We start from the raw sequence: 57,671 nt of genomic DNA, 5'->3' as shown, positions 1-57,671 counted from the left end.
AGGAATGGCCATCAATGGGGTCATTCATATTTTTACTCGTGAACAACAAGACAATGAATTAAAAATTAACCTAAACTCTCAGGCTGGAGTGATGTCTACAGCAGATAGTCCATCTCTGGCTAATAGTAATTTGTCTGGCTCTCACCGTGGAGATTTGAGTTTTGGTTTGTCAGATAAGCTTCGTTTTCGCTTATCAGGTAATTATCATTTTATGAATCGTTCACAAGATGAGTTCTTTTTACTTAGTGAAAATAGGTACATTGTCAGTGACTCTCTATGGTTTTTCAAACAAAATGTTCCCCAAACTAATTTAAATACCACTTTGGCTAGAGAAAATTTGGGGGTAAATGTATTCACTTTTTATAAACCATCTAAAAAAGTATCAACATCTGCTCAGTTATTTTTTCAACAATCTCAAGCACAAACTATCTATACAGATGATACACTTGCCTTGGCACATAGAGAATCTAAATCATATGGTATCAACTTAAATACGCATTTCCATAAATTTCACTTGAACATGTCTCACCATGAAGGCGAAAAAGATTATGCTTTAGGTTATTCAGGAAATAATTTTAACTTTTCGCAAACTCAGGCATCACTCAATCATCGTTTCCATTACAAAGCTGTTGACTTACATTCAGGAGGAGGGTTTCTAAGTTCAGCCGCTACTTCTACAACACCCGTTGACTCCATAAGACCTACTCAACACCAGTTTGTAAACTACTACACTTTTTTAAAAGCAAACTTTAATATTTTGCCTAAGTGGCGTATTATGGCGTCAGTTAGAGGAGACAAATATGAGCAGATAACACCCATTTATTTGTCTTATCAATTGAGTACATCTTTAAAGTTAAATCAACACTTGATAAGAGGAGCTTATACTTATAATGAAGGTGCAGCATTGATAAGACAACTTCACCAACAGACAACTCGCTCTGTATTACCAGGTATTAATCCTAACAAAAGTCAATCTTTTGAATTAGGCTGGACTGCGAAAATAGTCTCGAATATCAACACATCTATTACAACTTTTTACAGTAATTTAGATTTTAATACAGTTTATCAACCTATGGTCAACCAAGGTGATACTCAAAATTATCGATCTACCTTGGTTCAAGCTGGCACAACAGCACAACTACAAGCTTGGTTTAACAAGTTTCAACTAGAAGGATTTATCACATTACAACGTAGTGCTAAAACTCTGGGTGAACTGCAAAGTGGTTACCTACAAAGTACCCCTCAATTTTACGGAGGGTTTCAACTTAATTACGCTGGATTCTTAAGCAAACTCAACGTCAATATCCAAGGTCACTTTTATGAAGGATACCAGTTTAATACCACATATGGTCAGGTGTATATTCCTACCCGTATGTTACTAAACAGCAAAATATCTTACAAGGTATGGCAAAAACACAGTGTGTTTATCAATGTTCGGAACCTACTTAACTCAGCCCAACAAGAATATGCTTTTGCTGACACTATATCAGGTTTATACCTCCTTGGAGTTAATATTAATCTATAACAATATAACAATCCATGAAATCTCATTATAAACATATTAGGTTATATAGTGTATTAGGGTTTATATTTTTATTGAATACTCATAGTCTTATTGGCCAACCTAGCACTCAACAAAAATTATCTGATTCGTTGAAAATAGCAAAATTGAATCAACAATTTGCCAAGGCTATTGAGCAAGGGCAATACGTTCGAGCAGAAGAGTATGGAACAAAAGCCCTTAAATTTGAAGAGACTAGTTTGTCTGTAGAAGAACGCATCAAAACATTGATGCTATTTGGTAAACTTTATACCCAAACCAATAAAATATCAAAAGCGCTTACTTATTATTTACAAGCCGAAAACCTATGCCAAAGCTTTAACGCTGAGAAGCATCTAGTTACTGTGTATAGCCTGCTAGGGTATTTTTATAAAAAACAGAATTTGACTCAAAAATCTGTTCAATATTTTCGTCAAGCATATAAGATACAGAAAAAAAACAACTACCAGGATAATCGTTATAAAATAATTGCAGAACTAGCCAATGGTTACACTGTTCTAGAGGACTATGTACAAGCGCAGGTTTTCTATGAAATACTGATAGCGAACTATAGAAAAAAAAGGCAAAAAAAGCAGGAAATAGAGGTAATTGAACAATTAGCAGTGATAGCCACTATTACAGAAAATTATACCAAAGCTATTGGGTATCAATCATTGCTGCTTAAGCATTTTCAAAAACAGAAAAACTCTGTAAGGGTATCTGAAATATACAATGATTTAGGCTTTTTGTACCAAAGAAAAAAAGATGCTCCAGGAGCACTTTCTTACTTTAACCTTTCAACTGAGTTTACCCAACAAAAAATAACCAAATTACCTCAGAGCAACAAAATCACTTTGTTAGTCAATACAGGTGTTGCTTACACAAATATCGAATCTTTTAGCAAAGCAAAGAAATACTTCAGGCAAGCATTAAGGATGACTGAACCTCAGGAAATTAAGCAAGCAGAAATTTATAATTACCTGGGAGCAAATTATTATCTGTCAGGTAATAACCCCCAAGCCCTTAATGTGGTAGAAAAAGCGATAGAAATTGCTTCCTCAAAAAAAGCCTGGTCTATACTATTAATTAGTTATGATTTGCTTTCGAGAATTTACAAAGCAGAAGAAAACAAAAAAAGAGCCCGAGATTACCAGAATAAATACCTGGAGGTTGAAAAAAAACTAGAGCAGGAAAAGCAACAATTAAAACGTGCAGCTTCTCAAAACCTTAAATTAATGGAACAACAAGAGGCCCGTATCAAAAGAGTGTTAGCTGAACAACGCCAACTCAAAGAGTTAAAAGATTCTCAGGAAAAACAAAAAAAAGATTTAGAGTTGAAAAATAATCTTGTAAAACTTCAAACAAAAGAACTGGCTTTATTAAAAAAAGCACAAGAATTGAGTCTGGCAAATGCTCAACGTACTCAACTAGAGAAAGTACGCCAAAAGCAAGCTTTACTTATTAGCCAAGGTAAGTTGAGAGAAGCTAATCTGGCCAAGGCCAAAACACAGGCAGCTCTTGAACTAGAAAGAAAAGAAGCTGAAAAGAAACTTCAAGCTAAAGAAAACCAAAAACAAATGGCTTTACTAACAAGCCAAAAGAAACTTCAGCAGCAAGAAATTACCCGGCAAAAAGAAAGAGCTAAGTTTGCCGTCGGAATTATCATCTCAGTGGTTTGTATTTTAGGGCTTGTAGTGTTTATGTTGTTTATTACCAACAGGAATCGACGCAAACTAAAAAAACAAAAGGCTCAAATTGAAGAGCAAAACTTTGAAATTACTTCCCAAAATGAAGAACTTCATCAGCAACAGGAAGAAATAATGGCGCAACGTGATAATATTGAGAAAAAAAACACACAACTCAATGCACAACATCACCATATTCAACAAAGTATCAAAGCTGCACTTACTATACAACGAGCTGTTTTACCAACAATAAAAAAAGTAAATGATTTATTACCAGAGCACTTTATTTTATACCGACCTAAAGACGTTGTTAGTGGAGATTTTTACTGGCTTGTAAAAGTAGAGAATCGTACTACTTTGGCTGTGGTGGATTGTACTGGTCATGGGGTACCAGGCGCTTTTATGGCTGTAATGGGTAATAGTTCTCTGAACAGCATTGTACGTGACAATAAAGTGAAAGAACCTGCCACTATTTTGACTTTATTGAATGAAGAGATTGAAATGCTGTTGTCTCAAAAAGAAAAAGGTTATAAAAATGGGATGGATATGGCGATTATAACCTGGGAAGAAAAACAAAATCAAATAGAAATGGTATTTGCTGGAGCCAAGCGCCCTTTGTATCTTTTTGCTCATAATAGTAATGAGCTGCAACACATAAAGGGTTCAAGACACTCTATTGGTTCAATTAGCCCTGTATTTACCCAAAATCATTTAACTCTTAATAAAGGGGATACTATTTATTTATGCAGTGATGGTTATTGTGATCAAAATAACGTTAACAGGAAAAAATTTGGCAGTAAAAGATTCGAAAAGTTACTGAGTGAATGCCAAGACCAAAAGATGGAAAAGCAAAAAGAAGTAATAGATCAGGCATTGAGTGACCATATGGGAGAAGCAAGTCAACGAGATGATGTAATTGTTGTTGGCTTAAGATTTTAAATCATACCACTACTAGACAATAATAATTTTTGTGCTCCTATATTTCTGTTTTTCTTGAGGGGTATTTTGAAGCAAATACAGACAAAGCGCCTCCAATAATTTGTCAGCCCTTCGCTTACTGGAATAATGTAAGCAAATACAAAAATGACCATCAAGCGTTTTTGATTGCCTTTCTACGCTCATCTTATCAAACTCAAAACCATTGCTCTTTGATTTAGGGGATAACAAAGATAATGTAAATCAAGCATTAGTAATTATTAGATTATGACCACTCCAGACACTCAATATGTAAAGAGTTCTTCAATAAGCAGTCTTGTGAAAATTTAAAAAAAAATTATCCAAGGGGGGAGAGATTTGACCCGCTGGATGTACATACTCATGAAGATAACGATCAGGCAAAAAAATAATAGTTCCCCAAAAGGGATCATCAGGCAAAATAGATAGTATAGCTTTAATACAAAAAAATAATAATTCCCTCAATATTTTTAACAAAAGCATTCTGACAATTCAGGGTGCTTTTTTTTGTGTTGGTACCCCTCTGCCTCCAAGAAAGTTTAAAAAAAAATTACCCAAGGGGGAGAGATTTGACCCACCGGATGTACATACTCATGAAAATAATGATCAGGCAAAAAAATAATAGTTCCCCAAAAGGGATCATCAGGCAAAATAGATAGTATAGCTTTAATACAAAAAAATAATAATTCCCTCAATATTTTTAACAAAAGCACTCTGACAATTCAGGGTGCTTTTTTTGTGTTGATACCCCCTCTGCCTCCAAGAAAGTTTAAAAAAAATTACCCAAGGGGGAGAGATTTGACCCACCGGATGTACATACTCATGAAAATAATGATCAGGCAAAATAGATAGTATAGCTTTAATACAAAAAAATAATAATTCCCTCAATATTTTTAACAAAAGCATTCTGACAATTCAGGGTGCTTTTTTTGTGTTGGTACCCCCTCTGCCTCCAAGAAAGTTTTAAAAAAAATTACCCAAGGGGGAGAGATTTGACCCACTGGATGTACATACTCATGAAGATAACGATCAGGCAAAAAAATAATAGTTCCCAAAAAGGGGTCATCAGGCAAAATAGATAGTATAGCTTTAATACAAAAAAATAATAATTCCCTCAATATTTTTAACAAAAGCATTCTGACAATTCAGGGTGCTTTTTTTTGTGTTGGTACCCCCTCTGCCTCCAAGAAAGTTTAAAAAAATTACCCAAGGGGGAGAGATTTGACCCACCGGATGTACATACTCATGAAGATAACGATCAGGCAAAAAAATAATAGTTCCCCAAAAGGGGTCATCAGGCAAAATAGATAGTATAGCTTTAATACAAAAAAATAATAATTCCCTCAATATTTTTAACAAAAGCATTCTGACAATTCAGGGTGCTTTTTTTTGTGAGCATTACTCAACGCCTAGTTCCAGAAAAGTTTTTTTTAAAAAAATTACCCAAGGGGGAGAGATTTGACCCACTGGATGTACATACTCATGAAGATAACGATCAGGCAAAAAAATAATAGTTCCCAAAAAGGGATCATCAGGCAAAATAGATAGTATAGCTTTAATACAAAAAAATAATAATTCCCTCAATATTTTTAACAAAAGCATTCTGACAATTCAGGATGCTTTTTTTGTGTTGGTACCCCTCATCTTTTGGGCAAAAAATACCCTTCCTAAAGTTAGCAAGGGATTTTCATCGTTTTCAAAAAATAATATTAGAAATTTTTATAAAGGCATCTATTTTAGTTGATGGTTGATAATTGAATCAATTTTACATTATCAATTTTAATAAAGCTTCTCACATCTATTATCAAAACATCAAAGTAAGACAAATGATCAACATTCCTTTATCCACCATCCATTCTAAATAGCTATGATAACATCATCGTTCAAGTCAGTTTCAAAGCTTACAGTGTTTTTTTCTTGATTCCATTCATGCGAAAGCGCTTTTCCAGCTATGCTCACCTCTTTGGGAGCTTGCGCCAAACCTATGAGTTCAAAAACATATAAGCGTTTTTTTGGGGCTCCCCCATAGCCTTTGCCTGCGACTTGGGTGCTTAATATAATCTCCCCCTTGTTTACTGTGGCTGCTATAGTGACCAATTCATACATGCCTCGCTCATAGGCATTGTTGGTTTTACCATCGTCAAAATACAACTGAGTTTGAGAGTTTTCGCTCCCCACGTAATAAGTCATTTGCAGGGTTTCACCAGTATAAAAAGAGGTAGATTGTACCTCAGGAGTGGTAGGTATGATACTGCCCGATTTTACATACACTGGAATGCTGTCCATTGTAAGCCCTACATTGATGGTACTATCGCCTTGCAAAAACTGATGATTCCAGAAGTCATACCAGTTGCCTTTGGGCAAGTATACATTGCGGTTTCTGATGCCTTTGTCTAACACAGGGGCTACCAAAATACTATCACCCCACATATATTGGTCTTCTACTGTATCGGGCACATTGGCAAACTGAGTAAAAAGTGGGCGAGCCAATGGCATACCCGTTACCGAGTTTTTCCAGGCAAGCGTATAGTTGTAAGGCAACAGTTGATAACGTAAATTAATGAACAGTTTGATGTGGTTTTGCACCTCTTCGCTCCAGAAGGTAGGTTCTGGGTAAATCTCGCCACAAGCATGCGGACGAACCACAGGGGTAAATACCGCGTACTGCATCCAACGCGTGTATAACTCTGGGTCTTTTTCACCATAAATAAAGCCTCCCGCATCAGAGTGCATATAGCCAATGCCCGACATGCCCACACTGAGCATAATCAAAGGTTGGGCTTTTAGCCCATCCCAGCTACGGCGTACATCGCCCGACCAAGGCACTACACCAAAACGTTGCGACCCAGCAAAACCAGCACGTGATAGTTGAAAAACACGTTCTTCAGGGTAGTCTTTAGCGTAGCCTTCAAATAACATTTGCGCCCACTGGTGCCCAAAAATACCATGTACTTCGGCGGCCTTGCCATTGACATGTACCATGTCTTCAGGGTGAATTTCGGGCTCGCACAGGTCTACCCACCAACCATCAAAACCGTATTGTTTCATATACTTGTAACGCTCCCACATCCAGGCTTGGGCTTCTGGTTTAAATATATCAAGCAAGGCAGCTTCGCCCCAGAAAAATTCAGGAAGTGTTCTTACCTCCCCTGCCCTATTTTTCACCAACAATTCGTTGTTTCTCAGGTCTTTGTAATGGTCTGAGTTGGTAGTAAAAAAGGGTTCAGTAATAGGGATGGTTTTAACCCCTTTACTGGCAAAGTATTGAATCATTTCTTTGGGCTTAGGCCAATGCTTTTGGTTAAAGTCCAGGTTACCCATACATTTGGGTTTTTCGTGATCAGAGAACCAGTACAAATCCAAAATCATCGCATCTACTGGGTAGCCCGCTTCCAGTAATTTGTCCAATTCTTCGGTGGCTTCTTGCTGGGTACGATAACCAAAGCGAGATTGGATATACCCCATTGCCCATAAGGGAGGCAAAGGTTGTTTACCCGTCAGTTGGGTATATTCGCCCATAAGTTCTTCAAACGATTGCCCATTGACAAAGTAATACACCATGTTGCCCCCTTCGCTAGTATATTCCAAAGCATCAGTTTGGGTTTTGCCAATGTCCATCCAAGCACGCGCGGGGTTGTCAAACAACAACATGTATTGCTCCGAAGAAGCCAAATGAGGTATCGAGTAGTTCATCACCTCAAAGCCCATCCCGTTGCCTGGCTCGTGCGAATTGTAGTTGAGGAGTTTATGCCCACGACGATTCATTTGCATGCCACGCGACCCCATGCCATACATGGCTTCATGGTTTTTGAGTCCAAACTTAAACGACGCGATGCCTTCCTTACGGCTAAACTCGCCCCCCTTAAGCTTTGAACCCGTTTGTTCGTCACAAAAGTTGATAGAAAAAGGTGAACGGGTAATTTCTAACTTCACTCCTTGAGTTTTGGCAACGATGTGATTGTCTTGTTCCTCTAGCTGCATGGCTATTGGTTCTGACAATACGGCTGCATATTGCTTGCTTTCAGAGGTGAGTGTATCTTGGTAGCTTACCTTGATTACATTGTTAGTGAGGGCAGCAATGGTATAGGTACCTTCGCCACACGCTATTTCTATTACGCCAGTCTTCAGTGCTTGACTACTACCGGACATGTTGCTGTTCATTTTTAACACGATTGATCTTCTGTTTAAGGAGTTTAGGAATGGCAAAAAATAACTTATCTTTAGAGAGACCACTTACTTTTTCACCCTTCCTTACCCAAATTATTTACCAAGACTTTCACCTTGTTTTATCTACTGGTTTAATTAATTTCTATAATCATAGGAGATTTGGCGGGCACAGTAAGGGTGTTTTGCAGGTTTAGCTGCTTGTCCGAAACAATGTCTTTACCCTGCTTGGCTGTACCCAATGACTGTGTAAAACGGTTTAGGTTAAGTTTTACTTCTTGCGAGTTTTTGCTCAACACTACCATTACTTTTTTGCCTTGGTAATGCCTGAAGTATACATATATGCCTTGCTTGGGAGCATAATGTCTTAACTTACCTTGATGAATGACAGGATTGTTTTTGCGCCAGTTCAATAGTTTTTTACAAAACTTTTGGGCATCTTTTTGCTGGGCAGTCAAGCCTTTCTGAGTAAAAGCATTGACTTTATCACCTTGCCAACCTCCAGGAAAATCAGCTCGAACCAAGCCATCATCACGGTGTTTGGGGCTAGTCATGAGCACCTCGGTACCATAGTATATCTGTGGAATACCTCTCATTGTGAGGTAATAAGCAATGCCTAGTTTAAAGAGGTGATAATCTTCGTTGACTTGAGTAAAGAAACGGCTTACATCGTGGTTATCAGGAAAAGTAACCAAACTGAAAGGATCAGCATATAAAAAATCGTTGGCAAGCATTTCGTACGCATGTATCCAACCTGAAAACATTTCTTCTTTTTTATTCAATGCTTTTACAAGGGTTTCGTGCAAAGGAAAGTCGACCAAACTGGGCAAACAAGCCTGGTAACCATCACGGTTTTTTTTGCCACGTTGCCAATAAGACACTATAGCCGGGTTATAAAACCACTCCTCCCCTACAATGTTTAGGTTGGGGTATTCTGCCATTACTTTGCACGACCATTCACTCATAAAACCCGGATCGCTGTATGAATAAGTATCCATTCTAATACCTGATAAACCCGCGTACTCTACCCACCAAATACTATTTTGAATTAGGTATTTTGCCATCATAGGATTGCGTTGGTTCAAGTCGGGCATCGTAGACACAAACCAACCTTTGTTAAACTCGTCTACATCGGTTTGGGCTACGTAAGGGTCTTGAATCACGGTTTTGCGGTGAGTGGTGCCCTTATATTTTTTATTCAAAAATCCTTTTTGGTTATTCACCCAGTCTGACATAGGCAAATCTTTCATCCACCAATGCTCCGACCCACAATGGTTGACAATCATATCCATTACTACCTTAATGCCTTTAGCTTTGGCTTTAGCACACAATTCACGATACTCTTCGTTTGACCCAAAGCGAGGGTCTACTTTATAAAAATCCGTAGTAGAGTACCCATGGTAAGAGTATTCCTTCATGTTGTTTTCCAGCACTGGGTTAAGCCATATTGCCGTAAAGCCCATGTCCTTGATATAATCAAGCTTATCTACAATACCCTTGATATCTCCTCCATGGCGTCCGCCTTTATTTTTGCGGTTGGCGCTTTCGCGCATAGCTGGGTGGTTGTCGTTTTTTGGGTTACCGTTGGCAAAACGATCGGGTGTAATCAGGTACAACACATCTGACGGGTCAAAGCCTTTGCGTTGTGCCGAGCCTGTCGCCCTTTTTTTGAGTGAATAGTTATAAGTAAAAACAGTTTTGCGTTGTTGCTTAAATAATATCTTAAAACTTTGGGCTTTTGCCTGACGGCTTATATGTAGGTTGAGCACCAAATAATTAGGGCTTTGTACTCGTATAGCACTTACCAGCTCTACCCCTTTGTTTTCAGAGAGACTTACATTCATTGCTGCCAGGTTTTTGCCATAAATCAACAGCTGTAGCTCAGGGTTTGCCATACCCACCCACCAAAAGGTAGGTTCTACCCGTTGAACTACTTGCTGAGCTTGAGTTTTGATGGCACTTAGGCACAAGCCCATGATGATGAATAAGTAAGTAATTTTTTTCATTGACAATGTATATATTAAGTAATGATCTCAGGTGTACAACCTGCTATTCAATTAACCAAATGATGTTTTTTTATGATGTCTGATTACCTTCTGGCAAAGGTTTGGGTTCGAAAGTAACTCGGCGCAAGATAGTACTGCCCAAAGGCCATAAGGTAACCTCTTGCAGTTGTCCTTGGGTGTTCCAGAGTTTGCCCTTAAGCAAAGAAGCGGGATCGCCCCAAGGGTTTTCAGTGTTTACCTGCTGCAATTGATGTTCAAATTTGCCTGCCTCAGTTTTATCAAAATAATAATTAATATTTTCGTTGGTGGTATAGTACAAATCATAAAACCCCTCCACTGGGTGCGACTTATGTACCGTTCGTTCTGCCTTGATGGGCAAAGCATATAAGAGTGAACCATAAGACAAATAACAATCTTGCTTTTGGTCTTGCCTGACTTCTACTTTTGCCTCAAAATTTACAGTGACCACATCGCCTGTTTCCCATTGTTTATGTATTACCCACAACTGATCTTGTTTAGTTGCTTTAGACCCTTCTATATGTATTTGGGCACCAGTAGCCCAAGCAGGTTGGCGCAAACAAAATTCAAAAGTTTGGGGTTGGTCAAGGGTTAGCTCAAAAGCGATTTGCTGCTCGAATGGGTAATTTGTTTTCTGCTCTATTTTGAGCGAGATTCCATTGATTTCAGTATCAAGCACTGATGCTCCGTACAAGGCCGCTACCAAACCAGTTTGACTACGCAACCACATACTTTTGACATAATAAGGGTAAATTCGTCCTGCATTGGGGTTACAGCAAACGGCTGCATCTTGATGAGTAGGCGAGTACTTATAACGCACCTGTTCTACTTCCCCCTCCTGGCATACATCGCCAGGGCGAAACTTGCCTACCATAGCATAAGAATTGTCAGTTTTGAGGTAAGCAATACAGCTTTCCTGAGGATGGCGAGCTCCTTGGGCAGCGTTAAATAACAGCCATTCGGCTTTGTCTGCCCACTGCATATCTCCTGTTTTTTGCAGCAAGTGCGTGTATGAATCAAGCAGTTCATGAATGGAACAATACTCGTATCCAGTTTCGGTAGCATCGCCATACCGTTCAGCTACCCACTCATCTCCTACTGGCCCTCCGCTGGGAGTAATACACTTTTCGAGCTTGGTTAAATAGTCACCCAAGGCTTTCTTCAACGATGGGTTGCCTGAAGCATAATAGGCGGTAACCAAAGCACGGATATGCTCATAAGTATGTACTCCATGCCCTTTGAACTTATACGCTGGATTTATAGCATTCTTATATTGAATGTCTTGTTCACTGAGCGTGTTTTGACTATAGTTTTCGTACAACCATAAACTATACTCCAGGTACACTTTTTCTTTGGTAAGTTGATACAAACGATCTACCACATCGGTAAATATGAGCCCGTGCCCTACTCCAGCAAATGAAGCTTTTACCCCAAAAGGGTTGGAAGCATGCGGTGGATATGCTTGCATAGTTACTCGCACTGCTTTTACAACTGCATTGAGCACTTTTTGCTCTTGAGTAGCTTCATAATAAGCCAGCAAACCCCTAAGCAAACAAGCTTGCGCCCAAAGTTCTCCGTTTTCGTTGTCAAAATTATAGCGTAGCTCACGGTCATATATTCCCAGGTATCCGTCAGGGTCTTGGCAACTCAATATATGCTCCACATACTTTTGTACTTTTTCAAGTATTGCCTGGTTAGAGGTAAGCACTGCTGCCCTGATGTAACCATCTCGCCAATTAGACTGAGTTTCGCTGTTCCACCAAAGGTATTGCACCTCCCACTTTTTATCTTCCGACTTGTTGCCCAAGTCTTTACTTTTCACATTTTTGCTGAGCCTATTTTGACCATAAATATCGTCTTCCTTGGTCAATTCGGGCACCAATTCATCTAACTTGCCCAAAAATCCATCTGTTAAATCTCGCTGCATTTGCTCTAGCACCCACCCTTTAGGTTTTATATGACCAAATGCCAACCATTCATATTTTTGTGCTACTGTATTTATGAGCTTAAAAGGGTTTTCTGACATAGAGTTTATCTTGTATTTTTATAAGTTTTCACCAAAGTTCAATGGCGTCTTACATTTCCTGTTTTGTTTGAAAATCCAAGGGGTTATCTATTAAAAAATTCGGGTAAGTACTTTTTGCAATCGCCTGAAATCAATACTTTTATTATTTGTCATACACAAAATGCTACTTTTTTAAGGGTTGGGATATAGCTCCATTTTACGAGGGAATGCTATATTTGTATCTATATCAAAAATAATTGGCTTTTTCTCGGAAAGCCACCTTCATTTTGAAAAAAATTACACTATATTGATTTTTTTCACAAATACGACAATTTAAATACTCAATTAAGTAATGAATCCACTGCATGAAAAAATAGTCCCTCCCATCGGCTATTCATTTAGGGTGCTCTACCTTGATCAACCACTGTTTACTTACCCTTTTCATTTTCATGAGGAGCTTGAACTTACCTGGATTATTCAAGGTTCGGGAACTCGCTATGTAGGCAACCATATTACCACTTTTACTGATGGAGATTTGGTATTTCTGGGCGAAAAGGTACCCCACGCCTGGATCAGTTATGATGAAGACGTAAAGCATAACACCAAAGCAGTGGTGCTACAGTTTAGAAAAGATTTTTTAGGCAATGCTTTCTGGAATACTCCGGAGGTAGATGAAATCAAAAAAATGATTCACCTGTCTCAACAGGGTATTCATTTTCAGGGAGATATATTAAACATATTGCGTAATGACTTACTCACGTTAGGCAAAAAACAAGGCATTGATCGTTTGAATGGAGTACTTAAAATTTTAGATACACTTGCCACCTGGAAACATTACACCCCACTAATTAATGATGAAGTAAATATTAATTACATGACTACCGACTTTGAGCGGATAGAAAAGGTTATGAATTTTATTTATCAGAACTTTAGAAGCGATATTAAGCTAAGTAAAATTGCCGAAATTGCCAATATGAGTTCTTCGGCTTTTTGTCACTTTTTGAAAAAACGAACCCACAAAACGTTGTCAAGAATTTTGAATGAAATCAGGCTGGGGTATGCCTCTCAGTTACTTATCAAAACAGATAAAAATATCAGTGAAATTGCCTACGAAAGTGGCTATAATAGTATTTCCTATTTTAACAAGGCTTTCAAAGATATTTATGAATGTTCGCCCAAGACTTATAGGGTAGAAATTAAAAAGAAAAGCAGGGTACAAGTATAGGTTCAAGACTTTAGCGATAAGCTTTTAAACTAAAAAAGGATGACCTGAAAAGATCATCCTTTTTTAGTTTGTATCATACAAACCTTAGCCGACTGTGGCTTTTGACTGATACCTTATTGCTATTAATACCCTGTGTTTTGTTTCAAGTTAGGGTTAGAGATAATTTCAGTTGCAGGAATTGGGTATATATCCCTGAATTTTTCAGTGGTTTTACCTGCAGCCACGTTTCCTTTCCAAGGCCACACACCATTTTCGGTAAACTTGTTGAACCTAATCAAGTCAGTACGACGGTGCCCTTCCCACATCAACTCTCTGGCTCTTTCGTCTAAGATAAAGTCCAAGGTTAATTGAGCAGAAGTAATGTTACCTGTAGTGTTGTTATAAGCTCTTTCTCTCAATTGATTTACATAACTTAGTGCGGTGTTTAAATCTCCACCAACACCACCACGCAATACTGCCTCAGCATACATCAAATAAACATCGGCTAAACGAAATACAGGAAAGTCAGTATCAGGGTGAGTACCATCCTGACCATTGGCTCCAGTAGATGTCTTGTTGATAAACTTAGGCGCAGAGTAGCCAGAGTTATAGTCTCCTACATTGGTGATTTCTTTGGTTTTACCTCCGGTAAAGAATATGGCTCTTTCGTCTATAGCACCTGTTACATCAGGAAAAAGATCTACAATACTACTGGTGGTGCGTGTACCTCCCCAACCACCGTTCATGCCAAAGTCTTTAGTATTCATATCTCCACCCAAAGACGCATTGATAAGAAAGGTCATTCCTCCCCAGGTTTGGGTTCTGGCTCCGTCAAACGGTATGGTAAAAATCAACTCAGGCGAAGTATGGTTATCTGCCATGAAGTTTTCCTGAAAATTAGGTTTAAGCGAATAAGCACCTGCTCCTATAATTTTATTTAAATAAGTAAGACTTTCGTTATATCTGGCAGTATTCACATACACCTCAGCGTTTAGATACAATTTAGCAAGTAACATCCACGCAGCAGCCTGACTAGCCCTTCCGTATTGTTGTGTCCCTGGAGCAGCCATTTTACCCTCTATGTCCTTCAACTCAGTCTCAATAAAAGCAAATATTTCGGCACGACTTGCCTGAGTTGGTGCATTATTGCCCACAGAGAAAGTTTCGTCGTACAGAGGAATGTTACCAAAGAGATCCAGCCCATGCCAGTAGCTCAACGCTCTCAAAAACCTGGCTTCGGCTCTGTATTCATTAACTTTAGCTTTTACTGCTTCGCTTACTCCCCTTTCGCTCAGTTTTGCATCAGAGGTTTCACGCAAAAACTCGTTTGTCATAGACACCTGAAAAAACACCCGGTTATACATGGCACTCAAAAAGTTGTTTGCTGGAGTCCAGGTATGGTAGTGAAAGTCAGGTAAACCAGCATCACCCCAACCAATCACGGCTTCGTCGGTAGACAATACCTGTGCTCCCCAAAATTGGCGCAAATAGCTAGAAAAGCCCTCATCTATCCCTTTGATGTCTGCCTGTCCGTTAGGTCCTTGCTGCCCGGTTACTGCCAATCCAGCATATAGCTTGGCAATAAACGAAGTATAAGCCGCTTCGTCAGCGCCAAACACAGTGGCTGCTGTAATGTCTGTTTCTGGCTTTAAGTCTAAATCTGTACAAGCTACCCCTGTTAACATTAGCAGGAGCAAGCAAGTAGTTTTAAATATATTTTTAATCATTGTGATTTATCTGTTAAATACTTTATTGAAAAAGAGGTGTCGCCCAATACTTGTTTTTCGGCGACATACATGCTTAGAAACCCAAGCTCAGTCCCATAATGATAGTTCTGGCTCTTGGGAAAATGTCATTGTCAATACCCAGTGCATCTTTATTGGCAACCTCCGGATCTAAGCCACTGTAGTTAGTAATCACAAACAGGTTTTGCGCGGTTACATACGCTCTGAGGTTAAACTTGTTTTTCAACAATTGATCAAAAGTATACCCTAGAGTAATATTGTCTAATCTAAGAAAACTAGCATCTTCTAAGTACACATCTGAAAAGTATTGAGGGGCTACAAAGTTGGTTTCAGTAACCGAACGAGGCATATTAGTAGGTACAATTTCGTTAATTACCCGGTTGTAATAAGCTCCGTTAGATTTTACATTATTGTATACATAATTGCCAAGATTGGCTCTAAAAGTAAAACTAAGGTCAAAACCTTTGAAGCGCATATTAGAGGTCAAACCCATTAAGATATTAGGTGCAGGATTTTCTACTGCTCTCTTGTCCAACTCATCAACTCTGCCGTCAGGCTTTCCATCTGGTCCATTAATATCTTCATATATATCCGCATTGTCTATATTTCCATCTCCGTTGTGGTCTATCCCATCCACCAATGGTTTGCCATCTGTCCCCATTTTGTGCTTAAACAAATAGAATGAGTTTGCCGCCTGATTCATTTGCAAAATCTGGACAGTATTCCCTGTGCCACCCAAAATGCCACCAGTCAAAATGCCCACAAATGCAGGGTCATTTATTTTAGAAAACCTTAGCAAAGTGTTTCGGTTCCAGGCAATGTTAAAGCCTACATTCCACTGAAAGGCCTTGCTATTGATTGCCACGGCATCCAAAGCAAACTCTACCCCGCTATTTTCCAACTCACCTACATTGGTCAATACCCGATCAGACAAATTAGCCCCAGCTGCTACAGGCACTGTAAACAATAAATCTTTGGTGGTTTTTTTATAATACTCCACAGAACCAGAAAGCCTTCCGGCAAATAATCCAAAATCAAGTCCTATATTAAAAGATTTTACCTCTTCCCATTTTAGGTTTTGGTCATACGCATTGGGGCGAATCGTATTTACGAAAGTATTGCCAAATTGATAAGCCGCTGTGCTATCACCCAAGGTATAAGTAGGCAAATAAGCAAAGTTTTGCCCAGCAATATCTTGGTTTCCTGTGATACCATAGCCTGCTCTTATCTTAAGGTCGGAAATTACTTTAGAGTTTTTTAAGAATGCCTCTTCACTCAGGCGATAAGCCGCAGCAACTGACGGAAAACTTCCCCAACGGTTATTTAACCCAAACCTTGAAGAACCATCGCGGCGTAGGGTAGCCGTTAGCAATAACTTATCGGCATAAGAGAAATTTACCCTTCCATAAAAAGAAATCAAGCGATTCTTCTGAATATTTTTGAATCCCTGCTTATTCTTAGGAGTAGCTCCGGTCAGGTCAGTAAATACCGAGTCTATATACTCTTCTCTAAAATCTTGGTAAGAGTAGCCCCCAGTTATATCTAACCTACTATTGATTTCCTTGAAGTCTTTGGTGTACTTCAGGTAAAACTCCAGCAAAGAATTGGTTTTGGTATAATCGGCAGTTCTGTGCTCCCCCAAAGTACCCGACTGAGAGCGCAGATTGGTGGGTAAAGTGCGTTGTCTATCGCCTTTGAGGTGGTCATACCCTAAGTTTAGATTAGCACTTAAACCTTTCAGAAAAGGCATTTGATAATCAAATTTAATATTTCCTAACGTTCTCAGGTTTTTACCTTGGTCATCAGTTAAGGCAAGCTCTGCCACAGGGTTTTTGGTTGCCAAGTCATTGGCATACTCAAAGTATCCACCATATTGGGTATCATTGGCATCAAAAATAGCTTGAGTAGGATCCATTCTTAAGGCTCCTCCTATAATGCTATTAGGCGAAAAAGTATCTTTATTTTGGGCAAGCTTAATGTTTGCATCTACGTTTAGCTGCTTGAACAACTTAGCATTTAAGCCCAGCGCAAAACTGATACGTTCAGCACTTGTTCCTTTCAAGGTTCCGTCTTGCTTTAGGTAGCCTAGTGATGTTCGGTAATTTAGCCCTTTTATACCACCTGCATAACTCAGGCTGTGATTTTGCCCGATGGCTGTTTGGTACAGCTGATCTTGCCAATTGGTACTGGTGTTGCCTAGCTCGTTTACCCTACCCGAAGCTTTGTCCTGTACAACAGTTCTAAACTCTGCCGCGTTGAACACGTCTATTTTATTGGCAATAGAACCCACCGAAAACCAGTTACTGTAGTTTAATTTTCCTTTGCCACTTCTTCCTTTTTTAGTGGTAATAATAATTACTCCATTGTTTCCCCGTGAACCATAAATAGCTGTTGCCGAAGCATCCTTCAATACGGTAAAGCTCTCAATATCATCAGGGTTCAAAAAATTTAATGGGTTACGCCCATCCTGAAAACCCCCAGGGTTTACTGCTGTGTTGTCTATGGGCACCCCATCAATCACATACAAGGGTTCATTACTTGCATTGATCGATGTACCACCTCTTATGCGAATTCTGGTTTGACCGCCAGGTTCTCCAGAATTTGATTGTACCTGTACTCCAGCAATTTTACCATTAATCAACTGATCGGGAGATACTATAGGTCCTTTATTAAAATTTTTTGAATCAATCTTAGTCACTACACCAGTAACATCTGATTTCTTTTGGGTGCCATACCCCACTACCACTACCTCCTGCAATGCTGCATCATCAGTCAGGGTTACATTTATCACAGTTTGTGCGCCTACTACTATCTCTTGTGTGGCATATCCTACAAAGCTAAAAATCAATGTAGCATCAGGTTTTACGTTGATAGAAAAAGAGCCATCTGACAAACTCGAAGTTCCATTGGTAGTTCCTTTTTCTATGATGGTAGCCCCAGGCAAGCCCTCACCTTTAGCATCCAGTACCTTGCCCGACACCTTAGTTTGGGCATAAGCCTGTATATTTAATAAGCAAAATACTAAAACCAAACCTAGCAGTTTTTGGTATTTTTTAGTCAATATACCAGCAATTTCCCCCAGGCTTTTAGGCTGGTCAGCTACTGCCAATAAATGGTTGTAAACTTTATTCATACGTTTTAAAGTTAATTTTTCAGTGAAATCAGTTTGGTATAACACAGCATTACCATTTTATCTTACTAATACAATGGCAACTTTAATTTGAGTAAAAACAATCCTTTTGATAGTTTACACTTTAGTGCTTTCACTGAGTGAACAACATTGTACTATCAATGAACTTGATTTTTTTTGACCAACTAGCCTAAACACCCGAAATAGTACTTATAGAATAAAATCTATGCTGGTATTATTTGTTTGTTTCTATTTTCAACCTAAGGAAAAAATTGAGTACTAGCCTTAAAATATAACTCATTCCAAAAATAATTGGCTTTTTCCCATAATTCTACCTCTTTTTTGTCAAAAACTTATCTCATATTGAAACTATACAATACAGCCCTGGCTGGTTTATTCAATTATGTTATATTTATGAGAAGCATCCCTAATGCAGGGTAGCTTTGCCCTTTAGTACCTTGCCAATAAAAGAGGGTAATATTATAAAAATCTCATCTGTTGAGCTTTTTGCATATTTAGTACTTTGCCAATATTTTCTGTATACAAATGTTCCTCAGTTTGCTTTCGACAAAGCATAAAAAAAGGCTCTCAGGACGGTATTGTCCTGAGAGCCTTTGATATATATATTTTTACCCTATTACTACAAGTGCCTAATGGCAACAATAATAGGTACAACTTTTCCTTTTTTGCTTATGCCTTGAAAGCTAATGCCTCCATTGCTTGAATAATTAATTTCATTGCCAGGAATCAATTTACTTGACAATACTTTTTTTACCCTTGTCTGAAAATCCCCTGCTTCCATCTCTACTTGTTTCATTATTTTGGCGATGTCTAACTTTTCTGCAGAATACAATACACAAAAATAATCCATTCCTTGGGTGTTATCCATTTTGATAAACAAGTCTTCATCAGGAATTGCAACATTATTGTTACTATACCCCAGGTATGGGCTCATACCCTGACTATGAGGAAATATTTTATATGTTTTACGAGAGAGGTCAGACGAAAATGCGTATACATAGGCAGGTTCATTATTAGCAATATACATTCTGAATAAAGTTCCAGAGTAATAAGGCTTATTTACCTGGTAATACCCATCTTTAAACTCTGCCTGCATATCAAAACCAGCCGATAAAGTAAACTTTACTTTGCCCGAAAGAGTAATTTGACGAGGCTGTAAAACAATCATTTCGTAGGCTTCGAAGCAGTAACGCTGAAAATCGCTGTATTTTACCCAAATAAAACCGTTATCTCCCCATAAAGTGCCCCAACTATTCATTAATTCAAACGCACCCCCATACTTCTTGTCATCATACCCTACTACAGTCAATGCATGCCCGCCATCAGGGTTGAGGTCTTCTTTTGGGTTTTTAATCCATACATCTTTGCCGCGAGAGTTCAAGAAAGACTCTGTACAACATTGCATCCCTATAATGACAGGTTTTTTCTCCGCCAGGCTTTTCTTTACCAACTGTACTTTACGCGTATCATTCTCTGTTTTAAATAGTTTACGATAATCTTGTACTTTAAAAGCCTTCGCGTCCTGTCTTAGCTTAGAAGTAACCAACTTGCCACATCTGTCGCTAAAGTCCTGGTATTTTACTACACCATCTCGCTTGATAACATCTAGCCCAGTAACCAGACTTGTGCCTTCCTGACAGTTAATATCTGAAGAAGGTTTAGCTCTTTCATATAAAAAGAAGGGAGAGAAGGCGTTTTGGGTAACCGAAATAGGATCAGTGATGTTTTTCTGACGGGCATACAAGACAGTACGTGCGGCATAAGCCGCAGACCAACCCACACAGGTTCCATAAGCTCCTTGATTTTTTGGAATAGGGGCGTATTTTCGCAGAGAAACTTTTGCGGGTAAGTTTCGATAGTCACCTCGCATCAAAGGTGCCGCTAGAGGTACAGTTGCGTATTTATCTTTGTCTAACACACAGCCTGTTCGATATTTTTGGGCATAGGATGGACTAAATACACCCAACACTAACACCAATGCTATAAAATGATTAAGATAGGGATTTTTTTTAGTCATTTTTGAGTCTTTATTATTTCTAATGAATTTGGTACCAACTAAAAAAGGAACCACCAACTTCAACGTTAGTTGATTCCTTTTTTAAATAAAGTTTATATTAAAATCTTTACGATTTAACGAACAACAAACAAGAACTCACTTCCTGGTTCATTGCTTCCAAACTCACCAGAACGAGGGTTTGGAGTTACCGTCTGAACAAATTTCAAAATCTCAGCAATACTCAAAATTCCATTTTCTCCTCCTTCACTACGTAAAGCTGTTAAAAATCTACGGGCAAAAGGTGAGTGATTACCCGCACGACCATCTGGTACATACTCTTTACCACCAGAAGTCAGGTAACGACGTGTTTTGTAACGTAGTTTACGGTTCACGTATTCGGCTCTGCTTTTGGTAAGCTCATGCTCTTTCATTCCTCTTGAAGCAATCAAGGGGTCAAAAGTTCCTCCAAAACAAACATCCATCATCAAAAATACATGCTTACAATTAATATTATTGATGTAGGTTCTAAGGTTAGAGTGAGAAATGTAACTACTCTTAGACTCATCGTTTAATTTAGAGTCTTTAGTCACAAGATAACCTTCTTTAAAAACTTCGTCGAACTGTCCATGTCCTGCAAAGAAAATAAACAATTCATCGTTGTTTTCATATTGTTTTTTAGCGTAACTTCTTAGCTTAAGTACTATTTCATCCTTGGTTGGGTTTAACAAAAGGTCTATTTCAAATCCATAGATTTCTTTCAAATCTTTGGCGATGGCTTTTGCATCGTATACGGGATTCATTAAGTTATCCCAATGAGTATACTCGTTGGTAGCCACTAACAAAGCTCGGTGGGTACCTAAAATCAAATTTTCTTTTCCTTTTTTCTTAGAGATAGGAGTCGCAGCTTTCACTTTTCTCTTTACTACAAACTCTTGGGTAGATGAGTTGCCTCGTTTGTCGGTAGCTCTTACTTTTACCAGGTTTTCTGCTTTTTCAAGAACTGTCACTCCATCAAAATTTCCTGAATGATCTAGTCTTGCTGGATTGCCATTAATTAATACACTGGCTACTCCGCTTTCATCTGTTACTTGCCCAGCAATCGTAATTTTTTTATCTTCTGCCACTACAATGACTCCGCGTGTGTTATTATTAGCTGCCAAAGGCGTGCTAATACGAATGACAGGCGGCTGAATATCGTTCAGGTTACGTCCTATTCGCATGGCCAATGTTTTAGCTTTTGATAACCCTTCACTTTTTGTAAAAGTCATTGCCGTATTGGCATATTTTAACGCCTGAGGAGTTTCTCCCATATCAAACAAAATATTGGCACACAAAAAGTTGTTAGTAAAGTTATTTTCTAGCTTTACCGCTTTCAAAGCCCATTTTTTAGCTTCAGTCAGCATTTCTTTGTTTTTATGAGAATGCTCAAACAACAACCAGGAGATATAATGATAGTCAGTTGCTTTCCTTGCCGAACGCAAATACTTTTGGAGATCTGCTGTCATTTGTGCCTCTTGGTTTACCCCTGAATAACGCTTGGCGATTCCGCGTACTGCATACGCTTTCACAAACCTTCTATTGTTTAGAATGGTACGATGAGCATCTTCCAATGCTTTGTCGTAGTTTCCTAAAGTCAGTCTCAAAAGAGATCGGTTATAAAGTCCGTGGGTATTTCGTGGATTTAAATGAATAGCAGCACTGTATTCTTCTATTGCCCTTGTAGTTTGGCGGGTATTGCGGTAAAAGTCTCCCAAGTAGTTGCGATACATATACTCTTTGGGATCGTTTTTAGCATTTTGAATGGCAGCTTTTAAATCTTCAGATGCAGCCTGACGATTGCCTTGCGCAGCTTTTACCAACCCTCTTACACTCAATGCATAAGCATAGGTTTTTGATATTTTAAGTGCTGCATTACAGTCTCTCAATGCTTTTTTATAACGTTTTAACTCTAAAAATGCCTTGGCTCGATCTACAAAGTAGGTTTCGTCGCTATAAGCAATTTTAATTGCTTGATTATAATCAGCAATCGCTTGTTTATAAAGTTTAAGGTTATACTTTACCAGTCCTCTAAGGTGGTAACTAGCAGATGATTGACGAGGGTCTATCTCTATTGCCTTATTGAAATCGGCAAGAGCTTTTACATATCTTCGTACACGAAAATATGCTTCCCCACGATAATGATAAGCATCGTCTGAGTGGCTATTCAAATTGATAGCCTTCGTAAAATCTTGTATGGCCTGTGCGTAAGCACCTGCTTCACTTTTTGCTTTCCCCTGAGATAGGTAGGTATTGGCACTTTGAGCGAACAATACTTGCGAACCTATATAACTCAGTGTGAAAAAACATGCAAAAAATGCGGTTAGTTTTTTATCCTTCAGCATAGTTCAAAAGAGATTTGAAACTTTGGATAGAGTTTAACTTGTTTAAAAATATTTAAATAAACACTGGTTAGTTGTGATGTACTGTTTATCAAAGTGTATTGTTTCAAGTAGGAAGATGTGTGTTGGGTTAATTCAGAGTCATTTTTTGTTTACACATCTTAGTTGTAATTATTTTAATGTAAATAGGACAACATATTCACAATACTATCTTTCAAACGTGTCCACAAATTAGATTATTTTGTTTAATTGTGCAAATTCTCATTTTTTATTTGTTTGATAAAGTGTAAGAATTTGAGACATTTACTAAAAAACGTCCGTATTTTTATCTCTATAATACTCTTAAGTAATATCTATGCCAAAATATGAGAACCTTTTCAAAAATATAAACGTATAAAGTTCTATTTATTAACAAAATAGTTATATCAACAACATTCAAGTTGTGACACCATTCCTTTATATTGCTCACTCACAATCAAATAAAACACTCATTTGGAATCTGCTTCTTGATAACAGTCTGATCATCTGTATTTTTTTTAGATTTATCTGTTACTTACATACTCAGGAGCATTACTTATGCCAAATAGATCATTGATGCTATATACAAGCATTTTTTTAAGGTCTGTATCTGGGACATTAACACCAAATCTCTGAATAATGTAAGTTTATATGATACAATCCAATCACTGAATTGTACTTATTTCATGCTTTTACAGACATTATGCAAAGAGTTTTTCAGCATTTTTGGTCGTATTTTGGGCTACTTCTTCTACTGTTACCCCTTTTATCTCAGCGAGTTTTTGAGCGACTAGTGGTACATAAGCCGACTCATTACGTTTGCCTCGATGAGGTACAGGAGCCAAATAAGGGCAGTCTGTTTCAAGTACCAGGTGCTCTAACAAAACCTCAGGTAAAACCTTGTCTAACCCTCCGTTTTTGAAAGTTGCCACACCGCCTATTCCCAAATAAAACCCAAGCTCTATTACTTGTTGGGCATCAGCTACGCTTCCAGTAAAACAATGAAATACTCCAGTCAGTTTATCATCCATTAACGGTTTAAGCAGGTCAATTGTTTCCTGAAAAGACTCTCGACAATGAATAACAATAGGTCGTTGGTGTTTTTTAGCCCACCCTACTTGTATTTCAAAGGCTTCTGCCTGTTGTTCATAAAAATTTTTATCCCAATACAAATCTGTCCCTATTTCGCCTACAGCAGCAAAAGGTCGCTTGTTAAGCCAATCTTCTACCAAGTATAGTTCTTTTTCAAAGTCCTGTTTTACTGAACAAGGGTGCAGCCCCATCATAGCAAAGCAATTATCAGGATATTTGGCTTCTACTTCAAGCATACCATCTATAGAGGTATGATCAATATTAGGTAAATATATTTTGTTTACGCCTTGCTCAAATGCGCGTTGGAGGGCTTCTTCTTGGTCTTTTTCAAACTGTTGGGCATAAATATGGGCGTGGGTGTCGATAAACATATAAGAATTTAATTTGGTTTTAATCGTATATTTTAAATGTTTGACAAAATAATAGTTTGCAAAACGCAAAAAAAACTATTATATCACTATTGATTATTTGAATTATCTAATTAATCTGGCATTTTACAGAATTTTCTCTTATTTTTGTCCTACTAATGAAATGCAAAACTACAACATATTATCACTCAAATAAATACTATCATTACTCTTTTTTCTTTAGAGGAATGAGGCAGTTTCTTACGTGTTTTAGAAAAAAATAATTAATTTATAGATTATTAAGCCTGGTTCCCTAAAGAACGAGGCTTTTTTTATTTACAAATAACAATATAACATGGAGCAAATATATTCAAATTACACAGAGGAAGACTTTAAGGTTTGGGAGTTACTCTACAATCGTCAAATGAAAATATTGCCTGAAATGGCGTCAAAAGATTATTTGGAGGGACTCAAAATCATTCAGTTTGATGAAAAGATTCCTAAATTTGATGAGATAAACAAAATATTAACTGTTGAGACAAACTGGAAAGTCTACTCTGTGCCAGGTTTGATTGCTGACAAAGAGTTTTTTGAATTGATGCGAAATCGTAATTTTTGTGCATCAACCTGGCTCCGCAAAATGAAAGAACTGGACTACCTGGAAGAACCAGATATGTTTCATGATGTGTTTGGGCATGTGCCTTTGCTTACCAATAAAGCTTTCTGTAAATTTTTGGAAGAGTTGTGTCGCATAGCATCTGATCATATTGAAAACAAAAATGTGGTAGAAGCCATCGCACGTGTCTATTGGTTTACAGTAGAATTTGGTTTGATCAGGGAAGCAAAAGGCTTACGCATTTACGGTGCAGGTATTTTATCATCAAGTGGTGAGTGCGAATATTCGTTGTTTAGCGACAAGCCTAATCGTTTTGATTATGATGTGCAAAAAGTGATGGATACTGACTACATCAAACACAAATATCAAGAGGAGTACTTTATTATTGATTCGTACGAGCAATTATACAACTCTATTCCTGAGATAGAAGCCAAAGCAAAAGAAATAGATGACAAAGGCATTATTGTAAAGCCTGCTATACAGCCTCAGTATAAGTAGTTTTTGATATAAACAATAATTGTTAGCCACAAAGCAACCCCATTGCTTTGTGGCTTTTTTGTACTTGTTTGAATGTATGGCGACCTTATTTAGAACAGAAAAATTTCAAGAATGGATTTTTTGTGCTAATTTTATTGGATTTTTGTATTCAAAATTACCCTTTTTTGAAGCAGTAGCTTTGTTATATAGAAATAAGGATGGTTTTGAGGCAAATATGGTTACCAATTCTTCGCTTAAGCTATTATTAAAAACCAAATAGGCTATACACCCTAAGTAAAACGGAAAATGTTCTAATGTAAACAAAATACCTGGTTGGTAAACGATGCTGCCAGAACTAGAGCTATAGTAGTCTCTTAGAGGTGGCCACTTTTTGAAGAAACGCATCTATTGGATAGGGTGTTTGTTAGAGCAGGTGAGTTTTGTAGTTTTAACTAAACGTGTCAATGGGGAATTATTGAATTTAACTTTATGCAAAAAACAAAATTAAAACCTAGTGATGCAGAATTATTAACTTGGCTGAAGGAAGGTAATGAAAAAGTTATACAAATCTTGTTTGATACTTTTTATGTTTCGCTCTGTAAAACAGTGAATCGCATTGTTCATAATACGACCATAACAGAAGATATAGTTCAGGATGTATTTTTGAAGATATGGCAAAAAAGAGGGGATTTGAATATACAGATTTCGCTTAAGGCATATTTACATAAAATGGCAATTAATGCAGCTTTGAGTCATCTAAGAAAAAAGTATAATACATCGAGTATTGATGATGCTTCGCCACAACAAATAAGTAAGCATGCGTTTAAGGAAGTAGCCACTGAAAAAATGGAGTTTAAGGAACTAGAGCTTCAGGTAAACGAGGCCATCAATGAGCTCCCACCTAAGTGTCGTGAAGTGTTTATATTGAGCAGGTATGAAGAGCTAAGCTACAAAGAAATAGCCCAACAGATGGGAATATCGCCCAAAACAGTAGAAAACCAGATGAGTAAAGCGTTGAAGCATTTACGCAAAAAACTTGCTGCATATATCAAAAACATATTGCTTTTTTTGACTCCTTATGCTATTTGGGAATATTTTTTATAACAGATAAAAGATGCCCTAAAAAACGATGAAAAATGATAGGGGTAGATTGTACTTTTTATATCCTTACTATTATAAAATACTCAAGTAATGGAATTTGAAAAATACCTGGAATTAATCATAAAAAAACGCCATAATAAGCTTTCTCGTGAAGAAGCAAGTTTATTAGATCACTGGCTTCAAAAAAGTTCTGACAATCAAAAAATACAAGAAGATATACAACAAATATGGAAGCTTACCCAACATTATCAAGAAAGCTATGAACCAATAGTACAAAATGGATTTGACAGGTTTCAGCAAACCATCCATGCTTCACCTATTAACCATCACTATACAACACTCATTGTAAAAGTTATGCAAGGTAATGCTTCTACAGAAGAGGCAAGCTCTTTGGAAGAATGGGTGAACCAAAAACAAGAAAATGCTGATTTGCGTCAAGCAGTAGAAAATGTGTGGACTTTGACCCAACAATATCAGGCAAGTTATGAACCCAATGCCAAAGCTGGACTTGCCCGTTTTAAGGATGCACTTGCCAATGATGAGCAATTGGTTGACCACTCACCCACTGCTCATGATGAACTATTGACCGACCTGATTACCAAAAATCTTAGCAGGAATATATCTTCTGAAGAAGCGGATCAATTAGATGTTTGGTTGACCAAAAACAACGAAAACAAACAACTATACGAAGACCTGGTAAAGGTGTGGGAAAATACAACTTACTACCAGGAAAGTTACCAACCTGACACTGCTCAAGGCTTGGCAAGGTTTAACCAGTTGATTGTTGATACAGACAAAAAAAGTGATGCTCCGGTCAAATCGCTGAACAAAAAATCAAGTCAAAAATTCACTTTGGTAGGCATAGCAGCTACGGTAGCATTGTTGTTAGTGGCTGGTTATTGGTTGTTCTTTCAGTCATCGTCTATTACTGTGGTAGCTACAGCCAACACTACTCAAACCATTACACTACCCGATGGCAGTACCGTTTCTCTTAATAAAAATAGTGAGCTATCGTACGACAAAAAGTTTGACCCCAGAATTGTAAAACTGAAAGGAGAAGCTTTTTTTGAGGTTACCAAGCAAGGTGGTAAACCCTTTTCTATTTTTAGCAATGGCACCAAAACAGAGGTATTGGGTACGTCATTTAATATAAAAACAAGCAACAAAAACAGTGATGTTGAAGTAACAGTAATTACAGGAAAAGTAGCTGTCTCGCTTGAAAAAGTACCTCAAAAGAGAGTTCTACTTGCTCCAGGTGACAAGGCTGTTTGCAAAAAACAGGTAAAGCTTATCAAAAAAGAGAAAAGTAGTAATCAAAATTTTTTAGCCTGGAAAACTCGCCGTCTTGCGTTTGAGAACCATACTTTACAAAATATTATCCCTGAGTTAGAACGTTTCTATCAAGTAAAAATAGAGCTGACTAATTCAAAAATGTTAAACTGCAGATTTACTGGAACATTTGATAATGTTGCATTGGAGGAAGCACTGGAGATTATTAAGTTCACCTTTAATGCTTCTTACACAAAATCAAGCAATAAGTATATTATCAAAGGCAAAGGCTGTAATTAGGTCACTAACATACAGTTAAGTTTTTATGATAAAATGGCTGGCAATATCGTTTTTGCTTCTCTTTGGGATGCCTGATAGCTTTGGGCAAAGTGTAAACCTGAGCAAAATTGTCAGTTGCAACTATAAAAATAAAACCTTGCAGGTGATACTAAAAAAACTTGAAAAAAAGTATCGCCTTCGGTTTTCTTATAGCAGTAGCCTTTTGCCACTTGACAAAAAGCTTACACTGAGTGTAAGAAAACAACCCCTCAAAAAGACTCTTCATCAACTTTTTAACCCTCTCGATATCCAATACGCTCTGATTGGAAATCAACTTGTGTTGAAAAAACAGGCTGTAAACCCACGCAGTTATTTATCGTTTTCTACTCCCATCGTTGACCAAAAGCCTGTCACATCAAAAGTAGAAATTAGTATTATAGACGCTGCCAGTGGTGCCACGATTCCCAAAGCTCATATATTTAAAAGTGATTCTATTTTGGTAGGTACAAGTGGACCTCAAGGTAGATTTAGCATTAGATTGAGCCCTACCCAAGAGGTAACGCTGACTTTTTCGCATGTAAGCTACGAGCCTGTTACCAAGGTGATCAACCCTTCTACTCAAAAAGAGTACGCAATATGGCTTATTCCCAAAATTGAGGAATTGAAAGGAGTCACTATTTCTATTGATCGCGATAAAAGATGGAAGAAGCTTTTTAATAAATTTAAAGATGATTTTTTGGGTACTTCGGCCAATGCTGCACAATGCAAAATTCTCAACCCTTGGGTAGTAGAGTTTCTGGAAACGGCTCAGGGCATTAAGCTTAAAAAGAAAAGTGAAGATACTTTAGAAATTGAGAATTATGCTTTAGGTTACAAGCTTATGTTCTTGCTGAGTAAGTTCGTTTTAAGAAACGACGATGTGTACTATAAAGGGCAATGTTGGTTTTCTGATTTGTCGCCCAAAAACAAAAAACAGCAAAGACGCTGGCAAAGAAACCGTCGAAGGGCTTATAAAGGGTCGTTTAACCATTTTTTGGCGGCAATGGCACACAATAGAGTCACCAAAGAAGGGTTTGAGGTAATGGTATCTAAATACCCCCCTTACAAAAGCAATGGTTTTTATTTCAGTGTTCCTCATAAAGAATTGTTACGCCCAGGAAAAAAGCAGGGAGAACACCTGTTTGTGTCGCCTTATTATGTCAAGGTTACTTATTATGGTGAACTAGAAGAGTATAATTATATTAAATGGTATAAGCGTAGCAATCCTTGGGTAAGGGGGCATTTAAAACCCAGGGCACAACTTTCGTGGATTTGGCTTGGTGCAGGGATTGTAAAATTTAACAGTAAGGGACGGATTTTGAACGATGCCGAGCGGGTAATCAGGTACGGCTATTGGGCTTGGGAAAGAGTAGGAGAAATGTTACCATACCAATACCTGGCAGAAGCATACACTCAACTTGCCCAGAAAAACAAACGCTGATCTACACCGCTGCATTACTCGTCGTCTTCTCTGTTTCCCTTTCTTAATTCTTGAATCGTAAATCGGTTACTAATCAAAAAATCTTAGTAAATTTGTTACCCGTTCATTTTTTGGTGTAAACAGTAAAGGTGTTGTCCAATCACTTTTCTTAGTAAATCACCAGAGATATTCTCAAAATTTAAACTAAAAATATAAGCAATTATGGCTGGACATAGTAAATGGGCGAACATTAAGCACCGCAAGGGTGCACAAGATGCAAAACGAGGAAAAATATTTACCAAGTTAATAAAAGAAATTACAGTAGCCGCAAAAATAGGTAGCCCTGACCCTGAGACCAACCCTCGCCTACGATTGGCAATTCAGAATGCTAAGGGGGTAAATATGCCCAAAGACAATATAGAGCGTGCTATTAAAAAGGCTACTGGTGCTGATGGTACCGACTATACTGAAACTACTTACGAAGGTTATGCCCCCAACGGCATCGCAGTATTTGTAGAATGTACTACTGACAACCTGAACCGAACAGTTGCCAGTGTAAGAAGTATATTTAATAAGTATGGAGGAAACCTTGCTACCAATGGTTCTGTAGAGTTTTTATTTGACCGAAAGGGAGTTTTTCAAATTATACGCCCAGAAGGAATAGACGCTGATGAATTCGAACTTGAACTGGCTGACGGAGGCGCTGAAGAGGTTGAGTTCAGCGACGATTATATTGTAGTTACTTGTGCTATGGAAGACTTCGGGAATGTTCAGAAAAAACTGGATGAAATGACTATTGAGGCTGAAAATGCTGGACTGGAGCGCATTCCTACTACTTCGGTAAATCTAAGCGATGAAGACCTTCAGCAGTCAATGAAAGTGATAGATAAACTGGAAGACGACGATGATGTACAAAAAGTGTATCACAATATAGAAATTAGTGAGGAGCAAATGGAGTTGCTGAGTTAAGTACATTAAAAATATAATTTATACTGTGGACGGTGCAGTGAGCCAAAAATATTTTATTGGAATGATTTGATGGTTACCTGCTCTGTAGTAAGATACAAACACACGAGGCGACGTAAACATTCTGCTTTTCATTCCGTTTACAGTATAACTTGTTTACATACAATACATTACACAGCCCTTGCTTTTTGCGGGGCTTTTGTTTTTGTGTGGAGCGATTTCAATTTTCTGTAATTTTTGATGGGGGAACTTTGAATAACATGACTGGTTTTTTAATAAAATATTCATAGATTTATACTTAGTCAAATAATAGCCTTATGAGTCATCAACAATGCCTTTTATTTCATCAGAAACCGCCTTTATCAAAACGTAGTATCTCCTGGCTAATGCTTGGTTTGCTGTTTGTACTTGCCTCTTGCAACAATGAGGTAGATTTTGACTGGCAACCCAAAGTAGTAAGTCCACTGGTAAATGGCGAACTGGGTTTGTTTCAACAACCTGATGTAAAAAATATTTCTGACGATTTTTTGATTACTGCTACCAATGTGTTTGGCAACCAACGTGGCACTGTCAACTCCTTGCCAGCCATTGGTCCACTCAACTTTCCTTTAGAACCTACCAAAATATCTGACAATGATGAAATTGATGAAGTGGGGCTTTCCAATGTCAAAATCAGCCTTACCATCACCAACCGTATGCCTGTAACAATGGCATCGGGCGCAGTAATTACGCTTACCAGCGCAGGAGCATCTACTGCTTTTGCCGAAACCACCATAGGGCAAGATATAGCTCCAGGCACCTCTCAAACATTTACTATCAGCCAAAGCTCTGGGGTATTAAAAAACACGTTTGTAGTATCTTTAAATAATTTTAAAACGCTGGCCACCAACGATCCTGTCACTATTACCGACAACTCACAGGTGTCTATGAAACTTCAGTTTGACCCTCCTACTGTAGATTATATTCAGTTTATAGCGGGCAAAAGCAGTACTTTTGATACTCAATTTGACTTTGATGCTGGCTTAGATCAACAAAACACCGAAGATGTATCGGGCGACCTGGTGGTTGACCTGAAAAACCAAGTAGCAATTGACTTTAACCTGAATATTAACTTTTTGGATGCTTCGGGTGGAATATTGGGTACTGTGTTTCCGGGTGGACTTGAGCTAAGCGCTAACCAAAGCGTGGTGCGACGAATAGGCGGTCAGACGATTATAAATAACTTACAAGCAGCCAAGAAAATACAGGTAAAGGCAGTGTTTAATCCTACTATTGCCAATAGAAAACTTACCAGTGATGCAAAAATACTGTACAAACTCATAGGCGATTTACAGTTTAAAGTAAAAGTAAAATAAAGTAAGTCTGAGGCAGAATTAAATATCTAATGAGTAGGTGTAACAGCCATATTATGAATGAGTTATCCTTATTTGTAGCACCGATATACATATAGCTAATTACTTGCTGCTACTTAGACTATCTGACTTGAACAAAAACTTGTACCTAATAAAAGAACAAACATATATATGCGGCAACTTCTACAACTTTTAACCCTTGCAGGAATTTTATTGGGCGGCTTGTACCAACACACTCAGGCCCAAAACAATCCAGCGGTATTGTACGGCAGCCACTTTCACCAACAAGCAGCAAGATTGAACCCAAGTAAATTGGGAGACAGTTACAATGACCTGGACATCACAGGCTTGCCCTTACCTTTGCCTACTTTTAACCTGTACAGTTGGGGGGGCAATAATCGCCTCAATGCCAAAGACTTTCAGAAGTATTTTATTAGTGGGGGGAATACTGTGGACAATGCTATTATTGAGGAATTTGTGGGCAGATTTGGTAATAAAAATATTGTAGGTGTGGGAGCACAGTTACAACTATTTGGTGTTGCGTTTAAAATCAATAAAAAAACCAAGGTAATGGATATGAACAACCCCGATCTGGCCGATATTCCGGTCATTAAAAGGGATGAAATTGTAACGATTTCTTTGGGCTGGAACGAACGAATGGCCGCAAGTGTACGGCTATCGCCCGAAATGCTCGCTTTTGCCTGGAAAGGTAATGGGCACCCTGATTTTTTGGACAAAACAGTTGACCTAGGGAACACGAAAATTAATGCCTATTGGCTCAGAGAGTTTGCTCTTGGGGCAGCCATGCCTATTTACAAAGGTTTAGACATAAACGTGCGTGCTGGGGTGCGGCTAAAATATTTACAAGGAATGGCCGCCATGCGTTCGCGTCGTGCCAATGCCACTATCCTTACACAAAGTGCCGAAAACGGTGGAACTATTACCACTAACATAGACTACTTCTCTAATTTTAGTTCGCCAGTGCCAGTAGACGAAAAAGGAGAATTTGAGGAGCTTCCTACCAAGAAATTTTTAGGAGATGATAATTTTCCAAGGTTGCCTGCACAAGGCAGTGGTTTTGGGGTAGACCTGGGGGTAACAGTGACATTGCAAGATAGGTTTGTGGGTACCTTCTCGTTGGTAGACGTAGGTGGGGTACGTTTTAAGCGTAGAATAAGCAACTTTAAGTTGAACAATCAAATCACGTTTGATGGAATTGAAGTTCCTGCTGATCCTTCTACGGGTTTGCTGGGTGGGGCTGATGGCATTCTTGATAGCTTGATTAATAACTTTGAACTGGAGCGAACATTCGACAAGTTTTCTATTCCTTTACCTACCCGAATGATGTTTCAGGCAGAGTATAAAGTGCCCAGAGTAGATAAAAAAGGACGCAAGTATAACAAGCATCATTTTTTCCTTACCTACATTCAAGGTTTTGGCGAATATGGCATCTCTACAGCACGCCCTAGCTTTACAGCGGCTTATAGCCACAATTTAGGGCAACAGGTAAGTATGGGGTTAAGCGCCACCAGTGGAGGGTATTCGGGTTTTGGAATTGGTTCGTTTATGTCGTTCAAACTAGGGTATTATCGTTTGGGTTTTGGCACAAATAATATTACGGCTTTGCTATTACGTTCAGGGGGCAAAGGAGCTGATATATCATTCAATATTTCTACGGCGTTTCGGTAGGTTTAACAACAGTTGTTCATGACCCATTTGTACTAATTGTCTACCCAGCATAGGGTGAAGTAGCCAAAGACTCAATACACTTTTTGGCTCGGTTCATCTAGTGCTCCAGACACTCAATATTATTAAACCAAGCCTACAAACTTTGTAGACTCGGTTTTTTTTATTTTAAACAAAGCATGAAGCAACATTATTTATACATCATCACCCAAATGTAACGGTACTTGGTATGTGGATGAAAGCCTACTCCAAAGGATTTGTATTCAGGGTTTAGGATTTGCTTACGGCGGGTTCTTTCTGGAATGTCTTGATCAAGCAAAAGGTCAAGTACAATGTCAAGTGAGGTACTTTTGCCAAAACCTAAAGTAGTGGCAAACTTAGGAGTACCTTTGATTTTGTCTAACCCTTTGGTACCAAAAGCTACTGCCATGCGTTTGGCTGGCATCAGCAATACCTCATCTGCCTTAAGAGGTTCCATAGGTTTGGTTTCTAATAACTTGGTATACAGTTCGCGGGCTACTGGATTACGCATTTTTTTATCCATTAAGTACTCTCTGGCAAACTTAGGGGGGTTGATTCTTGCCTTGTTCAACAACAACACCATCTCTTTTTCTACGGCACGCATGCCAGGTACCCCGTTGGCTGTATTGAGTTTGTTATAATCCCATCCGGCAAGTTTCTCCAGGGCTGCTGAACTCATTTTTTTGCCTCCTCTAATGGTTACATGTATTACCCCCGCACTGCGTGCGCTCATGTAGGTATCTGTAATATTGGCAAACAACTTGAGCCGTCCATCATTTTTGGCAATAAGGCTGCCACCTGACTGCACAATAAAAGGGTCACCTTCGCCTATTTGCCCTAGCAAAGCCCCCAAGTTACCATATTGGTTGATAGCACCTAATGCAGAATGCCCGTGGTAGTCTACTTTTGCCATTGGTTTTTTGAAAGTCCAAGAACCAGTGACCACAATGATCATTTTCTCGCCTTTTTTGAAATAAATATTGGTAATGGCCATTTTTTTAGTCCCAACCCTCAGCTTATGCTGAGCCAGTACTGGAAAGACCGTGATAGACAATAGAAAAAGTGTTGTTAAAAGTGTATAGCTTTTTTTACGCATATTCATATATTTTTAAGTTGAAAACTCCTCTTTGGAACCGTTTTGGGCTCAGTTATATACAATAGTCCATAGTATTTAGTTGATAGTCCATAGCTGATTCGAGTAAATGTTCACCTTGTTAAATGCTGTAAACCAGTATTTTATATTAAGATTGTATACTCACTTTATTTTTAAAAGTGTTTCGGTTTTATGCCTAAACACCCAATTAAATAGTTTTTAAAGTCATAAATGACTGATAACCAGCAAACAACTTTAACTAAAATCACTGCGGAGTATTGTTATAACGGTCAAAAAAAAAATTAGGATAAGTGATTATACTATAAACTAATACCCATGACCAAAATATCGTCAATCTGGTTATAGTATTTTTTTTCCGAATCAATGGGGTTCATCCAAAAATCCAGTGTTTCATGCAAAATTTCATACTGCTCAGCCATTGGCTTTTGGTGTATGTTTTCCAACAGCTCTCTAAACCTTAGTGTCATAAATTTACGCCCTTTTTGACCACCAAACTGGTCTTGATAACCATCTGTAGTCAAGTACAGCGTGAGTGCTCCTGGCACTTTAGGGTAAGGTATCTGATGGTTTTTAAAAGTACGTTCCAGCTCTAACTGTTCGCCACCCAATGGCAGCCTGTCTCCCTTTACTACTGTCATTGTCTTATTCTTTACCATGAGCAACGAATGTTTAGCCCCGGCAAAGTCTATGGTTTTGTTCTTTTTGTCAATGGTCAAAATACCAATATCCATTCCGTCATTATTGTCCAATTCATTTTGGTGCAAAACCTGCCTTATCAGACGATGCACTTCTTGTAAAATCAGGTTAGGTTGGTGTACCTCTTTATCATGCACTACCTGATTGAGCAAGTTAGTGCCAATCATGCTCATAAAAGCACCTGGAACCCCGTGTCCAGTACAATCTACCACAGCAATAATATTTTTATTCTGATGATGCTCACGTTTTTCTGCAAACCAATAAAAATCACCACTTACCAAGTCGCGAGGACGGTAATAGATGAAAGAGTTGGGCAAGGCTTGTTGTATTTTATCCAGTGGTGGTAGTATTGCTCGTTGAATACGCTCAGCATACTCTATACTGTCTTTGATGACATGGTATTGCTCTTGAATAGCTTCGTTTTGCTTTTCTACTTGCTTGTTTTTCTTATCAAGCAACTCATTTTTCTCATTCAGGATAGTATTCATCAATGCCGATTCTTCATTCATCAGCTTAAGCGTTTGCTCATACCTTAACCTACTCAAAGCCCCTCCTATCCATTCTGCTAATAACAAGATAAAATCTTTATCTCCTTGGCTAAAAGCTTTAGACAGTGACTGAGTAGATGAAAAACTCAAAGTACCAAATATTTCCCCATCTAACCGTACAGGCACTCCAATATAGGCCAATGTCTGAAACTGAGCATAACAAGGATGGCTACTATAGGGAGTATCAAGCACTGAGTGAAAAGCAATGATTTTGTCTTCACGAAGTGTAATCTCACAGTAAACCTTGTCCAAAGGAAAAAGCTGCCCTACAGCAATGGTATCATCCGATGGGTAAACACTGTATACTTGATACTCATTTTCGGTTATTTTACTAATAATGCCTACTTCCAGTCCTAACAAACGAGTCGCAAACTCTAGTACTTGACTGAGTTGAGCTTCAAGGTTACCTGAAATGTCAGAGGTAATCGCATACATTGTCTCGGTGCGCTCTTTAGCCCTCAATATTTCTTCTTCCAAAGCTTTCCTTTCGGTAATGTCAACTTCTATAGACACAAAATTTACCAACTGACCATAATCATCATACACCGGTGCTGCACTTAGGTTTACCCAATATTTTTCCCCATTTTTTTTATATGCTACAATATCAGTAGACGCTTCCTTGCCCTCTCCTATTCTTTCCATCAGGTAAGCTACCGTAGCCTCATCAGTATCTTCACCATGCATCAACTCTCCGGGGGTTTTGCCAACTGCCTCATCAAATGAGTAGCCCGACATTTGAATAAAACCTTGATTTACCCATTGTAGTACGCCTCGCTCATTGGCAATCATTACAGCATTGTTGGTTTTGCTTGCCACCAGCGACAATTGCTTGTATTCTTGTGCTATTCGTTTGGTTCGGCTCACATCACGTGCAAAAGTGAGAATTTTTTGAGGCTCTCCGTTTAGGTTTTTTACTACGTTGTAGGCGCCTGCCAACCATATATTTTCACCATTTTTGGTGCGCAACAAAAATTCTCCCTGCTTAGACTCCTGGGTTAGTAACTCTTGCCAAAAACTCTGTATCTCACCTTCGGTATACATCTCCGATACCAACAAATGATGGTGTTTTAGTCCTTGTATTTCATCAGCACTGTAGCCAATAAGATTCAAAAACAAGTCATTTGCTTTGATTACACGTCCATTCAAGTCGAGCTCAACAGTAGCATTGAGTTGGTTTACAGCCTTATATTGGGTTTCAAACTCTAGGTTTTGCAGCTTCTGCGCTGTAATGTCATTGGTAAGTAATATAATTTTGCTAATTAAACCTTGCTGGTCTATAATGGGGGTATAACTGGTAGAAAACCACAACTCTGTTTTGTTTTGGGCAATAAACTTAGATTCTCCAGAGGCTGGAATGCCTTTGACCAAGTCACTCCAAAATTTTTCATACTTTGCCTGATCATACTCTTCTGTACTAATCAGGGTTTGGTGGTCTCGCCCAATCAAGGATTCCCGCTCATACCCAGTTACATAACAAAAAATAGAGTTTACTTCAAGAATTTTACCCTTAGGGCTAATTTCTACAAAACCCAAAGTACGGTTAATAGCAGATAGTTGTCCTCTGAGTTCCAGGCTACTTTCTGTCAATCGATCATTGATGGTTCTGATCTTATCAAGGTGCTCCCGCATGGTTTTTTGCCGATCCGACAAATGTTGATTTGCCAATACCAAAGATTCGGTTTTTTCTGCTACAACTTTTTCAAGATTTTTGTTGGTGATATCAAGTTGATCGGTAAGTAGCTCGGCGCGGGTAAATGCCAAAGAAAAACGCAAGGTAAGCACGTAGGTTTGGCACAAGATAAAAAACAAAAAGCCTAGGTCGAAAACGTAGCCTCCGTCTTTTATATAGCCGTTTGCAAATAATATATCGTGGACAACAGCAGTAAAAAACACCACCCAACCCAACAAGAAAATACGGGTGTATCTCTGTTTGAAAATTTCAGACTTGATCAAAGCATAAATGATATATACCCCAGACACAATCGCCATTATTTGAAAAACCTCTGTAAGAAACGAAAACCACAGAGGGGGAGTAAATATGACCAAAAGTGATGCTATAGTAGCCACCGTCATATTGATACGTACTACGATGCGGTGTATTACCTGTGGAAAAACTGAGTAACAAAAAAGGGTGAAAATACCCACGGCAGAGTAAAAACCGAAAAACTCCATTTTGACGAGCAAAAACCAGGGTACGTTTACAAACTCAAGCAAGGGGCGCTCACCTACCGACAAAATACGAAAACATACTAATAAGCAAAATACCCCAAAGTAAAGTGCTTCTTTGCTTTTACGACGTAGCCAGTAAATGCTTATATGGTAAATGCCCACAAAAAATATCATGCCTGCCAATAACATGTCAAACATAATTTTTCGCAAACGCGCTTGCGCCAATTGTTCGCTTTGCCCTAGTGCAATAGAGTTAATAATGCCTGACTTGCGGTAATGAAAGTTGGATACTTGAATAATGAGCTGTAACTCTGACCAGTCGGGCGCTACCTCTACTACACAAGGCTTGTACTCAGGGCGGCTGTGCTCTTTGCTTTTGGCTGCTGTGCCTGTTTCCAGTATCAACTTTGAGTCAATAAATACCCTGCCACTGGTACGAAAAACCGGAAACTTGAGACCTAAAGTGCCAGGTCGCTTTTTGGGCAAGCGTATTTTAACTCTATAGGTAGCAAAACCTTGCAGTGGCACCCTCTTTTTTTTGACAGTGGTATTGTACCAATTATCAGGTACTGTTATAAAGTGTGGAGCAGGAATATTTTTGGGAAAAGTAAAATCTTGTGAGACCAAATGATGTTTCCAGTAAAACTCCCAGGTACCATCGAGTTTGACTGATCCATATTTTTCAAAGTCCCAATTTTGCAAATCAATTACTCCGTTTATCACGGCAGGTATTTTTGCTGGTCGTTTTGACTGACAGGAATACAAAGTCAAGATGAGTAAAAAGATGCCCAAAAACCTGATCTCTTTCATAATGTTTTTATTCAACAACTCCCCGTGTATGTAGTACTACTTGTATCTAAAATGCATCAAAAAAATATCAAACAATTAACAATACTTGTTCAAAAGTTGTAATCGAGACCAATAAAAGAGGTTTTGAATTCCAAAGAAAGGCATGCTCTACACTAGTACCTCAACCACTAAATATCTAACCCATTAGCTTCGCAGAGCCCTCCGAACTTGATTCAGAGGATTTAGAAATTCGGCACAATAGAACTGTAGCCTCGGTTATTTCGGCGATTTTGCCTACTGACCTTACTTAAAAAAACCTGCATAGCTAAGGTTCCGATAGACATCAGAATTCAGAAAGCGAACCATGCGCGATTTTTGAAGTGCGTCAGAAAACCCAACTCATCTCAACTAATAATGCATTTACTTAATGTTTAAGGTACTAGTTTTTAGCCATTGTCTCCTTGAACTTCAGCAAGTAGTGTTACCGCTCATGAAATTGACTAAAATAAGGTCATTTGATATTCAACAAACGTTTTACAAACGTTGCATTGCCACCTATTGTTTCTTATTGATGTTAAGTAACTGTTTAACATTGATTACTATATGAACAAATATAACGATTTAAGCCATTAAATAAACCCCACAATTTATTTTTTAATGTCTAACAAAACTAACTGTGGGCTGGGGAGTGATAGTGGGCAACAGGCAACTCGACTAAGGTTGATAACTTGATAATTTTCTTAAGTTGTTGGTTATGGTCAAGCACTGGGGTGTAGGTCGAGTTAAGGGTAATGGTTTTATTAAAGCGGGTACAATACTCCAGGCGGCTTTTTTGTGGGGTTCCTTGCAGGAGTTTAGCCCAAAGTTGGGTATATTTTTCCGACTTTGGCGTGGTCTCGTTCAATAATACTGTATAATGTTTGCCCAGCAAGTCGGCGCGTTCGTAGCCCAGCTCGTTCAAAAACAAGGTATTGGCTTCTATAATATTGCCTTGAGGGTCAAACTCTGCCACCGCCAAAGTACGTTTGGTGGCCGAAACCTGTCCTATCAATTCGGTTCGCTTATTTTCCAGCTCTTCGTTGGCAGTTTTCAATTCTTCAGCAGTTTGTCTAATGCGTTCTTCCGACATTTTCAGGTGTTGGTTTTGGCGCTCTATATGTAGGTATACTCTGGCATTATACAACGCTATAGCGGTGTATACCGCAAAGTTTTGCATAATATTAAGATGGTAGTCAGTATAGGCATTTTTGCGGTAGCTCTTAGCAGTAATGACCCCTACTACCTGCTCTTTGACAATAAGCGGTATATAAATGGCTGATTCGGGCTCTTTGTCGTACCCTTCTGATAAGGATACTCCATTGACATACCTGGAAGCTTCTTCAGTAAAATCATTGATAAACACTACTTCTTTGTTTTGAAAACACCATACCGAAAGTTTGGTATCATCGTCAAGCGAATCGTACCCCAATACAATTTTAGCCTCATGTTTACCTATAAAGTCTAACTTTTGAGCATCTTCATCAAACACACCTATCGACAGAATAGGGGCGTCTAACAACGGATTGATATTGCTATGCACTACTTCTACAATTTGCTCTATCAACAGGTTAGAGGTGATTTCTTTGCCTATATCAGTTAACAACCGGATATTTTCATACTGTCGGGTTACTTCGTCGGTACGCTCCCGTACCTTGTCAAGCATCAACTGAAAATCATGCGATAGCTTGCCTATTTCATCTTTACTGTTAATTGCGGCTATTTCTATATCTTCTTCAAAATTGTGGGCAATCACCCAGTTAATCGACTGCGATAATTGCTGAATAGGGCGCCCCAACCGAGCAATAATTACATACATGAGGATGATAATAAACACCAAAAACACCAGTGTAATGCTAAGTAAACTCATCCGTATTTTGCCTGCCATTCGCGCAGACACCGTTACCAGTTCTTGAGAGATTTTTTGAATATTATCGCTCAGTTTTTTCATGATACCCGCCAGTTCATGCTTATGCCCTTGTTTGCTTTCTTGCCCTAACTCTTGGTCTAGCGTTACTACTTCGTTAAATAACTGCTCGTAATGGGTAAGCAACTGGTTTACCGAGTCTTTGGTTGCAGGGTTAAAAATTTTAGTTGCAATGTCTTCTCTAAATTCTTTGACTGCCCTCTTTACTTTTTGCTGGTAAACGGTATCTTTTCTTAAAAGGAAATCTTTTTCATAGCGACGTATCATGAGCAATTTGGCAAAGTCGAGATTATACCGTTGGGTGGCGGCTTCGATTTGGTGTATGTGCTGGCGCATGTCACCAATCAGGCCATAATCTTCGAACCCTTTTTTACGCACTTTTTTCACTGCTTCTTCAAACGCTTTCTCAGAAGCATCAATCAACCCAATGATCTCGTCAATTTCTTTGTTGAGCAGGGTCGATTGTATTTCTTTGATTTGGTGCAAATCCTGAAATTTTTGTTTGAGTTTATTTACATCGGTCAGGTGGGCATCTACAAACTGGCTTTTACCTGTTTTGAAAAAAACAGGATTGGTTACATCAAAATGAAAAAAGTCTTTTTCGAGGAGGTGTATATCTTTGGCAAGTAAGTTAATGTCGGCTACTGCCTGGGTTACTTTAGTAATGCGTTGATTGCGGTACTGTGACCACAAAAAAGTAGCAATAATAGATGCTACCAATAGCACAAACCCGGCAAATGACAATAATAATTTCGATTTTATACTCTGCAATTGCATATCAGCAATATTAAACCTTGGTATACGATGAACTTTTGCCTATGCATGTTCATATACTGTTCCATATTGAACAAATTTTAGAATAAGTTTTGGGCAAACTTTACCAACCCATCAATGCAGCGTGTACAGGCCATTTGTCTAAATACAAGCTCTTACTTATGGTTTGCCAAAACTGTAACTAACCACAAGCTAAGGAACATGATCGCAATAACTGTCCGGCTTAGAACATATCCTCTTTCCTGACTTTCGTTACTTTTATTGTCCGTAGCACTGCTACGCCCGCAAAAAGTGCCTCAGTCAGCCTTGAGTTTATGCCCTCAATCTCGACACTTATTTTGAACATGTTCCTAAGTGAGTTGTCAGCAAAAAACAAGGCAATGACGCTCTGCTACCTCATGCTCCTTTAATCATTCCTTTGTGTCCTCCTCATCGGCGGCCAAAATAACATGCTTGTATTTCTGGTATAGAAATGCCGTAACCAATAACAAAGTACCTATGCTAATAAAAGCTAGTATTACATTGAGGGTAGAGTTATAGTTAATATCATTGGCAAATAGTTTTAACAAAGTAATTGACAAAAAGGCAAAACCAGTAAGTCGTAGATACTTGAGCCTTTTGGCAATGCCATAAGCTATAATGACTACCGAATAAATGCCCCAAACCAAGGTAAAACCAAGTTTAAATACCGACTGACGCGCTTGTGTGATGGTGAGTCCCCCATAAAGTATAGATAGAGCTACCAGTTCAAAGCTTAGTGTAACCACCGCTAACACATGCAACAGAATAAACCATAGTTGCATTTGTCGATAGGTGAGCAATTGATGGTAACACATGACACGGTATACTGCCCATAGCATAAGGGTTATGAGCGCATATACTCCCCAACGCAACCAGCCATAACTCTGATTTAGGTGAAGAGCCTGCAAATGCCAAAATCCTACACTTACTAATAAAATGGCACACAACACACTGAAAAAAACCAACCCATAACCAAACGATTTGAGCGGCAACCACCAACGAGCAGCGGCAGCCAAGGCGGTGATGTATGCAAAAGAATACATCAACAACACTATGATCATCAAGTGATAGTTGGTGGGATTTTGAGCAAGATAATAGTGTGTTATTTCGCTAAAAAGCAATAAGTAAAGCAGACCTACTCCTACAAAGTCAAACAGGTATTGCAGTATTGCAAGCAGTTGGTCTTTGTTAGTATCGGTGTAACGGTTGTATATGTAGCCCAAACCCAATATTTCGGCAATGAGTGATATGGACACCAAAAAAGTATGGTTGAAAACAAATGGAATAGATTGAGTAGACTTTAGGTATACATCCAGCCAAAGTAGTACAGTGTCATATATCGAAAACATCAACACCAGATGGTTTACATACTTGAGGTAAGTCGAACTAAAGAAATGCCCCAAGGCAAAAACCACTACCGACTCTAGCAACCACCACCAAATGCGGGCTTGCCCTTCGGTTTCCATAAATATACCATAAGCCAACAACAGGGATAGCCCCGCGCTGAGGTTTTCATACAAATGCGATTGCCCGGAAAATATCCGCGAAAGCGCAAAAATCACTGCGGCCTCTATAGCCCAGGCTGTAGGTATAGTTCCATCTTGGTATATCAACCCAATCCCTATAGCAATCAATACAAACAAGCCTATTGCCAGGTAGTCGTACTGTCGATCTTGCCAGATACGTGCAATACTGTATACTACGGCTACCTCTATGCTCCACCAAAACAAAAGCCAGGCATTGCTAAACTCGAATGGTAAATACAAGGCAAGCAAGGTAAGCGTGAGCAAGGTAATGGCATTATACGCCTCTACTTGCCATTGGCGCGATGCGGCAAACAAGATGGTGGCTTCTATTACCCAAGCAATGAAGGTAGCCCGTTCTTCGAACACAAACGGGGTAAGCAGGACAACTCCCAAAGGAATAATTTTAATGGCATACTCCAAAGAACTGTTTTTTAATGTAGGCTTGAGCCAAAGAGTAAAGAGTACCGCAGTTTGCCCTGCCCATGCAATGGGTATCCACACGCCCTTGAACCCCAGATATGCAGCAAAACTAAGCGTATAGATGCCTATATTTATAAATGGCAAATACACTGAACTGCTGCCCTCTTGGTTGGTTTTGGCTACATACACACCTGTAGCCATACACAAAACACTGTAAGCCAAGGTAAACAACCCCTGCCCTGTTAACATCCGTTGATACCCTTCAAGCAAATGATTTTGAACAAAAAGTATATTGTTGTATTGAAGTATGGCAGTGCCTACCATATAGAAAACTATGGCATTGAGTAGGAGCAAGAGGGTTTTTATTTCGGGGTGTTGGTCTTTTTGGCGGGTATAGTGCACCACCAGGGTTACCTGAAAAGTAATAAAAAAAGCAAAGCTAAAGATAAGGGCAATAGGTTGCAATGGTGCACTATATGCCTGACTTACCCAAACAATGAAAATAAGCCAGGAAACCACAAAGGCAGTGAGGTCAACCCGGTACCAGTTTTTGCGAAAAGCCAATGCCAGGACGCCTATGTTAATGATACAAATATAACCAAAAAACACGGTTGCATTGCCCCCACCGTTGCCAATAAGTGGCGGAATAGCATAGGCACCTACCAAGCCTATAATGCCAATAATTTCTTCGTCGAAACGGGTACTTTGGTATACTGTATAAACAGTGGCAAGTAGCATGAGCGGAAACGCCACTCCCTGGGGCAACACCTGCAAAAAGACATAACCTATATAAGTAGTGAAATACACAGTAGCCGTGCCCCCACTAAACAATACTGCACTATAGGCGTGGTATTTTGCCTTTAGGTAATAAGACAGTCCGATGAGTCCAGCTCCCGCAGTATAAGCAAGTATGAGCCTGCTCAAAGGACTGATAAGGTTGCGGTCAATGGCATACTTCAGGAAAACCCCTACCCCTATAATCAAGATAAGTATTCCTAACTTGCTGAGCACATTGCCTCCAATGAAATTTTCTATATTAAAAGGCTCTTTTTCTTTGCCAGGTTTGGTTGATGTGGCCGGACGCTTGGTTTTAGCAGCAGGATGAAAGGCAGCTATAGGTTCAGGTTTCGGGGTTTCTTCTTGTACAGGCTCACGGAAAACTGTTTCTTCCAGTGGCTCGGTATCAGCGTCTTCAGTTGATGAAACTTCTTTTTTGGGTGGGTTGTTAAATACTGGCAACTTTATCGGCTTTGGGCTTTCGGTGGGTATTTCTGGCTCCTGTTCCTCTTCTTCAAACTCTCGTTGTAAAGCTTGTTTTGCGGCTGCTTCGCTATAACCAGTGGCTGTCTTAAGCTGGTCAAGTTCTTCCCGTAGCATTTCTAAGTCGCGATCGAACATGGAAGCTTGAACTTCCATGTTTTTAATCTTGATCTCTAGAGCATAAATTTTAGCTTCCGGGCTTTGTTTCATCACAAGAGTTATTAGGTTCAACTTCTAAGTTAACCCTTTTTTTGGTAAAGCAAGAAACAAGGAATAGTATTTTATGGTGGAAAAGTCATTACCTGCTCAGTAATGACTCCCCAATAATACCACCCATTCATCAAATACTTATAGAGTGTCCATTTGTTTGCAACTGAGTCGACTTAATGTCTCCGTTTACTTCGAGCAACAAGTCTACAACAACCGTCTGATGGTTGAGTAACAAGTGTAACTGATATGTATAAGTACCCGATGTAGCTGTTTTGACGGTAGCCTGCCACAAGTTTTCGTGTTGTTTGGGTGGTGTAATGATCCCTTGATTAACTGCCGATCCAGCTATTCCTGTAACTTCTACCAAATCGCTTGGACTTACCGTTTGCACCCGCCACAACAAGCTATCTTCAGGAGAACACTGGGTAGTATGACGTTCATGTTTGTTTTTAGAGGTATCAAACAGATAAATGTATTTTTCGTCTTTTTCGCTCAAATAGTTGGCTGCATCTGCCATTACCAACACACTGATAGGCTTTTTAGGTGGTGGTGGTGGGACTTCCCCTTTAAAAGTATAAGCAATAGTTTTGGTCGTTTGTCCCGCTGTTACCTGATGGAGCGTAACGGTGCCCTCATGTTCAAATTGGTAAACAAATATTTTAAGCCCTGCTTGTACTTCCAGCGATAAATCAGGCATTTTGGGCAACAGGGGCAATACTGCCTGGCTCGACTGTACATACTTGATGCCTTGGGTTGGTTGATGGGCATTGACCCAGGTTTGCCCTAAAGCCAGGTTATCTTCTAGCGAAATAATGATTACATCGCCTTTGTTGAGTTCAAAGGATTTGCCCGCGTCTTGTTCGGTGTAGAAATGAATATTTGACATAAGTTGTATGGGATGAAGTGTGGTAAAAACAAAAAGGGTGTATATAAATTGCTATATACACCCCTTATGGTAAAACTATGGTAAACTTATGCTACCAATTCGTGCTGACGTACCACTTTCAAGAATGGATCGTAAGTATAAGTATGTCCATTAGCCCTAAAGCTTACAGAGTATTGGAAGTAGTGATCATCCTGGAAATCACGAGACTGAACAGTAGACTCCCAGTATACACGGTTGGTACCCGCATTTTGGCGAGGAGTGTTCATGATACCATTACGACCAAAAGCACCTTCGCATGACTTTCCATCAGGACCATTTGGGTGTTGTAAGCAAGTAAAACCAGTAATATCGATCTGATCGCTTGGGCTTACAGCTACAATGCTCCATCTTACGTTGTCACCAGCTACTACATTAGAAGCAAGCTCGTGTCCACCTTCACCAGTACTACCTTTTACATTGTCAATCATGTGGATGTACTGAGCGTCACCATTTGAAGATATAAAATCTGCTACGTCTACAACTAATACGATATTAACTTCCATTATTTTTTTGGTTAAGTTTATTGATTGATAAATATTTTTTCGTTTTGATGTCACAAAGTTGCTATAATACCCTCTGATATATAGGGGTAATAATACCCGTTTGGCAAGGAAAACAAAGAATGGGTAAAAAGTGCAATGGGTTCAGGGCATAAAAAAAACGACCCTGAACAGAGCCGTTTTGTGAATAACACCTGAGTGATTTTTTGAAATAGCGAAGGCACGACAATCTATCGATTGCCAAAATTTAGAGATCAAGATCAAAAAGTCGATAGGCTGTCTTGGCTTACCAACTGGTTTTGCAAGGCATAAATCACCAAACCAGCCAAATTGCGTGCCCCCGTTTTGGCAAAGAGGTTGTCTTTGTGTCCCTCTACAGTACGTCGCGAAATAAACAGCTTATCGGCTATCTCTTGGGCAGTATATTGCTCGCACAACAACCGCAACACTTCCATTTCGCGATCGGTAAACTCACCTTCATTTATAAAATTAGGACGAGGAGGGCGAGGCTTGATCTGTGAACGTAACACCTCTATTTGTTCTTCCATAAAGTAATAACCCTTGGTATGTACCAGGGCGATTACTTTGAGCAAGTATTCGGGCGAAATTTCTTTAGGTACTAAAGCATTGGCGCCCGTTTTGAGGGCGTATCCAGTAAAAGTTTTTTTGTAGTACGACGACATCAAAATATACTTCATGTCAGGGTGCGTTGCCTTGAGCTTTTCTATCAATTCGGTTCCCTCCATATCAGTCATCTTAAGGTCAAGCAGCACCACTTGGGGCGGTTCTGGAGTTTTTTTTATCTGACACAAAAACTCCTTGCCACTAAGGGCTGTAAATAAGCATTGAATGTTAGACTCATTTCTTAAAAAATTTTCTAATAATTGAGTAAACAATTTCTCACCGTAAGCAAGGGCTATTTTTATCATAGATGTTAGCGTTTATAGGATTGTAAAGCTGAATAGTTTTTAATGAACAGTGGTTTGGTTTCATTGCGCTGGCAATGAACTTGGTATGTTGGATAGTACCTTTTTTTTATCCTTATAAGTAAATTCAGGGGGATTTAAAGGGCAAGTAAATGACTATTGATAAAGGTGTTTTACAGAAAGTAAATAACGGCAGTATTGTAGGCTTTTGCCACTTGGCAACCTCTACAGCCAGAAGCGTAACAACAGTGCTCCACCTGGAGCCCTGTGCATACTTTTTTTGTGGTTTTTGCAAGGATATCATGTATAGCGGTAAAAATAAGTAATTACTTCAATGGTTGGTTGTGAGAACCCTGTCCTAAGTTAACACAAGTACCCCTAACCCACAAACTATGTGACGTTTCATCTGTAAAAACACGTGTTTCTACCTATAAAGCAAAGACCAACCACACTTTTTTAACACCTTCCCTAAGTTTGTATTGCTTGTATTGGGTTACTTGTAAAGTATGCTAACAAAAACAGGCAAAAGCCGCAAGCAAAAACAATGCTTTGACTACCAGGTGAAAGGTTTTAGGCGATGAATACGGCTGTTTTCCTTTGCACTCTCATCAAAATAGCATAATTTCGCTAAAATTTATAAAACGTCCAGTTAGGTTTTAATCATCAAACGATAAAATCAGGTACTGGATGCTCCCCAAATACCAGGGAGAATAATCCCCACCAAGTAGAAAGTGTTCTGCTTTGCCGAGCATCTACTCAATGTAATTGAAAGGGATTGAAAATATACAAGTATTAAGATAGCATTAGTTTTACATTGACAAGTGTCGACAATTTACAGGTACTTATCGCTTGTGGCTAATCACTTGCTACTACTTACTATTAGAAACACATTTTATACGAATGAAACCGGAGGCGCAATGGATTTAACCAACATTCCCTTATTTAAGGAAATCATACAACAACCCACAATTTTTATATATGGAACCGAAGAGGTTCTGTCAAAGGATATCTTAGCAACTGTTAGCTCTTTACACAAAAAAATTGCTCATTTCTATAACATAGGCCTCGACCGTCAGATAGATGACTTTGTGGCTATTCAGGATGAACTGGACATTGCCGATTTTAACAATTACAATGTAATTGCCTGTGGCATAGACCCTACATCCAAGACTTTTTTAGCCAAACTTAAAACCCACTCAAAAAAAGCCTTGGTGTTTTTTGAATCTATTGGTTTTTTTAAGCACCTCTGGGAAAAAGACAATGTTACTATTATAGAATCTTCGCTTACTGCATACATTAAGCAACTAGCCAACCCTGCCAAAGAAGAAGAAACTGAGGCAGCTACCAATACTCTCCCCACCCAATCTGCCGACTTTATAGGCAGAACACGTGAGCTACAGCTACACGAAGATTTTATGCGCAACTACGACACCAGTGCCTGCAAAATAATTGGAGGACACGGCATTGGTAAAAAAGCATTGCTCAACGAAGTGACCCTTCAGTATTACCGTCAGGAGGGACATACTTTTGTGGTTACCTTTAAAGACAAAGAGGCCAATGCCAACTATATACTCAACACGCTGTACCCACAGTTTGTAGAAAAAGGCATTGAACTGGGGCTAAGCAATGACGATGTTAAAAACTTCAGGCTTGACCTGAACAACAAAGATGAAGAAGCTGCTCTACCCAAAGCCATTGAGCAATTGTTTGCCGCATTTGACAAACTCACCAACGCCCGCATTGTGTTTTACAATGTAGAGATGGTGCTCAACAAACCCAAAAGAGGGCGCTTGTTTCAGATAAATAACGATGAAATTGGCGAGTTTTTCCATTTATTGCTGCAACGTGACGGATATGCTACCAATCAAAACAAAATATATTTTGTATCTACTCAAGACTTTGATTTTGACTATGTAGATGACGATGACTTTGCTCAGTTGATAGACTTGCGACCATTGTCGGTACCTGAAGCCAAAGCACTTGCCAAGCATAGCCTTACCCAACTGGGTGCTGAAGATAAAGCAGGACAAATAGACGGGCTGGATGATTTTGGTTTTGCCAAAACACTGGGAGGCAACCCTCAGCTAATTCAACTCTTTGCCAGAGCTGCTGCCCGTACCGATGCTGCTGCCATTATTAACAACGAACAACTTGGCAATTTGTCTGATACCCGCGACAAGGTAAAACACCTGATGCGCCAGGCAACATTTGATAAAATAGAAACTCCGGTAATGATGCCTTTGGCGTTGTTTAGAGAAAGTTTTTCGCAAGAATGGCTCAAAGAACAAAACTTAAGTACCAATCCAGCCGAGGCTATTGACTATTTGCAAAAGCACTTGCTGGCTGATGTAGACGAAGACAAAGTGGGCTTCTATTACATTCCGGTACATATTCGTCGTTATGTAAACGACTTGCTGAAGCAAGAAGAAAATACTTTGTACCGTGAGTTGCACAACCGCATTGGTGAAACCTACTGGACAAAAGCCAACCAAGGAAGTTTAGGCAGTGCCGAAGCTTACCAGGCAGCTTTGTATCACTTTGAGCAGGCACAAAACTATGAGCGTGAAAAAGAGTTTATTCAAAAGGCTCCTCAACGCTACTTGCAAAAAGCGGTAAGCAGCTACAAACAAGCCCAACTGGAAGATGCTTTTTATTATTTCAATGGTGTGTTTCAACACAATGCCCAACTGTTGGACAACCGCAACATGTCGTCGTTTTTAAAGAGCGCGGTTAAGTCAGGACAAGGCAATCCGGAAGAGTTGTTTGCCAAAGCCCTGGAAATTTACAGCAACGATATGTTTATTCGCAATGCTTATGCCGATTACTTGTTTAAAAACGGAAAGCTGGACGAAGCCGAAGCATTGAGTCGACAAAGTCTGGAGATCAACAACCAAGATTTTGTTTCAGGAATTTTGTTTGTGCAGATTTTGCAAAAGCAAGGCAAAAAAGAGGAAGCAGCCACAGAGCTTGCCCGTTTGGAAGAAGTGTTGCAACCTCACGAAGATTTAGACGAGTCAGGCAGACGTAACTTGTCACAAGTATTGAATATGCGTTTTAACTTGTTGGAACATTATACAGCATTAGAGGCTATTCAGGCGCAAGCCATTAACTTGTTGAAAAGCGATGGGGTAAATGGCAGCCAGTTAGATTCTTTGGCAAAAGCACCTATAGCCCGCGATGATTTTAGTAAAATAGAAAATGCCACTGCTACGGTGCTTGACCACGAGCAGGCAGACAAGCGTGCCAAACGCACCCAAGAGGCAATAAGAAGGCGACAAAACAGCCGTACTCACACCCAATCGGTTATAGAGATATTGGAAGCTACCAATACTACCAACAAGGCAAAAATAGAAGCACTTGTCAAGGAGGCAGAAGAAATAGTAAATACTGCGCACACTATATTGGACAACTGGCTACTGATAGAAAATAGCAACTTCAGAGCTTTGTTTTCACGCGTAAGCGTATTGCGCCACGAGGCAGACCTCAATATGCTCAAAGATGCTATAGAGCGTAGTTATACCGAACGTGAAAAGCCACCAGCCACACACCGCGAATACTTGATTCACTTGATAGACAGTGGACAATTGCCTGAGGCAATCAAGCAGTTTTTGGAAACAGTAGAAAAGACAAACCGTTACAAAAATCTACGCGATGAGTTTTTCCCCTTCCTTATTCAGTTCAATCAACTAAAGAATAAGTTAGCAGATGCCAGTCAGGAGCTGTCAGAAACTGAACAAAAAACGCTGACAAAGGTAGGTGATGTATTGCGACGTATTCTTAAGCGTTACAAACCTGATACAGAAGATACAACCAATTATGATGAGCTGATAGAAAGCAGTACATCAAGCACTACGGTGTAAGTATACACACCCAACAGTGTAAAGTTTTAATAATTGAACCCTTATAATTTTTCAGGAATTGTAAGGGTTGTTTTTTGCAAAAGACAATGGTTACCCAATGAAAAAGTACTTTTACCGCCTGCTGGCCAAATACCTGGCCTTTTATATTCGTTCCAGCGATGAGGTAACTGAAGTAAGCCCCAAAAACAAGTGGTTGTTGCAATACCTGGGGCATCCATTGGCACACAGTATTACCCATTTGCCTTTGGCACAAGACCAACTTCTGGCTAAAAAAACGGCTTATGTGGTACTGAACGGCAACCTGCACTACGAGCGCGATATTCAAGCTTTTTTAACAAACCTGCAACAGCTTTGCACCGCCCAAACCAGGGTAATGGTGTGTTACTATAATGCCTTGTGGCGTCCTCTTACCCACCTTGCTACCCGTTGGGGCTTTCGCAGCCACTTGCCCGAACAAAACTGGTTTTCGGCTTCTGACCTAAAAAACTTTGGCCTGCTGGCTGACTACGAAATAGTGAGCGAACAGCAAAGAATACTTTGCCCGATATATATTCCATTGGTGAGTTACTTGCTTAACCGTTGGCTGGCTCCTTTGCCACTTTTCAGGTGGTTTACTTTGGTGCGTATTGCCGTATTGCGCCCATTGCAAGCCAACCGCTGGGCACAACCATCGGTCTCGGTAGTGGTGGCCGCCCGCAACGAAGCTGGCAACATAGAAAATATAGTAAAACGTTTGCCTAAAATGGGAGATCATGACGAACTGATACTAGTAGAAGGCAATTCTGGCGATGACACCTGGGAGGAGATAAAACGGGTACAGGCAACCTACAAGGGTAAAGTAAACATTAAGATTGCCCAACAACCCGGCAAAGGCAAAGGCGATGCAGTAAGAAAAGGGTTTGCGCTTGCCACTCAAGATATTCTCATGATCTTAGATGCCGATTTAACCGTTTCGCCCGAAGACCTGCCTAAGTTTTACCAGGCAATCGTGCACAATAAAGGGGAGTTTATCAACGGTAGTAGGCTGGTATACCCTATGGAAAACAAGGCGATGCGTTTTTTTAACCTGCTGGGCAACAAGGCTTTTGCCAAAGCTTTTTCGTTTTTGCTCAATCAACGTTTCAAAGACACGCTTTGTGGCACCAAGGTGATCTCACGGCACAACTACCTAAGGCTGGCACAACATCGTAGTTTCTTTGGGGATTTTGATCCTTTTGGGGATTTCGATTTACTGTTTGGATCGGCACGCCTGGGACTCAAAATTGTAGAAATACCCGTTAGCTACAAAGCACGCACTTACGGCAAAACGAACATCAAACGCTGGTCGCAGGGTTTTTTGCTGCTTAAGATGGTATGGTTTGCTGCCCGTAAAATTAAGTTCATTTAAAGTAAAGTGATGATGAGCAAACACCTTTGTATATTATTGACATTGTTATGTGTATACTGTAACCCTAAAAAAAGTGAAACCAAAAAAAGTATTAGTCAAGGTGACCTTAAATCATTGCAAGGGCATTGGGTATTGACAAACTACCTCGATAATATAGTACAGAGCAAAGCCATTGAGAAACACACAAAAGATCCATTAAGTTTCTCTGCTATCATATTGACCATCTCTTCGGGTAACATGCGCTATTACGGTTTAATTAATCCCTATCAAAAAGAAAAGCTTTACCCTGATTATGATAGTCTTATCACTATAAAACACTGGCATCATTACCAGTTAAGCTATGATAGGACAAGTGATAAAATCATGGGAGTATTTGTAGGTGGTAAAAAGAATACAACAGACAGTATCAAGTACACGTTTCGTCGCATTAGAAAAAATGAACTTAAGTTGGTAAAAGGTATAGAGGATAAGGACTGGCATCCGATCAAAACCTTTCATCCTTTTTTTATTGAACAATTAATCAGCGGAAAATATAAAGCTTTAAATAAAGATAGTCAAGCTCCTTTCATGACACTTGATACTATGGGTAAAATGCGAGGTTTTAAGAAGTATAATAAGTATCATATACATAGTTACTTCATGACAAATCACCCCTTTCGTCCTGAAGATGCCATTATTTTTGAGGATACTCTAAAAAAAAACAGACCTCTACATAAATCTGTAGTATACAGTTGGGCATTTAGGCAGGATACACTCATACTCACAGAAATGCATACCCAAAGTCATGAACAGTGGAGTAAAGGAACCAAAACTTACACGTTCATCAAACAATAGTTTAATATTGTATTGCTCAAACAACATTAAACCAGCAGTAAATTATAATAACTGTACTTAATGAAGCTTTTATGCCACTTAACTCCCACAAGACATTTCAAATTACTGATTTCATCTCCTAAAATTTGAATCAATAAAACTAAAATTTCGAAACTGTTTATTAGCACTAAGTAAGACATTTATGCAGGTTTGAAAAAGGCATAAAAAAAGAGGCTACCGCGAAGCATCCTCTATATATTTTTATTGGTGAATAATCTATTTCAATAGCATCATTAGGCGGCAATACGAAACACAGTTTGTTCTTGTGTGCTGTCTAATACTTGAGTGAGTGTTGGGGTCAAATCATCTACCATTCGATCCATTACTTCTTCAAATTCAATTTCTTTTACTGTGATGATGGCAACCACTTTATCGGTTTCTTCTTGTTTCATTGCTTCATCATCTATTACCGCACCCATTGCATAATACAAATCTTCCCACTCGGTAGGCGTAAACATCAAGTTTGCATTGCCGTTTTGATCGGTAAACTGAATGATTTTGTTACGATCTTTAGCGAAAATTCTTATCTCGTATTTCATAGACATTTAGGTTATTTTCCTGATATAAGAAACGTGTTCTATTTTTTGTTTGATTAAGTGTTAAATTCATTGTAAAATTAGCCTAAATAATATAATTATTCTGCGTATTTGTAATATTATTACATATTTTCGATTTTAGCAAACGGCCAATAAATCAGGGCTAATTACATAAAAAGTGCATTTTTTAATAGCAAACGGCAATGCTTGCAAAAGGTTATACCGAAATATTAATATTTAAATATAATTTAACTTTCGTTGTATTTAATCTATTTTCAATTGGATTAAACTCACGCATTGCGTAAGTTTTTTTGCGGTTAAGTGCTTTATTTTGCCCACCTAAAGTTGTTTTAGTTGTCAGAAATTTTAGTAGTTGTTTTTCCAGAAATATTTCTTGTCATTTCATTCCAAAATACGTAAGCTTGCTTTATGAAGCCAGACTCAGCCTTAAGTTAATTGTTACAGTGCTCAAACGCCTGGTAAGGATCAGGAGTAGTTTGGCAAATCAGCCTTAGCTTATCGCTTCATAGTGTAAGCTTTAATCGGCTTCTAATAACGCGCAAGTCATAAAGCCTAGTGCAGGGGTTCGATTCCCCTCGCCCCAGCCCAATAAATATATATCCAATACTGGGGCGTAGCTCAGTGGCAGAGCAAGGGTCTCTGGTAAATGTGATTGGTGGGTTTGAAAGCAAGCTATTTTTTTCGCGTAGGCGAACGCTTCGTGGCGGAATTGGTAGACGCGACCGTTTGAGGAGCAGTTGTTCAACGAACGTGCAGGTTCGAGTCCTGCCGAAGCATTGCCCCGATACATAGGCTAGGTATCGGGGTGTTTTTTTAGGCAGATTTGTAGGTAAAGAAGCCAAGGATTGACTTTCAAACTTAAATTCTCCCAAAATCTGGAAGCGACGTTTTTTGATGACAATCTTAAACTTCTTAAATCGAAACTTCTTCGCCAACCTCTTCGCCACATCGTCCAGCGTTTTAGCCCCGCTGATGACCCCGCGTTTGGCGCCTTTAAAGATCATTTTACCGTTTTTCATTAAAGCACCCCAGCCATCGCGTGCCACGCCGCCCAAATCCTTCAAGTTTTGCGCGGTGTTTTTGATGCCTTTCACCGCACTTTTGCGAGCGGCTTTGGTGCCTGCTTTCACCGCTCCTTTTACTCCTTTCTTCGCTACAGTTTTGATGCCTTTTTTGGCGCTCTTGAGCAATGCTTTGCCGCCAAACAATAGGGAGAAAATGAGCTCAATGGTGAGGGCGGCTAAACCACGCGCCAGGCTCTTGGCACCGCCTGCTATAGTTTTATCCGGGAAGGCTTGGCTTAGGTATTTACCAAAGTGTTTTGCCATGTCGAGTATGCCAATGCCCGTGAAGATTGCCCCCACTATTTGCAACAGTAAGGGCAAGGCTGCCATAATAGCGCCACGTGCTGAAAGTCCGCGATTTATCGGGATGGCAATGTTGGCGAGTATCAAACCTGTTGAAAATCCCGTTTTTTTACGGGGCAATGCCTGCCACCAAGCCAATAATGACGGTGACCTTGTTTTTGGTCCACCATTCGCTCACCGCTTTTTTCATCGTGCCCGTCAGGTAGCCCAAGCGTTCCATGGGTCCCGCAAAAGGCCCTATTTGTCCTTCTTTGGTGCTGCCTTGGCTGCCTTGTTTGGTGTCGGTGGTGGTAGTGCTTTGGCTGGTGTCGGTGGCTTGGGTTTTCTTCGCTTCGGTGCTTACCACGCCCGCCGCTTCTTGCTTTATTTCTTCTACATTTTTCTTTTGATCAAGGTCGGGCTGTTCGCCAAACTCTAGCTCTTTGCCTTTGGGCAAGCCAGCAATCAGTTTTTGTAGTTCAGGGCTGAGTGTAGGGTTTTGCACCACTGGGTCTACCTTCACATCTTTAGCCTCTAATTTGGTCTTTTGCAGTACTTGGGTATCTTGCTGGGTGATTTTGCCTTGCTCTTCGGCTGCCTTCACTGCGTCTTTGGTGTTGTTTACCACTACTTCGCCCGGTAAAGGTTGAGTAATATCTGCTCCCAACAACTCTTCTGACATTTGCCCCCAGAAATAATCGGGCGAACGACGCGCGGCTGAAATAAGGTTGGTTATTGATATTTGTTATTATTTAGTAAGAATGTTTAAAGCTGGAATTTTTGCGTGAACTACTTCTGTTAAAAGCTTCTCGACTCGCCAAACCATGTCTGTAAGGTTTAATATTGTTTGTTTGTTAGTATTAGATTCTCTTTTAAAATAGTCTAATATTTCTTTAAGATATGTTAAATAGCTTGTGGCACATATATACAAATCCTTCATAAAGAGGGCTTTCTCCACGTAAGCCTCAACCAATTCATCATCATCTGACTCGTTCCATAGATCATTTCCTGATATATAAATAAATTCATCCTCTATGGTCATACGAATATAACAGTCAGATTCATAATAGTTACTGATAGAGTTTTGATGATGATATAAATCTAATAAACCTTGAAGGCAAAAAGATTCTATTGTATGGTTTACATTGTCTTCTATCATAACCTCTTTATCATCAAGATATAGCGATAAGTAAAAAGGAAGGGAACTTCTCATTAAAATTTCGTCTTCATACCCCTTGATATTATTTTGCCAGTATATTTCACCTTTTTCGGTATCAAACGGTACGCTTGGAAAATAAACTTGTGATTTCATTAAGCTATGACCTTTTTATAAATAAACTATGTAAAGTAAGCATCTCATCTTTGCTCAATGTAATAATATCTGAACCTTTTTGAGAGTTTGGAAAGAAGCTTCCAACTTCATACCCTCCTCCTGCTGCTGCTGACTTAGGTTTAGTAGCTACTGTCACAGGGATTTTGGGGCTTCCTACAGCTGTTCTATTGAACCCGTCACCTAGTGGTAATCTATTTTCAGCATGTAATTTATCAAGTGCATCATCAAGGTATCTTTTCAAGTCATCTAACCCAACTGTATCATCCCAAAAACCTTGTTCTACTTTTGTATTTTTTAGCCTGAATTTATAATCATCCCCTGCATGAGTAATAGTCTTTGTTTTCTTGAGAGGTTCTAAATCTTTAAGGTCCTTTAACACTTCGTTTTTATATCGGTTCATTAATCGTTGATACATGGGGTCTGCGGAAGTAATAGGAACCCCACCTGGACCAGATATATGTGGTTTAAAATTAAAGTAGTTTAAGTGATGTCTTTCTAAAAAGTGAGGATAATTAGCGCTATTAAAAGGCTTACCGCCTAACATTTTAAGGTAACTATTTTTCATAGTATGCGCTTGTGCAGGTATGCCTTGCATTCTAAACTTAGGTGCAAGTTTTGCGAGGCGTGAAATATACTCAGGAGAAGCCAAAGCCTTATCAATAATTGGCTTCATGGCTTTAATACTACTATGGTTACGAGCAATGACCATCAAGGATTTAAATTCTGAGGCATAAGGCTCGTTTTTGACAATGCCAGCTAATTTTTCAAATTCAGCGTCACTCAGCCTTATTTTTTTTCTTAGAATATCAAGTTCCTTAAAATAAGATCGTTGACCAGACGCCTTAAACTCATTTCTGATGCGAATAACTATTCCTCTAGGATTAAATTTTAATAATATAATAATCCACTGCTTAGTTACTCTAATTTTACCTAGCCCTAATCGGA

Annotated in this window: 32 protein-coding genes, 1 tRNA gene and 1 pseudogene (1 of these 34 running past the window's edge); 15 read left to right on the top strand and 19 right to left on the bottom strand. The window is 39.1% G+C overall.

What is annotated here, in order from left to right; translation table 11 throughout:
* From M23134_RS30260 to M23134_RS30255, 3 genes and pseudogenes are all read left to right on the top strand, one after another.
* On the top strand, positions 1-1,525 hold the 3' portion of the coding sequence (locus M23134_RS30260) for a TonB-dependent receptor plug domain-containing protein (protein ID WP_002703037.1). Its footprint begins 398 nt before the window's first position; only the last 1,525 of its 1,923 coding nucleotides appear in the window; its start codon lies off the left edge, out of view; its stop codon occupies positions 1,523-1,525.
* A gap of 14 nt (positions 1,526-1,539) precedes the next feature.
* A pseudogene (locus tag M23134_RS42655) lies at positions 1,540-1,989 on the top strand (hypothetical protein); the annotation flags it as partial.
* 297 nt (positions 1,990-2,286) lie between these two features.
* Positions 2,287-4,164 (top strand): SpoIIE family protein phosphatase, encoded by a 1,878-nt coding sequence (locus M23134_RS30255; RefSeq protein WP_232296848.1) that lies wholly within the window; start codon positions 2,287-2,289, stop codon positions 4,162-4,164.
* A gap of 1,872 nt (positions 4,165-6,036) precedes the next feature.
* On the opposite strand, the gene M23134_RS30225 is transcribed toward M23134_RS30255, so the two are convergent.
* From M23134_RS30225 to M23134_RS30215, 3 genes are all read right to left on the bottom strand, one after another.
* On the bottom strand, positions 6,037-8,340 hold the full coding sequence (locus M23134_RS30225) for a glycoside hydrolase family 31 protein (protein ID WP_045114642.1): 2,304 nt from the start codon (positions 8,338-8,340) through the stop codon (positions 6,037-6,039).
* A 137-nt stretch (positions 8,341-8,477) separates the two neighbouring features.
* Positions 8,478-10,349, bottom strand: a complete 1,872-nt coding sequence (locus tag M23134_RS30220; protein ID WP_002703017.1) for a glycoside hydrolase family 13 protein — start codon at positions 10,347-10,349, stop codon at positions 8,478-8,480.
* Between the two features lie 70 nt (positions 10,350-10,419).
* A complete protein-coding gene (locus M23134_RS30215; protein ID WP_002703015.1) occupies positions 10,420-12,393 on the bottom strand; it encodes a beta-L-arabinofuranosidase domain-containing protein in 1,974 nt (657 codons plus the stop codon).
* A gap of 331 nt (positions 12,394-12,724) precedes the next feature.
* Between M23134_RS30215 and M23134_RS30210 the strand changes: the two genes are divergently transcribed.
* Positions 12,725-13,597, top strand: coding sequence for an AraC family transcriptional regulator (locus tag M23134_RS30210; protein WP_002703011.1), 873 nt, complete (start codon positions 12,725-12,727; stop codon positions 13,595-13,597).
* A 122-nt stretch (positions 13,598-13,719) separates the two neighbouring features.
* On the opposite strand, the gene M23134_RS30205 is transcribed toward M23134_RS30210, so the two are convergent.
* The 5 genes from M23134_RS30205 to M23134_RS30185 form a co-directional block, all read right to left on the bottom strand.
* Entirely contained in the window at positions 13,720-15,303 is a 1,584-nt protein-coding gene (locus M23134_RS30205) for a RagB/SusD family nutrient uptake outer membrane protein (RefSeq protein WP_002703007.1), read from the bottom strand.
* Positions 15,304-15,376: 73 nt separating this feature from the next.
* A complete protein-coding gene (locus tag M23134_RS30200) occupies positions 15,377-18,454 on the bottom strand; it encodes a SusC/RagA family TonB-linked outer membrane protein (RefSeq protein WP_002703006.1) in 3,078 nt (1,025 codons plus the stop codon).
* A gap of 637 nt (positions 18,455-19,091) precedes the next feature.
* Positions 19,092-20,489, bottom strand: coding sequence for a C1 family peptidase (locus tag M23134_RS30195; RefSeq protein ID WP_157558722.1), 1,398 nt, complete (start codon positions 20,487-20,489; stop codon positions 19,092-19,094).
* Between the two features lie 113 nt (positions 20,490-20,602).
* On the bottom strand, positions 20,603-22,849 hold the full coding sequence (locus tag M23134_RS30190) for a tetratricopeptide repeat protein (protein ID WP_002703000.1): 2,247 nt from the start codon (positions 22,847-22,849) through the stop codon (positions 20,603-20,605).
* Between the two features lie 716 nt (positions 22,850-23,565).
* Positions 23,566-24,327, bottom strand: coding sequence for a TatD family hydrolase (locus M23134_RS30185; protein WP_002702999.1), 762 nt, complete (start codon positions 24,325-24,327; stop codon positions 23,566-23,568).
* Between the two features lie 331 nt (positions 24,328-24,658).
* Here M23134_RS30185 and M23134_RS30180 point away from each other — a divergent pair, with 331 nt between their 5' ends.
* The 7 genes from M23134_RS30180 to M23134_RS30145 all read left to right on the top strand — a co-directional run bounded on the left by M23134_RS30180 (position 24,659) and on the right by M23134_RS30145 (position 33,511).
* Complete coding sequence (locus tag M23134_RS30180; protein WP_002702997.1) at positions 24,659-25,417, top strand: phenylalanine 4-monooxygenase; 759 nt, start codon at positions 24,659-24,661, stop codon at positions 25,415-25,417.
* A gap of 468 nt (positions 25,418-25,885) precedes the next feature.
* Positions 25,886-26,500 (top strand): RNA polymerase sigma factor, encoded by a 615-nt coding sequence (locus M23134_RS30170; RefSeq protein WP_002702994.1) that lies wholly within the window; start codon positions 25,886-25,888, stop codon positions 26,498-26,500.
* 87 nt (positions 26,501-26,587) lie between these two features.
* A complete protein-coding gene (locus M23134_RS30165; protein WP_002702987.1) occupies positions 26,588-28,066 on the top strand; it encodes a FecR family protein in 1,479 nt (492 codons plus the stop codon).
* Positions 28,067-28,091: 25 nt separating this feature from the next.
* Positions 28,092-29,525 carry an STN and carboxypeptidase regulatory-like domain-containing protein gene (locus tag M23134_RS30160; protein WP_045114641.1) on the top strand — a complete coding sequence of 478 codons (1,434 nt, stop codon included), beginning with the start codon at positions 28,092-28,094 and terminating at the stop codon, positions 29,523-29,525.
* Positions 29,526-29,726: 201 nt separating this feature from the next.
* Positions 29,727-30,473, top strand: a complete 747-nt coding sequence (locus M23134_RS30155) for a YebC/PmpR family DNA-binding transcriptional regulator (RefSeq protein ID WP_002702983.1) — start codon at positions 29,727-29,729, stop codon at positions 30,471-30,473.
* A gap of 314 nt (positions 30,474-30,787) precedes the next feature.
* The gene (locus M23134_RS30150) at positions 30,788-31,825 is read left to right on the top strand and encodes a hypothetical protein (protein WP_157558721.1); all 1,038 of its coding nucleotides are present in this window, start codon (positions 30,788-30,790) and stop codon (positions 31,823-31,825) included.
* A gap of 168 nt (positions 31,826-31,993) precedes the next feature.
* A complete protein-coding gene (locus tag M23134_RS30145; protein WP_002702980.1) occupies positions 31,994-33,511 on the top strand; it encodes a DUF5723 family protein in 1,518 nt (505 codons plus the stop codon).
* A 187-nt stretch (positions 33,512-33,698) separates the two neighbouring features.
* Here the strand turns inward: M23134_RS30145 and M23134_RS30140 are convergent, their stop codons facing one another.
* The 7 genes from M23134_RS30140 to M23134_RS30110 all read right to left on the bottom strand — a co-directional run bounded on the left by M23134_RS30140 (position 33,699) and on the right by M23134_RS30110 (position 47,373).
* Positions 33,699-34,625, bottom strand: a complete 927-nt coding sequence (locus tag M23134_RS30140; RefSeq protein WP_002702978.1) for a CAP domain-containing protein — start codon at positions 34,623-34,625, stop codon at positions 33,699-33,701.
* Positions 34,626-34,942: 317 nt separating this feature from the next.
* On the bottom strand, positions 34,943-38,866 hold the full coding sequence (locus tag M23134_RS30135) for a PAS domain S-box protein (protein ID WP_045114640.1): 3,924 nt from the start codon (positions 38,864-38,866) through the stop codon (positions 34,943-34,945).
* Positions 38,867-39,515: 649 nt separating this feature from the next.
* Positions 39,516-41,585, bottom strand: a complete 2,070-nt coding sequence (locus M23134_RS30130; RefSeq protein WP_002702974.1) for a GAF domain-containing protein — start codon at positions 41,583-41,585, stop codon at positions 39,516-39,518.
* A 407-nt stretch (positions 41,586-41,992) separates the two neighbouring features.
* Positions 41,993-45,019 carry a DUF2339 domain-containing protein gene (locus M23134_RS30125; RefSeq protein ID WP_002702972.1) on the bottom strand — a complete coding sequence of 1,009 codons (3,027 nt, stop codon included), beginning with the start codon at positions 45,017-45,019 and terminating at the stop codon, positions 41,993-41,995.
* 130 nt (positions 45,020-45,149) lie between these two features.
* Positions 45,150-45,905: a hypothetical protein gene (locus M23134_RS30120; RefSeq protein ID WP_002702970.1), complete on the bottom strand. Its 756-nt coding sequence runs from the start codon at positions 45,903-45,905 to the stop codon at positions 45,150-45,152.
* Between the two features lie 86 nt (positions 45,906-45,991).
* Positions 45,992-46,447, bottom strand: coding sequence for a hypothetical protein (locus M23134_RS30115; protein WP_045114639.1), 456 nt, complete (start codon positions 46,445-46,447; stop codon positions 45,992-45,994).
* A gap of 257 nt (positions 46,448-46,704) precedes the next feature.
* A complete protein-coding gene (locus M23134_RS30110; RefSeq protein WP_002702966.1) occupies positions 46,705-47,373 on the bottom strand; it encodes a response regulator transcription factor in 669 nt (222 codons plus the stop codon).
* A gap of 914 nt (positions 47,374-48,287) precedes the next feature.
* Here M23134_RS30110 and M23134_RS30105 point away from each other — a divergent pair.
* The 3 genes from M23134_RS30105 to M23134_RS30095 all read left to right on the top strand — a co-directional run bounded on the left by M23134_RS30105 (position 48,288) and on the right by M23134_RS30095 (position 53,451).
* Complete coding sequence (locus M23134_RS30105; RefSeq protein WP_002702964.1) at positions 48,288-51,230, top strand: tetratricopeptide repeat protein; 2,943 nt, start codon at positions 48,288-48,290, stop codon at positions 51,228-51,230.
* Positions 51,231-51,327: 97 nt separating this feature from the next.
* The gene (locus M23134_RS30100; RefSeq protein ID WP_045114638.1) at positions 51,328-52,617 is read left to right on the top strand and encodes a glycosyltransferase family 2 protein; all 1,290 of its coding nucleotides are present in this window, start codon (positions 51,328-51,330) and stop codon (positions 52,615-52,617) included.
* Positions 52,618-52,626: 9 nt separating this feature from the next.
* On the top strand, positions 52,627-53,451 hold the full coding sequence (locus M23134_RS30095; protein ID WP_002702959.1) for a hypothetical protein: 825 nt from the start codon (positions 52,627-52,629) through the stop codon (positions 53,449-53,451).
* Positions 53,452-53,723: 272 nt separating this feature from the next.
* Here M23134_RS30095 and M23134_RS30090 read toward each other — a convergent pair whose 3' ends face one another.
* Positions 53,724-54,029 (bottom strand): hypothetical protein, encoded by a 306-nt coding sequence (locus tag M23134_RS30090; RefSeq protein ID WP_045114636.1) that lies wholly within the window; start codon positions 54,027-54,029, stop codon positions 53,724-53,726.
* A gap of 712 nt (positions 54,030-54,741) precedes the next feature.
* Between M23134_RS30090 and M23134_RS30085 the strand changes: the two genes are divergently transcribed.
* Positions 54,742-54,824: transfer RNA gene (locus M23134_RS30085), tRNA-Leu, on the top strand.
* A 699-nt stretch (positions 54,825-55,523) separates the two neighbouring features.
* On the opposite strand, the gene M23134_RS30080 is transcribed toward M23134_RS30085, so the two are convergent.
* From M23134_RS30080 to M23134_RS30070, 3 genes are all read right to left on the bottom strand, one after another.
* On the bottom strand, positions 55,524-56,075 hold the full coding sequence (locus tag M23134_RS30080; RefSeq protein ID WP_002702953.1) for a hypothetical protein: 552 nt from the start codon (positions 56,073-56,075) through the stop codon (positions 55,524-55,526).
* A gap of 66 nt (positions 56,076-56,141) precedes the next feature.
* On the bottom strand, positions 56,142-56,705 hold the full coding sequence (locus M23134_RS30075; protein ID WP_002702950.1) for a hypothetical protein: 564 nt from the start codon (positions 56,703-56,705) through the stop codon (positions 56,142-56,144).
* Positions 56,706-56,709: 4 nt separating this feature from the next.
* The coding region (locus M23134_RS30070) for a hypothetical protein (RefSeq protein ID WP_045114635.1) at positions 56,710-57,671 on the bottom strand (962 nt) is incomplete at its 5' end.

Source organism: Microscilla marina ATCC 23134 (assembly GCF_000169175.1).
GTDB classification, from domain to species: Bacteria; Bacteroidota; Bacteroidia; order Cytophagales; family Microscillaceae; genus Microscilla; species Microscilla marina.
Note: the sequence above shows the minus strand (reverse complement) of the source record. Positions and strands in the feature narration are given on the sequence as shown.

What these genes read in the sequence shown, in the direction of transcription:
- M23134_RS30225 (WP_045114642.1), bottom strand. Translation starts at nt 8,340, where the DNA reads ATGAACAGCAACATGTCCGGTAGTAGTCAAGCACTGAAGACTGGCGTA.
- M23134_RS30220 (WP_002703017.1), bottom strand. Translation starts at nt 10,349, where the DNA reads ATGAAAAAAATTACTTACTTATTCATCATCATGGGCTTGTGCCTAAGT.
- M23134_RS30215 (WP_002703015.1), bottom strand. Translation starts at nt 12,393, where the DNA reads ATGTCAGAAAACCCTTTTAAGCTCATAAATACAGTAGCACAAAAATAT.
- M23134_RS30210 (WP_002703011.1), top strand. Translation starts at nt 12,725, where the DNA reads ATGAATCCACTGCATGAAAAAATAGTCCCTCCCATCGGCTATTCATTT.
- M23134_RS30205 (WP_002703007.1), bottom strand. Translation starts at nt 15,303, where the DNA reads ATGATTAAAAATATATTTAAAACTACTTGCTTGCTCCTGCTAATGTTA.
- M23134_RS30200 (WP_002703006.1), bottom strand. Translation starts at nt 18,454, where the DNA reads ATGAATAAAGTTTACAACCATTTATTGGCAGTAGCTGACCAGCCTAAA.
- M23134_RS30195 (WP_157558722.1), bottom strand. Translation starts at nt 20,489, where the DNA reads ATGACTAAAAAAAATCCCTATCTTAATCATTTTATAGCATTGGTGTTA.
- M23134_RS30190 (WP_002703000.1), bottom strand. Translation starts at nt 22,849, where the DNA reads ATGCTGAAGGATAAAAAACTAACCGCATTTTTTGCATGTTTTTTCACA.
- M23134_RS30185 (WP_002702999.1), bottom strand. Translation starts at nt 24,327, where the DNA reads ATGTTTATCGACACCCACGCCCATATTTATGCCCAACAGTTTGAAAAA.
- M23134_RS30180 (WP_002702997.1), top strand. Translation starts at nt 24,659, where the DNA reads ATGGAGCAAATATATTCAAATTACACAGAGGAAGACTTTAAGGTTTGG.
- M23134_RS30170 (WP_002702994.1), top strand. Translation starts at nt 25,886, where the DNA reads ATGCAAAAAACAAAATTAAAACCTAGTGATGCAGAATTATTAACTTGG.
- M23134_RS30165 (WP_002702987.1), top strand. Translation starts at nt 26,588, where the DNA reads ATGGAATTTGAAAAATACCTGGAATTAATCATAAAAAAACGCCATAAT.
- M23134_RS30160 (WP_045114641.1), top strand. Translation starts at nt 28,092, where the DNA reads ATGATAAAATGGCTGGCAATATCGTTTTTGCTTCTCTTTGGGATGCCT.
- M23134_RS30155 (WP_002702983.1), top strand. Translation starts at nt 29,727, where the DNA reads ATGGCTGGACATAGTAAATGGGCGAACATTAAGCACCGCAAGGGTGCA.
- M23134_RS30150 (WP_157558721.1), top strand. Translation starts at nt 30,788, where the DNA reads ATGAGTCATCAACAATGCCTTTTATTTCATCAGAAACCGCCTTTATCA.
- M23134_RS30145 (WP_002702980.1), top strand. Translation starts at nt 31,994, where the DNA reads ATGCGGCAACTTCTACAACTTTTAACCCTTGCAGGAATTTTATTGGGC.
- M23134_RS30140 (WP_002702978.1), bottom strand. Translation starts at nt 34,625, where the DNA reads ATGCGTAAAAAAAGCTATACACTTTTAACAACACTTTTTCTATTGTCT.
- M23134_RS30135 (WP_045114640.1), bottom strand. Translation starts at nt 38,866, where the DNA reads ATGAAAGAGATCAGGTTTTTGGGCATCTTTTTACTCATCTTGACTTTG.
- M23134_RS30130 (WP_002702974.1), bottom strand. Translation starts at nt 41,585, where the DNA reads ATGCAATTGCAGAGTATAAAATCGAAATTATTATTGTCATTTGCCGGG.
- M23134_RS30125 (WP_002702972.1), bottom strand. Translation starts at nt 45,019, where the DNA reads ATGAAACAAAGCCCGGAAGCTAAAATTTATGCTCTAGAGATCAAGATT.
- M23134_RS30120 (WP_002702970.1), bottom strand. Translation starts at nt 45,905, where the DNA reads ATGTCAAATATTCATTTCTACACCGAACAAGACGCGGGCAAATCCTTT.
- M23134_RS30115 (WP_045114639.1), bottom strand. Translation starts at nt 46,447, where the DNA reads ATGGAAGTTAATATCGTATTAGTTGTAGACGTAGCAGATTTTATATCT.
- M23134_RS30110 (WP_002702966.1), bottom strand. Translation starts at nt 47,373, where the DNA reads ATGATAAAAATAGCCCTTGCTTACGGTGAGAAATTGTTTACTCAATTA.
- M23134_RS30105 (WP_002702964.1), top strand. Translation starts at nt 48,288, where the DNA reads ATGGATTTAACCAACATTCCCTTATTTAAGGAAATCATACAACAACCC.
- M23134_RS30100 (WP_045114638.1), top strand. Translation starts at nt 51,328, where the DNA reads ATGAAAAAGTACTTTTACCGCCTGCTGGCCAAATACCTGGCCTTTTAT.
- M23134_RS30095 (WP_002702959.1), top strand. Translation starts at nt 52,627, where the DNA reads ATGATGAGCAAACACCTTTGTATATTATTGACATTGTTATGTGTATAC.
- M23134_RS30090 (WP_045114636.1), bottom strand. Translation starts at nt 54,029, where the DNA reads ATGAAATACGAGATAAGAATTTTCGCTAAAGATCGTAACAAAATCATT.
- M23134_RS30080 (WP_002702953.1), bottom strand. Translation starts at nt 56,075, where the DNA reads ATGTCAGAAGAGTTGTTGGGAGCAGATATTACTCAACCTTTACCGGGC.
- M23134_RS30075 (WP_002702950.1), bottom strand. Translation starts at nt 56,705, where the DNA reads ATGAAATCACAAGTTTATTTTCCAAGCGTACCGTTTGATACCGAAAAA.